This window comes from Mesorhizobium sp. Z1-4 (genome assembly GCF_004000235.1).
Classification (GTDB): domain Bacteria; phylum Pseudomonadota; class Alphaproteobacteria; order Rhizobiales; family Rhizobiaceae; genus RCIO01.
Window position 1 is genome coordinate 778955 of record NZ_RCIO01000002.1, and the last position, 56914, is coordinate 835868.

A 56914-nucleotide genomic window follows, 5' to 3' on the forward strand; every position below is an offset into this window, starting at 1 on the left:
ATTATCTGCGCAGGATTGCCTTGAGAATGTCTCGTATTCCGATGGCGCCGATGAAACGGGACTGTTCATCGAACAGAGCAACGGGAGCCGTGTGGGACTGATGCATCGCCTGCATCACGAGGCGCAGCGGCGTGCCGGGCTTGGCCCAGTACACCGGTTGGACATCCGGTCGAATTTCTTCCAGCGGATCGCAGGAAGTCCACATTGCCGGTTTACCGTTGTGTTCGGCGGCGATGACCAACCCATTTCCATCAAGCTGGAAGCGAGTCGTTTGCCGGCGGTCAAGCCAGAGCCAGTTGTCGCCGGCGACTTCAAGGTCGCGCTTGTCGCGCATTACGTTCCAGGCGGTCAGCACCGACATGGGATTTACGTTGGAGATGAAGTCCCGCACGTAGTCGTTTGCCGGCGAAAGAACGATTTCCTCAGGGGTCCCCGTCTGTACGATCCGCCCGCCCTCCATGATCGTGATGCGGTTTCCGATCTTGAGTGCTTCTTCGAGGTCGTGGCTGACGAAGAGGATCGTCTTGTGCAGCTTTTCCTGAAGGTCGAGCAGCTCGTCCTGGAGTTTGGTGCGGATCAGCGGATCGAGCGCTGAAAAGGGCTCGTCCATCAAGAGGATCGGCGCTTCGGTCACAAAGGCACGTGCAAGTCCGACGCGCTGCTGCATGCCGCCCGAAAGCTCATGCGCGTATTTTGAAGCCCACTCGGACAGACCCACCAGTTCGAGCTGACGCGCCACGCGCTCCTTGCGTTCATTTGCGGCCACACCCGACAGTTCGAGGCCGAAGCCGACATTTTCCTCCACGGTGCGCCACGGCAGGAGGGCAAACTGCTGAAACACCATGGCGACGCATTCGCGCCTGATCTTGCGCAGATCGGCAGGACCGCAGCTCACGACATCGGCCGACCAGTCGCCGTCGTGGACCTCTACTTTGCCGCGGGTCACCTTGTTGAGGCCGTTTACGGCACGAAGCAGCGTTGACTTGCCGGAGCCCGACAGCCCCATCAGGACGGAAATCTCGCCCTGTTCGACGGTCAGGCTGCAGCCTGCACAGCCCAGCACCGCGCCGGTCTTTTCCAAAATCTCGGCGCGGCTCGAGCCGGCTTCGAGCATGGGCAGTGCTTCAGCCTGGTGTCTTTCGGCGCCGAACAGAATGTCGACATCGCGGAACTCGACGGCTCTGGTCATGGCGCTGTCCCCACACGAACGCGCGACATGCGGTCAAGCGAAATGGCGAGGATCACGATCGCGAGGCCCGCCTCGATGCCAAGCGGAATGCCGCGCGGACCGGAATTCAGGGCGCGCACGACTTCAGTGCCGAGGCCGCCTGCGCCAATCAGCCCGGCAATCACGACCATGGAAAGCGACAACATGATACATTGGGTCAGGCCGGCCATGATCGTCGGAAGCGCAGCCGGCAGTTCGACCTTCCAGAGCAGCTGCCGTTTGGTTGCACCAAACGATTCACCTGCTTCCAGCAGCGGCTTGGGTACGGCGGTGATGCCCAGGTATGTCAGCCGGATGGGTGCAGGCGACGCGAAAATGACGGTAACGATCAGCCCTGGCGCTACGCCCAGACCGAACAGGATCAGAACCGGTATCAGGTAAACGAAGGTCGGCAGGGTCTGCATCAGGTCGAGCAGCGGGTTGAGCCAGTTCCAGACCGTTTTCTTGTGAGCCGCCCAGATGCCGATAGGCACGCCGATCGCCATCGAGGCCGATGCCGCGGCGACAACGAGGACCAGCGTGTCGACCGTCTGTTCCCAGAGGTCCTGATTGATGATGAAAAGAAACCCGAGCACCATCGCGGCCGATAGTTTCCAGGATCTTTGGAGCCAATATGCAAGTGCCGCAAGAACGAGCACGACAACAACTGGCGGGGCCATCAGGATCAGTTCGGCCATTCCATCGAGCAGAGATGTAAGGCCGTTCGAGATGGAGCGAAAGAACCAGGCGAAATTGGTCGTGAGGAAATCAAAGAAATCCTTGCCCCAGCGACCGATGGGTATCTTCCAGCCGGCGACCCACTCCGAAATCGGATCCATGTTTCCCCCTAAATCGCTGGAGGCGGCCGGCATCCCCTCCGGCCGCCCCGCGCGGTTGGCACCTACATGCCGAGTTTGGCTTTCACCGCAGCAGCAGCGTCGCCGCCATCGAAGGTTGTGACGCCTTCAAGCCACGGGCCGGCGGCGTCCGGGTTTGCCTTCAGCCATGCGGTCGCTGCGTCGTTCGGCTCAGCGCCGTCGTTCAGGATCGCGCCCATGATCTCATTCTCCATCTTCAGAGAAAAGACCATGTTTGTGAACAGCTTGCCAAGGTTCGGGCACTCGGCAGCGTAGCCGGCACGCACATTGGTGTGCACGGTCGCACCGCCATAGTTGGGCCCGAAAATATCATCGCCGCCTTCCAGGTACGCCATTTCGACATTGGCGTTCATCGGGTGCGGTTCCCAGCCAAGGAATACGACATCCTCCTTCGAACCGGCCGCACGGCTGACCTGTGAAAGCATGCCGGCCTCGGAGCTTTCGACGAGCTCGAAATCCTTGAGCCCGAAAGTGTCGGCCTCGATCATGTCGAGGATCAGCCGGTTGCCGTCATTGCCGGGTTCGATGCCGTAGATCTTGCCGTCCAGCTTGTCGGCGAACGAGGCGATGTCCTGAAAGCTCTTCAGGCCCGCATCATAAGTGTATTTGGGCACCGCCAGTGTGTATTTCGCGCCTTCCAGATTGGTCACCAGCGTCTCCACCGAGCCGTCCTCGCGGTATGGCGCGATGTCGGCTTCCATCGTGGGCATCCAGTTGCCGAGGAAAACGTCGATGTCGTTGTTCTTGAGCGATGCGTAGGTGACCGGGACGGAAAGAACCTGGACCTCCGGTTCGTAGCCCAGCGCTTCGAGCACGACCGATGCTGTGGCGGTGGTTGCGGTAATGTCTGTCCAGCCCACATCTGAGAAGCGCACCGTCTTGCAGGATTCGGGATCGGCCGCAAACGCCGATCCGGCCGACAGCGCGGTCGCCAGTCCCAGTGCAAGAGTAAAGGATTTAAAACGCGTCATCTGAGTTCTCCCGTTATTTCTTGGTCATTATCCGTGGCCGGCCCTAAGGCGTGCAGCCGGGGCATTTCTTGGTTTGGAACCAAACACCATTTTCCAATGGTTTCAAGGTGCTCGCCTGTGTTCGGTGCGGCGCGCAGTGGTTCGTAAGCGACCCCGGTGTGTCGTTTTCCGTGGAGTATCGGGACTTGCGACTCCCGTCGGCAACCGGGTTGCGATTAATAGGCTGATGGCCAAGCTCTACTTCCACTACTCGACCATGAACGCCGGCAAGTCGACTGCGCTGCTGCAGGCCTCGTACAATTATCGCGAGCGCGGCATGACCACGATGCTGTTCATTGCGGCGCTCGACGACAGGGCAGGTCGCGGGCGCATCGGTTCCAGAATTGGGCTCAGTGCCGAGGCCAATATGTTCGGCCCCGACGATGATCTCTATACGCAGGTTGCCGAGCGGCACGAGGTTTCGCCCGTGCACTGCGTTTTTGTCGATGAGGCGCAGTTTCTCACCGACGAGCAGGTCTGGCAGCTCGCGCGCCTTGCCGACCGGGCCGGCGTGCCGGTGATGTGTTATGGCCTGCGCGTCGATTTCCAGGGGCAGCTGTTTCCGGGTTCCCAGGCGCTGTTGGCGCTTGCCGACGATCTGAGGGAAATCCGCACCATCTGCCGCTGCGGTCGCAAGGCGACCATGGTCGTTCGGCTCGGTGCCGACGGCAAGGTGCTGCATCAGGGTGCACAGGTGGAGATCGGTGGCGAAGACAAATATGTCTCCCTTTGCCGCCGTCACTGGGAAGAGGAAATGGGCCGCTGGCCTGCCGAAGACATGATCGGCTATTCGCGGAACTGATCATGCCGCTTCAGGGCCGCTGCAACCGGGCATCTGTCGCGCACCCAGTCTTTCAATCGTATTGGTGGCCACATATATTGCCTTCGAAACCAGTTCGGGGTGCGAGGTAGGAACGTCCATGGCCACATTGCAGAATTTCGATTCGGAGATCGCCAAAACCAAGCAAGTGGTCGAGGAGATGCGCTCCAAGATCGAACAGTCGGGCGTGGTGCTCGACCAGATCGCCAAAGCCGACACCACGATAGGCGCAGCCGACTTCGACATCGAAAACGCCCGCATCGATGACGTTCTGAAGCAGCAGAAGGTGATGGAAGGCAATATTGCCGATCTCATCATCGGGCTCGAAGACGCCACCAACGTATTCGGCGCCGAGTTCGAGAGCATGAAGAGCTACACTGGCTGGGAAAACTTCATCGGCATCTTCTCCGCCCAGCGCAAGCAGCGCATGCGCACCGAGCGCGTGCGCAACATGTCGCTTGCCGGCAATCTGCAGGAGCTCCTGGCGAAGTCCGACACTATCGTGGGTATCCTCAAAGATCAGAAGAACATCCTCGACCAGCGCTACAAGACCTCCGAAACGAGCCTTGCCCAGGTGATTGACCGCCGCAAGCAGGCAATGGCCAATCTGGAGGCGACACAGAAACGGATCGAGGAACTCAATCCGATGCTGCTCGATCTCGAAAACAAGATCGCGGCTTCGACCAGCCAGAAAGAGCGTACCGAACTCGAGGGTGAACGCTCCAAGCTGGCAACGGAATATAACGAGCAGCAGGCGAAAGAGCAGGAGCTGTTGGCCGAGAGCCAGACCCTGGAACGCTACACGTCCATGTTCCAGACTTTCGTGGACTCGCTCAACAACCAGATCGCTGCGCAGAACACGCTGATCAACAAGCTGACCATCGACACCGAACAGCGCATCGTTCTCTACAAGGCGCTGGAAGACAGCTTGAAGACCGCCGCCCAGCAGGATGTGGCGCACAAGATCAACACGCTTGGCAGTCAGGTCGACACAACCGCGGAGCAGACCATGGCGGGCATCGGTGCGGCCGCGCAGAAGCACATCGGCGATCTTCTGGAAATGCACGAAAAGAACATGGTTGCCACGGCCGACATCCAGCGCCGCAAGAAGCTTGCCGACGATGCCTTCGCGCGCCGCTTCGAAGAGGTCATGCGTAAGCACAACGCAGCCGATTATGTGAGGCCCTAGCCGGCTGCCGGAGACCGCGACATGAATGCCGCGAGCGACGCAGCGCGACGCTATTTCGATGCGATCTCGGCCGCGATTTCGGGGCTGGACATTTTTCTGCGTGACGACAGCTCGCCGCTTTACCGGCACGAGACGGTCGCCACCATCGTGACTGAATATCTGGAACGGCTCGAGCGCTCGTTCTCCTGTTGGGAAAACCGGCTCGCTTTCGCTGATGCTTTCCGCATTTCACGAGCTGAAAGCGGATATCCCGTGTTCCAGAATGTCCTGGAACTCGAGAACGACCGCAAGACAGCGGAGGGGCGGCTCTCGGCGATACCGCAGCCCGACCAGATCCGCGCTGAGATGGCCGATTTCATTCTCCGCCACAAGGCGTTTCCTCAGGCGCTGCAACGCTCGATGGCGGAGCGTCTCTATCTGGAAAATGTGCGCAACGGGCAGGTCTTTTCGCCCTTTATTCTGCCGCGCACGGTCAAGGTGTCGGTCAATCCGGCAACCAAACGCCCCTATTATCTTGTCCATTGGGCCACGTTCGATGGAGCCGCCAATCTGCCGCTGATCTATATGGCGACGGTGGAGGATTCCTCTGCCGGGCTCGTCCGGTCGCTGGTCACGAAAGACGGCAAGCTCAACGAAGACGTCGAGGTGCCGCTGCCGGTCGAAGGGCTGCTAAATCCGGAGCTCGCGCATCGCTTCGACGACTTCGCCGAAAAGAACTCGGCCTATTCGCTGTCGCCTGCAACGATCGCCGGCAATCTAGACAAGGATTTCGACGATCTGCACCCGAAGCAGCTTCGGCGTGTCGTGCTCGGGCCGTTTTATTCGGCCGGTATCACCGAGCACAATTCGACCGTGACCGACATCCTCGCCAAGGTGCGGCGCAAGGAAAACGCCTGGCTGCTCACATGGACGGTGCAGGAGGTTTTTTCGAAGAGCGAGAAGCCGGCGCGCAAGGGACTTTGGTCGAGCCAGCCGGCGCGCGAGGAATTCTACATCAACACCGACGATCTCGACGCCGCGCGCCAGGGCGTCAGCTCATATGAGAAACATGCGCTCATTCCGCACGAGGCCTACCAGCTTCTCTATGCGGCGCATGAGGCGCGCAAGATTTTCGACGGGTATCAGGTCCACGTCGTTTCGAACGGCAAGGTGATCAGCGATGTGTAACGCGGAAGCGAGGGCTGCATGAACGGATTGGACGCTGGGCTGACCGCGATCGGCGAGGAAGACGTCGAGAAGCATCTGCCGACTGCGCAGAGCATGGTGACACGCGTCATTGTCATGGAGGATGGCACCGGCCGCTCCCAGACCGCACTTGCCGGCACCGGGCGCCGCTTCGTCTCGCCGGTTTCTTCCGGCTCGGTGCGGCGCACCCGAGAGGTAGAGCTGACAAAGACGATCCAGGCCGTAAAGCCGGGCGACCAGCTTATGTCCATCGGCCAGCATACCGTGCTTTACCGCGCCCGTCGCGGCATTCAGGTGGCGCTTGCCGTCGGCGATAATTTCGCCAAGGCGACGGATCTCGAGAGCCTGCAGGCGAAGAACACGCGTGCACCGCTCGAAGGCGAGGAAGCCTCGATCTACAAGAAGCTGCTGGCGGCTTCCGCCTATGTCGCGGCGTTCTCCTTCGCATCTTATCTGCTGCAGCTGGTCGAGAGCGACGGCGAGGCGCCCAACGATGTTGCGGAGCCCGATTTCGTTTTCGACACGCAGCAGGATGCGTTGAAGGCGATGGTCGCGGGGCTCGACGCCGCAGTTTCTGGGTCGAAGGACGAGCAGGATCTTGCCGCGCGCACCCGCGCCTTCGCGACCGAGGCTATCGAGGGGCTTCTCCAGCGGCGCGGGCGGTTCGACGGCATGGGTGCGTTCGATAGCGCTCATATGCGCTTAGAGGCCGACGACTTCACGATTGACGGCTTCGATGTCGCGCCCGGCCGTAAGGTCAAACCGCTGATGATGGATTTTAAGAAACCAGAGCAGGTAGTCGGCAACCACATCGCCAAATACCAGTCGATCAAGTTGGCCAAGATGCTCATGGCCTATGATTTCGACCGGCAGATGAACCCGTTTGTCGAGCTTGGCGGCTTTCTTTTCACCTTCATCGGCGACGGTGCGCCCGGCACGGGCAAGACAACGCTGATCCAGATGATCGCCGGCATTGTGCAGGGCTACTGCCAGGTCGCCGGTTATGCGTTCCATTACGAAAATTTCGGCGTCGACCAGATTTCGTCCTACCAGGGCAAATCGGGCCAGAGCTGCCGCCAGTTCATCGACAACGTGCTGTCACCCAAGGCAATCGGTTTCGGAACCATCGACGACATCGACCAGGTCGCCGCTAAACGTTCGGACGATCGCGCTTCCGCCGGCCAGCACGAGATCACCGGTGTGCTGATGTCGGCTTTCTCCGGCGCGATGACGGTTGTGCGCGGCAACTGCTCCTTTGGCATGTTTTCCAACTACCCGGAAAACGTCGACGATGCGCTCAGGCAGCGGGCAGGGGCACGCTGGCTGGTCGACGGTCCGCAGACGCGCGACGACTATATCGACATCTTCGCGCTGCTTGCCGGCAAGAACCACAAGATCCCGCTCGGCAAACACGAGCTTTATGCAGCGCAGGAAATCCAGCGCGCGGTCGACACCGCCTATGAGCAGCATTCCAAGCCTCAGGAAGCCGGGCTTGATCGCATTTACGAGCGCTTCTTGAAGGACAATGGTGCGCCCAAGACGCTGGCCGATATCGGCACCTATCTGCACATGATCAAGGAAGTGGAGCCGCGCTTCACCGGCCGCGCGATCAAGAACGTCACCGACGCGATCAAGATGCGGGCGATGGACATCGAGCTGCCCGACGAGTGGTTCGAAACACCGGAAGCCTTCATGCACAAATCCTATGACGACAAGAAGGCCATGATCGAAGAGCTGCGCGGCCCGTTCGACATGGAAATGGTCATGCAGGAGGTGAACCGCTATGCGGATTCGGAGTTCCGCTATTCCGATCGCGCCGACGACGCGGCAGTGGAGCGCATTATCCGCGACCAGCGGGTGCGCGAGCGCGCCATCCGCGAAATCGAGGACATGAAGTCGAAGGGGCATTGGGGCGGGTAGAGATGGAGCTCCTGCGCGTGGCCCGGCAATTTATCCAATGTGTTGAAGGAAGAACATCCAAACGCTATATCTAGCTAAGCTAGCTTAGGAGATTGTGATGGGTCAGCATGTGTTCGGGACATTCGAGGCGAAGAACAAGCTCAGCCACTTGCTCGACCTTGTCGAACAAGGGGAAGAGGTTGTCGTCACCCGCAACGGTAAGCCCGTGGCGAGGCTCGTCGCGCCGGGGCCTGCGGAAGAAGAAAGGCGGCGCAGGGCCGTGGAAGCGGTTGAGGGGATCCGGGAAATGCGAAAACAGGTCAAACCAGACCCGGACGGCCTGACTATCCGCGACTATATCGAAATGGGCCGCCGCTTTTGAGCACGGTGATTGATTGTTCGGTTGCCATCAATTGGGTGATGCCGGACGAACGCAACGAAGGTGTGGATCGGCTGCTCGATCGCGTGATCGAGCGAGGCGGGGCGGTTCCGTCACTGTTCAGGGTCGAAGTAGGCAATGCACTTCTTACCGGCTTGCTCAGAAAGCGTATCACGCCCGACTTCCTGGGGCGGGCTGTCGGACGCCTCGGTGAGTTACCTTTGCATGCCGATGTGAGGGGAGCGGACTTTGTCTGGACAACATGCGTTGATCTTGCAACGACATACGACCTCACGCTCTATGATGCCGTCTATCTGGAGTTGGCCTTACGCCTTCGGCTTCCGCTTGCAACTCTGGACAAGAAGCTGGCGGGCGCTGCAGAAAATGCCGGCGTAGCTCTCGACTGGACAGAACTTTGAGGCCGTGAGCTAGATGAACCTCCTGCGCGACAATGAACTGATCTACGGGCGGCTCTTGCCAATCAGCGAGCCGCATCTGATCGAGCGTTACAACAAGGCGCTCAAGGCGTTCGGGTTGCGGCCGACCGCGCTCGACGGGTTCGAGATTGATCGCACCGGTTTCTCACCGCAGATCGCGGCCGAGCTGGACGACCCGCACTATCTCGATCCCAACGAGGTCAATCGCCGCTTCATCATCCTCACGCCGCAGCAGATCGATCTTCCGGTCGTGCACACTGCCTTCTCCAACACCTCGCAGCTCGTCTACGAGTTCATGTCTCGCAATGCGCGAGCCATCGATGCGCTGACGATCAAGGACGTCATCTATGGCGAGATCGAAGACTCGGTCTCCAAGGTCGAAGATATCGAGGATCTGCTGTCCATCAACCAGGTCGAGTTCCGCGTGCTGTCGGCCGATGACGTTGTGGGCAAGGCGTCCGAGCTCGGAACGCTGGTCGACCGGCTGAAGATGGAGCCCGAGGCCTGGCGCGACGACAAGATGCTGGAGCGCATGGTCGACCTTGCAAAGGTCACCGGCGACATCCGCGAAAACACGCTGGTGCCGGACCAGGTGGTGTTTCGCCACAACGCTTACTGGACCAGCCATTTCGGCGGGCTTTATGTTTTCATCGATCCGGATGTGACGACCGTCATTTGCGACCCGACGGCACCCGGTTTCCGCCGTTCGCGACCCTGGCAGGTGAGCTATCTGTCGCTGCGCGACCCGGCCCGTGTTTTCCATTTTCTCGCCTCGACCGGCCGGCTCGATCTGCCGCGCGCGTCATGGATGGAAAAGGCGGATTATCTGGAACACCGCGCCGGGCTGGTCGTGCGCGAGCTGGTTCACCGGAAAGAACCCAAACAGGACATCGGCGGGCTCGATCGCGTGTGGCTGCAAAGCTGGATCCATGCCAATGCAGACATGATCAACGGCGACGGCCGCTTTCCGTTTCTCAACGCGGCGAAGCGCGAACTCGCCCAACTCGGCCATTTGCGGGTAGATGAAATCCGGCCTGAGTTCCGCTTTCTGGTCGTACGCGCCAAGCCCGATCACCCCGACGCCTGGCTGACCAACCGGCTGATCTCGGATTTCGTGCCGAGCGATTTTCTGTCGCGTTACGTCTTCAACAAGCAGGGCTTTTATGCCGATTACGGCCAATTCGATGCCGTTTGGCGGCGTTATGTTGTCGATACGCTCAAAAGCACATATCTCAGTGACAAAGATGGGTTCCGGGCACGTCTCTACGGGCTTGAGGACTGAACAGGGACCGGCCGGACATGCTTGATCCAATCGTGAATTTCTTCACCCGTATCTTTCATGCGCTGGGGCGCGGCATCGGCTTGCTGGTGGCCTGGATCATGTGGCCGTTCCTCGCCGCTGGACGCTGGTATGCGCGGCGCGGCTGGCTGATCAAGGGGCCGATCGGCATTTTCCTGCTCGTGCTTGCCGGGCTCTACGTCTATTTCGTCTGGAACTCGCAGAGTTGGACGGGTTTCGATGTCAAATACGCGACGGCGTATGAATTCAATCAGCGCAACAACTCGGCCGGCGCCGAGGTGGCTGATGCCGCCGGCACCTGCAGCCGTTCGGCGATCGCGGACGTAACGGCCGACCTGATCGACCTCAATGTGAACCAGAACGCGTGGATTTCTTCCATGCTGCTCTACAAGCTCGGCCTTTTCGGCGTCGACTGGGATCACACGCCTTTTCTCGACAACAAGGCGTCGTTCCAGCGCGGCATCAACCAGGCGGTAAGGCGCACGACAGTCGAGCTTGTCGATACGCTCGGACGCGTTCGCGGTACGTCGCAGGTGGACCAGAACCTGCAGGATGCACGCGGCAATATGCAGTTCGACGAGGAGACCTGGTATTTCGGCCTGAACCCGTTCGGCCCGAAAACCCCGACACCGTCCTTCTATCGCTCGGCTATTCGCGACCTCGCCAATTTCAACGGCAAGCTTGGAAGCTGCGATGCCACCTTCGACGGGCGTGCCGACAATCTGCTCACCTTTATCGACCGCATCGCCAACGATATCGGCTCGACCTCCGACATTCTTCGCGAGCGGTCGGAAAACTACAATCGCGGCTGGTTCGATACCCGCGCCGACGACCGGTTCTGGTTCAGCTTCGGACAGCTCTACGGCTATTACGGGATCATGAGGGCGGCACGCGCCGATTTCCATGACATCGTGCAATCGCGCGGCCTTGCACCACTGTGGGACCGGCTGGACGATCAGTTCGAAGCCGCACTGCAGCTGCAGCCGCTGATCATTTCCAATGGCCGCGAGGCCGGCTGGATCATGCCGACGCACCTGGCGACGATGGGCTTCTACGTGCTCAGGGTGCGCACCAACCTGACCGAGATCAGGGACGTCCTGGACAGATAGCGAACTGCGATTGGCCCTCTACTGTCGAGAGGGCAGCGGATACGCCTGTGCGCCCGGCCTGTCGCATTCCGTGCATTTAACGGCAGTTTCTGAATGGCGGGCGGCGCGACTTGGATTTAGTCCGATTGTCGTCCGCCGTTGTTGAGAACGGCCGGACGCGATTGCACGTCAGGCAAACCACGACACATCAAGGGGAGGCAGTCGAATGGCCGAGGTAAAGTCCGATATCGAAATCGCTCGGGCGGCGAAGAAAAAGCCGATCATGGAGATCGGCGCCAAACTCGGCATTCCGTCAGAACATCTCCTGCCGTTCGGGCATGACAAGGCAAAACTGTCATCCGAGTTCATCGCTTCCAAGCGCGGCGAGAAAGACGGCAAGCTGATCCTGGTGACGGCGATCAACCCGACGCCGGCCGGCGAAGGCAAGACAACCACAACCGTGGGTCTTGGCGACGGTCTCAACCGGATCGGCAAGAATGCGGCGATCTGTATTCGCGAGGCCTCGCTGGGGCCGAATTTCGGCATGAAGGGCGGTGCCGCAGGCGGAGGCTATGCGCAGATCGTGCCGATGGAGGACATGAACCTCCACTTCACGGGCGATTTCCACGCCATCACGACCGCGCACAATCTCCTGTCGGCGATGATCGACAACCACATCTATTGGGGCAACGAGCTCGGCATCGATATTCGCCGCGTTACCTGGCGGCGGGTGATGGACATGAACGACCGTGCCTTACGCCAGATCAACGTTTCGCTCGGCGGTGTGGCGAACGGTTTCCCCCGCGAGACCGGCTTCGACATCACCGTTGCTTCCGAGGTGATGGCGATCCTGTGCCTGGCGACCGATCTCGCCGATCTCGAAAAGCGCCTTGGCGACATCATCGTTGCCTACCGCCGCGACAAGACCGCGGTCTATGCGCGTGACATCAAGGCCGACCGCGCGATGGCGGTGCTGCTGAAAGACGCGATGTCGCCCAATCTGGTGCAGACGCTGGAGAACAACCCTGCCTTCGTGCATGGCGGTCCGTTCGCCAACATCGCGCATGGCTGCAATTCCGTTGTGGCGACGCAGACGGCGCTGAAGCTCGCCGACTACGTGGTCACCGAAGCCGGTTTCGGCGCCGATCTCGGGGCGGAGAAGTTCTTCGATATCAAGTGCCGCAAGGCCGGGCTCAAGCCGTCGGCGGTCGTCATCGTCGCTACCGTGCGCGCGCTGAAAATGAACGGTGGGGTCAAGAAGGAAGACCTGGGCAAGGAAGACGCGAAGGCCGTCACCAAGGGCTGCGCAAACCTTGGTCGTCACATCGAAAATGTGAAGCAGTTCGGCGTGCCGGCCGTCGTCGCGATCAATCATTTTGTTGCCGACACGGACGCCGAGATCGACGCGGTGAAAAAATACGTCGCAGCACAGGGGGCCGAAGCAATTCTGTGCCGGCACTGGGCAAAGGGCTCGGAAGGCACCGTCGATCTCGCGCACAAGGTCGTCGAGCTGGCAGATAGCGGCATGGCGCAGTTTTCGCCGCTCTATCCGGATGACATGCCGCTCTTTGAAAAGATCAACACCATCGTGAAACGCATCTATCGCGGATCGGAAGCGATTGCCGACAAAAGCGTGCGCGCCCAGCTTCAGCAATGGGAAGAGGCCGGCTACGGCAATCTGCCGGTCTGCATGGCAAAGACCCAATATTCCTTCTCGACCGACCCCAACCTTCGCGGTGCGCCGGTCGATCATGTTGTGCCGGTGCGCGAAGTACGCCTGTCGGCGGGAGCGGGTTTCGTCGTCGCCATCTGCGGTGAGATCATGACCATGCCCGGCCTGCCGCGCACGCCCGCCTCGGAGAAGATTTTCCTTAACGATGACGGCCTGATCGAAGGACTGTTTTAGCACCGCGCCCGATAGACGGACGAACGTGCCCGCCATGCTCGGCTGCTAACCGGTTGCACTCAATTCAGCCAGCGGTCATACGAACGGGATGGACACTTTCGGGCGACCGACAATCGCGAAGTGGGGCTGGCTGCTCTGGCGCCTGACACGTCGGCTGTGGTTGCGCGCCACGCTGATATCGCTGCTGGCGGTTGCCGCCGCGCTGATCTCGATCGTGATCACGCCTTATCTTCCCAGTGGTCTTTCGGCGAAGATCGGCGCGGATGCGGTCGACAACATCCTCAACATCATCGCGACGAGCATGCTGGCGGTCACAACCTTTTCGCTGTCCACCATGGTCGCGTCCTATTCGGCGGCTTCCACGAGCGTCACGCCGCGTGCCACCAAACTTCTGATCGAGGACCGCACAACGCTCAACGTTCTCGCGACATTCGTGGGTTCGTTCCTGTTCTCTGTCGTCGGCATCGTCACGCTTTCCATGAATGCCTATGGCGAGCAGGGGCGGGTCATCCTGTTTGCCGTGACAATTCTGGTCATCCTTCTCATCGTGGTCACATTGCTGCGGTGGATCGACTATCTGATCCGCCTCGGCCGGGTTGGTGAAACCACGGAGGAGGTTGAGAAGGCCGTTACGCATGCAATGAGAGCCCGTGCCGACATGCCGAATCTGGGCGGCGTGCGCTGGGACGGCAGCAAGCCGCTGCCCGACAATGCACGACCTGTATTCGCGGCGAGGATCGGCTATGTGCAGCATGTCGACATCGGTGCGATCTCGTCGAGGGCAGGGGAGTTCGGTGCGCGCGTCTATCTCGGCGCACTGCCCGGCACCTTCGCCGACCTCAACCGCCCGATTGCCTGGGTAACGGGCGCGAAGGGCGATTTCGACCCGGCACACATTGCCAGTGCTTTCACCATCGCCAATGACCGCTCCTTCGACCAGGATCCGCGTTTCGGCCTGTGTGTGCTGGCCGAAATCGCCTCGCGCGCCCTGTCGCCCGGCATCAACGACCCGGGAACCGCAATCGACGTCATCGGCCGTGCGGTAAGGGTTCTCTCCATTTGGGCCAACGCGGACCGTGGCGAAGGTACGGGACCGCGGTTCGGAAATGTCTACGTTCCGCCGATCCGTATCGAGGAACTGTTTGAGGACATGCTGGTACCGATTGCGCGCGACGGAGCACATCTGGCCGAGGTGCAGATACGGCTGCAGAAAGCCTATGGCGCGCTCGCATGCAATGGCGACAGCCGCTTCCAGTCGGCCGCGCTGAAATACTCCAGGATATCGCTGCAAAGAGCCGAAGCGGCTCTGACCTCTGAGTTTGACCTGAAGCGGGTCCGCGCCGCAGCCGCGCAGGTGAAGGCGCGTGCGAAAAATGGCCGAGCCGCACGCAAATGAACATTGATGCCTCCACGACGCGGCGCAGGGCCGCGGTCCCCGTTGCGCTTCTCACCTGCATCGCCGCGGCGGCTTTTGTATTCCTGCGCATCGCAAATGCGGTTCGAAGCGAAGAGATCGTCGTTCTCGACCGGGCAATCCTGCTGTGGTTCCGTAACCCCCAAAACCCTGCCGATCCCCTCGGTCCGCCGTGGTTTGAGGAAACGGTTGCAGAAATCACCGCGCTTGGCGGCTATCCCGTGCTCACCGTGCTGATCGCCTCGGTGGCAGGCTATCTGCTTTTGTCGCGGAAGTTCGGCCCGGCTGCCTATCTGCTTGGGTCCATCGGTGCCGGTACCGTACTCAGCCAGTTGCTCAAGCTCGTCTACGCGAGGCCACGGCCGGACCTGGTGAACCACCTTGTGGATACGTTCACGGCGAGCTTCCCGAGCGGCCACGCGACGATGGCGACCGTCGTTTACCTGACGCTTGCGGCGCTCATCGTTCTCTTCGTCGGCAAGCCACTTATTCGTATCTATGTGATCACGGCCGCGATTTTACTGGCGCTCGCGGTGGGCACGAGCCGCATTTATCTCGGTGTCCACTGGCCGAGCGACGTTCTTGCCGGCTGGGCTCTCGGTACTGCATGGGCGGCCATTTCCTGGCTGGTTTTCGACTGGCTTCACGCGCGCCGCTGGGGTGAACCCGAATAGGCGCATCATGAGTTGCGCGGCAGAGCTTTCGCCGCTATTGATTTCGCCATGAACGCGATTTCGACCAACAACAACTGGTGGTGGGGCTGCTCCTAGCGGCTGACGAAACGCGTGTTCTGAAGACATGTTGGCCGCAACGGGATAACCGGGCGGCCATTTTTTATGTCCCGCCCCAGGCGAAGGACGGAGACTGAAAAATGGTGATCGAAACGCTCGAAGACGGCGCGGAACGCTTCGTGACAAAGGGCGGTGTCACGATCACGCGGCGGCGTCACGAGACGCCTTATGAGGGCGCAATAGACAAATATGTCGATGCGCTGGATTCGCGGCGTGGCTGTGTGTTTTCTTCCAACTACGAGTATCCGGGGCGTTATACGCGCTGGGATACCGCGATCGTGGATCCGCCGCTCGGCATTACGGCACGAGGACGCGCTGTGCGCATCGAAGCGCTGAATGCGCGCGGCGCGGTACTTGTCCCGCTTATTGCCGACGCCTTGACCGGCAAGGACGACCTGTCGGTTGACGAGGTAACTGAGCACAGCGTCAGATTGCATGTTGCCGAGCCGAAACGCATTGTCGCCGAAGAGGAACGCTCGCGCGCGCCGACGGTGTTTTCCGTGCTGCGTGTGCTTGTCGATCTGTTCCGCTGCGATCAAGACGACAATCTCGGTTTCTACGGCGCTTTCGGCTACGATCTGGCGCTGCAGTTCGACCCGATCGAACAGAAGCTCGAGCGCGGCGAAAGCCAGCGCGACCTCGTACTCTACCTGCCCGACGAAATTCTGGTCGTCGATCACCACGCCGCCAGGGCATGGCACGACCGGTATGACTTCTCCGGCGCCGGCTATTCGACCGAGGGGCTTGAGCGTGGTGGTGATGAAGTACCGTTCGCGCCGGCGGCGGCCATTCCGCCACGCGGCGACCACGAGCCCGGCGAATATGCACGACTGGTCGAGAAGGCAAAAGAAAGCTTCCGGCGCGGCGACCTTTTCGAAGTCGTGCCCGGACAGCTGTTTTACGAACGATGCGAATCCAAACCGTCGCAAATCTCGCGCCGTCTGAAGGCGATAAACCCGTCGCCCTATTCCTTCTTCATCAATCTGGGCGAGCGCGAATATCTGATCGGCGCGTCGCCCGAGATGTTCGTGCGGGTGTCTGGCCGGCGCGTCGAGACCTGTCCGATTTCGGGCACCATCCGCCGCGGCGACGACGCCATTTCCGACAGCGAGCAGATCCTGAAGCTGCTCAATTCGAAGAAGGACGAGTCGGAACTCACCATGTGCTCCGACGTCGACCGCAACGACAAAAGCCGTGTCTGCGAGCCAGGCTCGGTGCGCGTGATCGGTCGGCGTCAGATCGAGATGTATTCGCGTCTCATTCACACCGTCGATCATATCGAGGGCAGACTGCGCGAAGGCATGGACGCGTTCGATGCCTTTCTCAGCCACGCCTGGGCCGTGACGGTAACCGGCGCGCCCAAACTTTGGGCGATGCGCTTCATCGAAAACAACGAGAAGAGCGCACGCGGATGGTATGGCGGCGCGGTCGGAATGGTGCATTTCAACGGCAATCTGAATACCGGGCTGACACTGCGAACGATCCGCATCAAGGACGGACTGGCGGAGGTGCGGGCCGGAGCGACGCTGCTCAACGATTCCAACCCGGAAGAAGAAGAGGCGGAGACCGAGCTCAAGGCTTCCGCGATGCTTTCAGCGATCCGCGATGCCACTGGAGGAAATGCGCCCAGTGCCGAACGAAGCGCGGCCCGTGTCGGCGACGGGCTTTCGATCCTGCTTGTCGATCACGAGGACAGCTTCGTCCACACGCTGGCGAACTACTTCCGTCAGACCGGGGCGCAGGTGTCCACCGTTCGCTCGCCGGTATCGGACGCCGTGTTCGACCGGATCGATCCCGATCTCGTCGTGCTTTCACCTGGGCCAGGGTCGCCGAAGGATTTCGATTGCAAAGCCACGATTGAAAGGTCGCGGGCACGAAATCTGCCGATATTCGGCGTGTGCCTTGGTTTGCAGGCGCTGGCAGAAGCCTTTGGCGGCGAGTTGCGACAGCTCCGCGAGCCGATGCATGGCAAACCCTCGCGCATCAGGATCAACGAGCCGGGCATCGTGTTCTCGGGGCTGCCGAGCGAAGTGACGGTCGGGCGCTACCACTCGATTTTCGCCGATCCCGTCAAGCTGCCGCCGGAGTTTACGATCACCGCTGAAACCGAGGACGGAGTGGTGATGGCAATCGAACATAGCAGTGCTCCGATTGCCGCAGTGCAGTTTCACCCCGAATCCATTATGTCGCTCGGACAGAATGCCGGCATGCGCATGATCGAGAACGTGGTTGCGCACCTGCCCCGCAAGGCTGGGGCGAAGGCTGCCTGACTGGAGACAAGCTGATGTCGAAGAGGCGCGTCCGGGCGCTTGCGAGCTGGTCGATCGTGATCGCCTTCGCGGTCATGGCGCTGAAGTTCGTCGCATGGCGGATGACCGGCTCGGTCGCGCTGTTGTCGGACGCGCTGGAATCGATCGTCAATGTGATTGCCGCCGTCGCCGCGCTCTGGGCGATCAGGCTTTCGCACAAGCCGGCGGACCAGACGCACCAGCACGGTCATCACAAAGCCGAATACTTCTCGGCCGTGCTGGAAGGTGTCCTGATTGTCATTGCCGCATTGCTGATCGTCTTCGAGGTCTGGCGCGCCTGGCAGACGCCGGTCGTACTCGATGCTCCGTGGACGGGGCTTGCGGTCAACGGCGTGGCTACGGTGGTGAATACGGCCTGGGCAACCGTGCTTTTGCGGGCCGCGCGCGCCCACAAATCGCCGGCGCTCGATGCCGACAGCCGTCATCTGTTTTCGGATGTGGCGACCTCCGTCGGTGTGATCGTTGGACTGATCTGTGCCGTGCTGACCGGCTGGTTCTGGCTCGACTCGGTGTTGGCACTCATCGTGGCGCTCAATATTTTATGGCAGGGCTGGAAGGTCATCTCGACGTCGGTCGACGGGCTCATGGATCGCGCCGTCGGACTTGAGGATCATATCCGTATCCGCGATATTATCTCCGCCGTCTCAAAAGGCGCCATCGAAGTACATGATCTCAAGACGCGGATCGCCGGTCGCGCGACCTTCATCGAATTTCACCTTGTCGTCGACGCGGACATGACGGTGAGGGACAGCCATGTGATCTGCGACCGTATCGAGGAGGCCCTGCAAGCCGAAATACCGTCGGTGCGCGTTCTCATTCATGTCGAACCGGAACATGAGGCGAAACTGCCCGCCGGCTCCAGTGCGGTGCCGTTCGCGTGACGGGCATGGCCGGCATTGCCAAACTGCCGCGCGCAATTCAGTGGGCAGCGCTCGCCGTTCTCTCGGGCGGCGTGGCTCTTGCGCTGGAAGCGGCGCAGTTCCCTGCCGCATTCCTCGTCGGGCCAATGTTGTGCGCTATCCTGTTCGGGGTCAGCGGCGCGACGATCCGCATGCCGCATGGCTTTTTCGTCGTCGCGCAGGCGGTTGTGGCGTGTCTTATCGCTTCGTCGCTTTCGCCGGAGTTTCTGCCGGCATTTCTCGCCAACTGGCCGCTTCTGGTCGGCAGCGTGGTGATCACTCTGGCGGCAAGCAGCCTGCTCGGCTGGCTGATCAGCTTCTGGAAAATTCTTCCCGGAACCACCGCCGTCTGGGGTTCGGCGCCCGGCGCGGCATCGGCCATGGTGCTCATGGCAGGTGCCTTCGGTGCCGACCAGCGGCTTGTCGCCTTCATGCAGTATTACCGGGTCGTGCTCGTAACCGCCGCGGCTGCGATCATTGCGCGGTTATGGGTCGGCGATGCCGGGGATATTCAGACGGTGTGGTTTCCGCCGATCGAAGCCGTGCCCTTCGCGGCGACTGTCTTCGTCGTGATCGCAGGGCCTTTTGTCGGCAAGCTGCTGCGGTTTGCCTCGCCGCAATTCATCGGAACGCTTCTGGTTGCCTTCGCGCTTCATATCGGCGCGGGGGTCGATTTCCAGCTTCCCGAGTGGCTGCTTGCAGCGAGCTACGGCGCGGTCGGGCTGACCATCGGTCTGCGTTTCAACCGCGAAACCATTTCGCAGATCCGCCGCTCCCTGCGGCAGGTGACTGCCTCGATACTGGCTCTGATCGCGATTTGCGGGCTTGTCGCGTTTCTGCTGGCACAGTTCGCCGGGGTCGATCCGCTGACGGCTTATCTCGCCACAAGCCCGGGCGGCATGGATTCGGTCGCCATCATTGCCGCGGCCGCCGATGGCGTCGACCTTTCCTTCGTCATGGCGTTGCAGATGCTGCGCTTTCTGATCGTGCTTCTGATGGGCCCAAGCCTCGCGCGGCTGGTCGCGAAAAGCGTTCGCGAGTAGCGGCTTTTTTGCATGGCAGCCATGCGGCTTGTGGCTCGCGCGCCACACTGCCCGGCGTGCCTTCTTTTGGACGCCTTTGGCACAGACCTCCGCCATCTTTCACGGGCAACTCGGCCTTCACAGGCCGCGCGTCGGCGGCCGCAAAGAAGCATGGTTTCGTCTGTTATGTCCTTATCCCGCCGCCAGTTCCTGCGTCATTCACTCACCATCGCCTTGGCTCCGGCAGTTACCGGCTGCGTTACCGCGCGCCAGCCGCTCAAGCCAGCCGGCCCGGATCCGTATTACGTCGCCATGTACGGCCCCAAACCGGATGAGCGCTTTCCCCTGCCGGCCACCGACATCAGCAAGGTTGAAACGCAGTATCTGCGCCAGCAAGTTGCCTATCATGGCCCCGAAGCCCCCGGAACGATCGTGATCGATACGCCGAACTGTTTCCTCTATCTTGTGCAGGAAAACCGCAAGGCGATGCGCTACGGCATCGGCGTGGGCAAGGCAGGTCTGGAGTTCGAGGGCAGGGCCACGGTTGCGCGCAAGGCTCAGTGGCCGCGCTGGACGCCAACCCAGTCAATGATCAAACGGGAACCGGCGCGCTATGGCCCGCTTGCCGGAGGCATGGAGCCGGGGCTGACCAACCCGCTCGGTCCGCGTGCGCTCTACCTGTTCCAGGGCGGGGTGGACACGCTCTACCGCATTCATGGAACGACGGAGGCCTGGTCGATCGGCAAGGCGATATCGTCGGGCTGCATCCGATTGTTCAATCAGGACATTCTGGATCTCTACAGCCGCGTTCCCGTGGGCGCCGTCGTCGTGGTGCTGAGCCATGAGACGCCGCAGGACGCTCCAGTGCCGATGGCAGCCGTGCCTGGCCAAACCGCCAACGCCTGATCCGCCGCGGGGGCGCTTTGACACCTGCCAAGGCGTCCGCACTTGCCTCGGCGCAGCCTTCGCGCTATCACGCCGCTCATGTCGATGCGCAGCACATATCTGGTTACTCGCAAGCACGCTTTCGCGGGCGAGACCATGCGCGCGCTCTTTTCGACGCTCCGTCTACTCGGCCTTAGCGGCGATCGCCGGGCTCGCTGAAGAGGAGCGCCCGGCGGTCGAATGGGCCGCCGCGGCCTGATGCTCCTTATCAATCAGATCAGCAATTCATACCGTGTCGCCGAGCATCTTCAGCCGGGACACAGCCGGAGCCATAAAGATGAATAAACGCGAAGAAACGCCATCTTCCGCCCGACCCATGGCAGGAATGCCCGGGGCAGCCCGCAAATACGAACACTATCAGCAAGTCACGCTCAGCGACCGCACCTGGCCCTCGAAGCAGATCGAAACCGCGCCGGTCTGGTGTTCCGTCGATCTGCGTGACGGCAATCAGGCGCTGATCGACCCCATGGGGCATGAACGCAAGGCGCGCATGTTCGCGCTGCTGCTCGATATGGGCTTCAAGGAAATCGAGATCGGGTTTCCCTCCGCCTCGCAAACCGATTTCGACTTCGCCCGCTGGGCCATCAACGAAGCCGGTGTGCCGAAGGACGTGTCGCTGCAGGTGCTGGTGCAGTGCCGTCCAGAACTCATCAAGCGCACCTTCGAAGCACTGGAAGGCGCGCATCAGCCGATCGTCCACTTCTACAACTCGACCAGCGAACTGCAGCGCCGGGTCGTGTTCGAAAAGGATGTCGCCGGCATCAAGCAGATCGCGACCGACGCGGCCAAGATGATCACCGACATGGCTGCGGCTGCTGGCGGCGGCTACCGGTTCCAGTATTCGCCCGAGAGCTTCACCGGCACGGAGCTCGATGTCGCGCTCGATATCTGCAATGCCGTCATCGAGGTTGTTCAGCCGACGCCCGACGACAAGCTGATCATCAATCTGCCGTCCACGGTCGAGATGTCGACCCCCAATATCTATGCCGACCGCATCGAGTGGATGTGCCGCAATATCGACCGGCGCGACAGCGTCATCGTATCGCTTCACCCGCATAATGACCGCGGCACGGGCATCGCGGCGACGGAGCTCGGCCTGATGGCGGGTGCCGACCGCGTGGAAGGAACGCTCTTCGGCAATGGCGAGCGCACCGGCAATGTCGACATCGTCACGCTGGCGCTCAACATGTACACGCAAGGGGTCGATCCCGAACTCGACTGCTCGGACATTACGCGCATCAAGGATGTGTATGAATATTCCAACCAGCTGCGGATTCCCGAGCGCCATCCCTATGTCGGCGAGCTCGTCTATACGGCGTTCTCCGGGTCGCACCAGGATGCCATCAACAAGGGGATGAAGGCTTTCAGGAAGGCCAACAAACCGCTCTGGGAGGTGCCCTATCTGCCCATCGACCCGCAGGATGTCGGGCGCAGCTATGAGGCGATCATCCGGATCAATTCGCAGTCGGGCAAAGGCGGCATCGCATATGTGCTGCAGGCCGACTACGGCCTCAACCTGCCGCGCAGCCTGCAGGTCGAATTCAGCCAGTCGATCCAGGCGATCACCGACGGCGAGGGGCGCGAACTGCCCTCGAAACGCATCTATGAGGAGTTTCTCGAGGCTTATGTCGACCAGCCTTCGGCGCGGCTCAAATTCGTCGATCACCAGACCTTCCCGGATACCACGGTCAAAGGCCGCCGGGCGGTGGAGGCGCAAATTGTCGACAATGGCAAGGAAATCACCATTTCGGGCGTCGGTACCGGCCCTATCGACGGTTTTGTCGATGCGCTTTCCAAACATATCGGTGTCGATCTTTCGGTGATCGACTATTCCGAACACTCCATGCAGCGCGGCTCCAATGCGGCAGCTGTGTGCTACATGGAAATGGAACATCCGGGCGGGAAACTTTTCGGTGTCGGTATCAGCACCAACATCGTGGCGGCATCGCTCGAAGCCGTGGTTTCTGCCGCGAACCGGATTTTGATGCTTGCCGAATGAGCGGCCGGGGCCGGTGCCAGCCGCGCCGGCCCCTCCACTATTCTTGACCGTGGCGGAGGTGCAGTAGCGATGAGGTTGTTTGCGCTTGAAGTCGGCAGCTCCGGTCCGCCCGTCGTTCTGCTGCATGGGTTCGGCGGCAGCCACGCGACGTGGGATGCGGTCATCCCGCTGCTTTCAAAGCACTGCCGCATCCTCGCCTACGACCTGCCCGGCCACCGCAACTCGCATCCCTGGCCCGAAACCGGCAAACCGAAAGTCGCGGTCGACGCGGTGCTGGCCGATCTGACGCGCCGGGGCATCGAGCAATTTCATGTTGCCGGTCACTCCATGGGCGGGGCCGTTGCTGTGCTTATGGCGCTGGAAGCACCGCAACGCATTGCGTCCTTGTCTCTCTTCGCGCCTGGCGGGTTCGGTCCGCAGATCAATGCCAGGCTGCTCGGCCGCTCCGCCGCAGCTGTTTCGCCGGGTGATTTGCGGGCAACGCTTGAGGCCATGACCGGCTGGGATACGCAGGTGGACGACGATGCGGTGGCGGACCTTGCGGCCTGGCGTTCAGCCGACGGTCAGGCAGATGCGCTGGTCGCGCTCTCACGGTCGATCACGCGTGACGGGCGGCAGGGAGCCATTCCGCGCGAACGCATGGCCGGGCTCAGAATGCCGGTCGCGGTCGGCTGGGGTACCATCGACAATGTCCTTCCCGTTGCCCAAACCGCCGCACTGCCGCCGCAATTTGCGCTGCACCTGCTTGAAGGCGTGGGCCATATGCTGCCACAGGAAGTGCCTGATTTCGTTTCGGAATTGATCGCAAGAAACGCGCGCTGAGCGCGCCCGGGCCAGCCCGTAAACCTTGTTGACGCGCTGCACACACAGGTCCGCTTCGATGTGCTAAGATTCTGTTTACCTTAGTAAACGGTTTCGAAAGCAGAGCCATGAGTGACAACACCGAAAAGGCGATAGAACAGGACAATGTGCGGCGGTTGTCGGCGGCGATTCTGGAGGCCAAGTCTGCACGTGCCGATCGTGACGATGTCGTTCATGAAATCCGCGATCTGCAGCGTGCCCGTCTGGACGTACTGAAACAGGAACTTCAGGACGTTATCGAAGATGTGCCGGCGGATGACGAGACCTTCGACTTTGCGATTTCCTCAGGTGTGCAGCCGCGGTTCTGGATCGACGCCGTCGCTTATGTCGCTATTGCCCGTGATCGCCGCACCTATCGCTTTCTGCGCGACACGCGCGCCGGTCGTGTCGTCCTCGCGGAAGCCGAAGACGCCGCTCCCGTCGCGGATGCCGTCACCCGATATGTGGCTGAACGGATCGTGGAACGTAAACGGCAGCTTGAGGAACCGGAGGAGCGCACTGCCGCGCGTCCTTCACCGTTGGCTTCCGGACAAGCGGATGCCGCCGCGAGCGATGAAGCGGCGAAGCGGAGCAGGGCTGGCGAGGCCCTGTCCGGTCTGGCGCTGATCATCATTGGCGTGCTGATCGGCGGTGCAACAACCCTGGCGCTGCTGCGTGACCGGGTTCCGGAAATCACGTCTGTGCTGGGCCTCAACTGAGGCCTGCACGGGCCGTCAGGGCAACTGGTTGAACATTGAGTTCGGCATCAGAAGCGCGATCTGCGGAAACGCGACGAGCAGCAGAATTGCCACGATCATTGCTGCCCAGAACGGCATGACTCCGGCGAAGACGGTTTCCAGCTTCACGTCGCGTGCGATTGTCGAGACGACGAAGCAATTGACGCCGACCGGGGGACTGATCAACCCCATCTCCAGCACGATCACCATGACAACGCCGAACCAGATCGGATCGAAACCCAGCCCGAGGATTAGCGGGTAGACGATCGGCAAGGTGATGACCATCAGCGACAGCCCTTCGATCACCATGCCCAGCAGCGCGTAGACGGCGATGATGAGCAGCAGCATCGTATAGGGGCCGAGAGGCGAAGCCGCGAAAAGCTCTGCGACGACCGCGGGGAGGCCGGTCAGCGCGATAAACGGCGAAAAGACGTTGGCGCCGATCAGGATCAGGAAACACATGCCGGTGGTGCGCAGCGTGTCGGCCATAACGTCGGTCATGGCCGAAATGCTGAACATGCCGCGCACGACAAGCATCACGAAGGCAAACGCGGCGCCTACGCCGGCGGCTTCGACCGGCGTGAAGATGCCGCCGTAGATGCCGCCGATGGTCAGCAGCACGATGGCCGTGATGCCGAATGCTCTCCGTGTCGCACGCAAGCGCTCGCGCCAGTCGGAAGGCGTTCCGGCCGGGCCTTCTTCCGGCCGCAGGCGCACGATGATGGCGATGGCAATGAGGAACAGCGCCGTCAGCAGCAGCCCGGGAAGAATGCCGGCCATGAAGAGGCGCCCGATCGACTGCTCCGTCAACGTTGCGTAGAGCACAAAGCCGGTCGAGGGCGGAATGAGGATGCCGAGCGTGCCGCCGGCGGCAATCGTGCCTGTTGCGAGTTTGCCGCCATAACCGAACCTGCGCATGTTGGGGTAGGCAACGCGGCCCATTGTTACCGCGGATGCGATCGACGAGCCGGACAGTGCGGCAAACCCCGCGCAACCCAGGACGGTGGCTCCGGCCAGCCCGCCGCGCAGGTGGCCAATCCAGCGATATGCGACTTCGTAGAGATCCCTGCTCAGGCCCGAGCGCGAAGCGAGGTTACCCATCAGGATAAAAAGCGGCAGAACCGAAAGTTCGTAATGGGCCGCCGTCGCAAATGCCTGCCCGGAAAGCGTGTATGCCGCAGATGTCCAACCTGCGAGCGCAATGGTTCCGACCAGACCGGATGCAAGCAGGGCGAGGCCGACCGGCACCCCGGCGGCCATGAGGCCGAACAGGCCAGCGAAGCCAAGCAGGCCGATCGTCACGGAACTCATTGAGCAAGTCTCCAGCCTGCAAACTTCAGCGCAAACAGCAGGGCGCTGAGCGCGAATGACACGGCGAGGCACCAGTAGAAGGGCCCGAACGGTATCTGAAGAAGCATCGTTGTTTCACCGAAAAGTGCCGCCTGGCTCGCATTGATGGCGCAGCGCCAGGACAGGACGGCCAGGACAGTTGCGCACAAGAGATCCGACATTTTGGTAATGACCACGCGGGGACCTGCCGGCAGCCGCTCCAAGATCATCTCGATCGCGATGGCGCGCCCTGCGTGAATGCAAAGCGGGATGGATGCGGCGACAACCAGGACCAGCAGTACCTGAACCATGTCGTTGCCGCCCAGGATCGGCCGGTTGGCGAAAGAGCGCAGCAAGGCGTCTGCAACGGTGAGCAAAGCCAGGGCGCCAAGTGCGATGCCGCCCAGGAACTGCAGAGCCGAAACCAGCCATTTTTCGGCGGGCATCAGCGGGGACGAGCCCCCGGGAACCTCCGGGAGCTCATCGTGTTCATTGCGGTTCATCGACCGGCTCAGTTCGCGGTACGGAACCCGTCGACAAAGGCGGGGCCGTCAAAACCGCTGTTGTTGCCCTCGGAGGTCAGAAACTCCGAAACCGGCCCCTGCATGGCGTTAATGAAAGCAGCGCGCTCCGTATCGCCCAACTCGATCAGCTCGATATTGGCGGCGGCGAGCATCTCCATGCCCTTGTTGCCCGCACCCTTGAACGCGGCAGCAGCCTCCATCGACAGCTCTTTGCCGGTCTCGGCCGCGAGTATGCCGCGCTGTTCTTCACTCAGGCCGTCCCATGCGCCCTTGTTCATGATCAGCGTGAACGTGGACAGTGCGCCGGGAATGTCGGTTGTGACGTATTTGGTGATTTCATGCAGCTTGTACGAGCCGACCGCCGACGCGTCGATCAGAACGGCATCGACGATGCCGGTGCTGAGGGCGTTGTAGGTTTCGGTCGCCGGCAGTGAAACCGGAATGGCGCCCCAGGCCTCGACGATGGAGGCGGAAACCGGGTCCGGAATGCGAACTTTCAGGCCACTCATGTCGGAAAGCGAACGAACCGCGCGCTCGCGCGTGAAAAGAATCGAGGGGTTGTTGGTCCAGTATGCGAGCAGCTTAACTTCGGAGAAATCTTCGTTCAGCGCATCCATCTTGTCCCAGATCGTGGCCGTCGCCTGTTCCGGCGAGGTGAACAGACCCGGCACGTGCAACAGAACCGAGCGCTTGAACTGAGCCGGCGTGTACTGCGGAAGGTTGAACGCGATATCCGCGATGCCGGTCACGGCACGGCGGTACTGCTGATTGGGACCCGCGCCCAGTTCTCCGCCCGGGTAGATCTTGATCGTCAGTTCGCCATTGGAGGCGGCGGCCACGCGCTCGGCGAGCGGGGTCATGACATGGCGATCCATCGGATGCTGCGGCGACATGAAGTGTGCGAGTTTGAGTTCGGAAGCGTGCGTCGGCGCGGCGCACACCAATATCGCGACGGCTGCTGCCGCCAGAATCTTGTTAAGCATTGGTATCCTCCCAAGGTCGAGGGGATTCGCAGGGCGATGACTGCCTGAATTTAGTTACCCTCGGTAATCAGATGATTGACAATGTTAATTAGTTCGTCAAGTTTAATTTCGAAGGGCAGTGGACATGCGAGAATATGAACTCCACCGGAGATTGGGTTACAGGGTGTCGCGTTTGTCGCGCATCATGCAGACACGGCTTGAGCGCGGCATTGCGCCATTCGGCCTCACCCGTCTGATGTGGTGCGTGCTCACCGGGGTTGGCGACGAGGGTATCACAAATCCCTCCGAGCTCGCCGACTATATCGGCATCACCCGCCCGGCGACGTCGCGTCTGCTCAAGGACATGGCGGCAAAAGGGCTGGTCTGCCGCAATGGCGGCAGCGGCGACGGGCGCACGATCGCGCTTTCGCTGAGCGATTCCGGACAGGACGTTCTCACGCGGGCGCGTGTCGCAGTCGACGAGATGCACCGTCATTTCATGACCAAGCTAAGCCCGGAGATGACGGCTCAGTTCATGCATGCACTCGATGCATTGAGCGCCGACGAACATGAACGCCTTACCAAGCTGTGACCTGAATCATGAATCGAGATCGCTGACATGCGCTTCTTCTCCTACAAGAACCGGCCGGTCCATCTGGGGCCGTTTCCTCTGGAAAGGCTCGCGCGCAGCGACCGGGCCGTCGACCTGAAGCAGCTTCCGGAAGCCGAGGCGCTGTCATTCGATCATCCGGACCCGCGTTCCATGTCGCATGCGATGGGCCGCTTCATGGGCATGTTCGATACCGTGCGCGACGGGGCAATAGTTCATGGCGAAGCGGAAGTACCGGCCGATCCAGGCGAGCGCGCCCGACACATGAAGGCAGCCGGCTACTATTTCGATGCCGCCATGGTGGGCGTGGCTCAACTGGAAGACGATCATTTTCTGACCGCGCCATACCGGAACCCGATGATCGACCAGCTCAAGCAGGAGCTGGAAGCGGGCGGACCGAAGTCGTTTGCGGCTGGTATCGACGCGATCTATGCCGATATTCTGGAGTCCGCGCGTGCCAAACTGGAGCCGGTCAGGCACCATACGCATGCGGTCGTCTTCCTTGTCGAACATACACGCGAACCGCGAAAAGATGAGCCCGGGACCGAGTGGTTTCGCGGTATCCAGCCGCAGCGCGCGGCGCTTTTGAGCGCCAACTGCGCGGTCGTTCTGGCCAATTATCTGCGCATGCTTGGCTTCGAGGCGCGCGCCCACACCGCAACCACGTCGGAAATCGACCTGCGCCGGCTTGCGGTTTCGGCAGGGCTTGCCGGCGTCAACGGCAGTGCAGAAATCGAAAACGCCTTTGTCGGCCGGCGTTTCGGCCTCGCTGCCATAACCACGACGATGGCCATGGAACCCGATGCGCCGCTCGCGGCAGAGGGCGGGCGCAACGGGCTGCGTTCGCACGGTCCTTCGTGGTGGGTCGGCAAAGGTACGGCGCGCAAGCAGTCAACGGCCGAGCCTTTTCACGACCGCGAATTCCGCATGGGGCCTTACCCTTTCGAGACGATCCGGCGGCGCGACGAGCCGACGACTTTCATCGACGAGGAGCGTGTGCCGCGCTTCCCGAAGCGGGCGGACTTTTTTGCCCGGGCGCTGTTCGGCGATATGGGCAAGTCGGTCCAGGAAGCGGCCAAGGGCGGCATGTATGTGATGAAGAGCCCTATCGGCGCCTGCGCCAGGCGTGCGCTGGGGGCGTTGCTGCTGCTTCAGTTCGGTGATGCCCGTGGGCCGGTTGCGCCCGAGACGCATGATCCCAAACGCAATGCCGAAAACCTCAAGGCTTCAGCCTATTTTCTGTCCAGCGATGCGGTGGGCCTGTCACGCGTGCCGGAGTGGGCGTATTACTCGCACGACGCCGGTGGCAATCCGATTACGCCATATCACGACAACGGCATTTCGATCCTGATCGACCAGGGTCACGAGACCATGGAAGGCGCCAGCGGCGACGACTGGATTTCGGTCGCACAGTCGATGCGCGCCTATCTGCGCTTTTCGCTGCTCGGAGGCGTTGTGGCCGAGCAGGTTCGGCGGCTGGGTTATTCGGCGCGTGTGCACTCGGTCATCGATGGCGACGTGCTGCAGCCGCCGCTTCTGCTCCTGTCGGGCCTGGGCGAGGTCAGCAGGATCGGCGAGGTTATCCTCAACCCCTATCTTGGGCCGCGCCTGAAATCGGGCGTTGTCACCACCTCGATGCCGATGGACCATGACCGGCCGATCGATTTCGGGCTGCAGACCTTCTGCAACAACTGCAACAAATGCGCCCGCGAATGCCCGTCCGGTGCCATCACCGCCGGTCCCAAGCTGATGTATAACGGCTATGAGATCTGGAAATCGGATGCGGAGAAGTGTGCCCGCTACCGGCTCACGAATTCGGCTGGCGGCATGTGCGGGCGGTGCATGAAGACCTGCCCGTGGAACCTCGAGGGGCTGTTTTCCGACGCCGCATTCAGGCGCATGGCCATCAGCTTTCCCAAGAGCGCGCGCATCCTTGCCGAGCTGGACGACCGTCTCGGCCATGGCTCGATCAATCCGGTCAAGAAATGGTGGTGGGACATCGAATTGTCGCAGACCGAAGGGCGCTATCTGAAGGCGGGGGCCGTGAACGAACGCGGGCTCAATGTCGATATCGATCTGCGCTACGAGGACCAGACGCTTGCCGTCTACCCGGCCGACGTCATGCCGCGGCCTTACCCGGTTGTTCAGCCGCTCGACCGCGAAGAAGGCATCAAACGTTATCGTTCGATGCTGACGCCGGATGAGTATCGCGAAAGGCTCGATCGCGGCGAAACGTCGGATCTCGTGCCTGCCCGCGCGCCCGAGGGCGATGAGAGGCCGCCGGTGTTTCCGGTTGTCATCAGCAAACGCGAAGACCTGTCGCCGGATGTCGTGCGGTTCGAGCTTTCGGCTGTAAACGGCCAGCCGTTGCCGCGCTTCGATGCCGGCGCACACGTCGATGTGGTGATTGCGCCCGAATATCAGCGGCAATATTCCCTTGCCGGCGACCCGGCTGACAACGGGCGTTACGTGCTCGGTATCCAGCGGGAGTCAAAGGGGCGCGGCGGCTCGCTGCTGATGCATCGGGTCTTCCGTGAAGGCCGCCGGATTTTCATCTCCGATCCGCGCAACCACTTTCCGCTCGATGAAAGCGCTGAATTCTCGGTGCTCATGGCCGGCGGCATCGGCGTGACGCCGCTGATCACCATGGCACACCGCCTGCATGCGCTGGGCCGCCCGTTCACCTTCCACTACAGCGCGGCAACACGCGAAGGGTGCGGTTTTGCGGGCGAAGTGGAGGCCGCGCCCTGGGCCGACAAGGTCACCTGTCACTTCTCGCGCGAGAGCGGCCGGGCAGACCTCGCCAGGACCATTCCGGCGTTCCGTCCAGGCATGAAACTCTACACATGCGGCAGCGACCGCTACATGGACGCGGTCTTCGAGGCGGCGCGCAACAATGGCTGGCCGGAAGAAGCGCTCAGCCGCGAGTATTTCACCGTTCCCGAGCCGCCCGACTACGTCAACACGCCTTTCCTGATCGAACTGACGAAGACGGGCCGTACCATCGAGGTGTCGGCCGAAAAGTCGGCGACCGATGTGCTTGCCGAGAACGGGATACCGATATCGACCAAATGTTCGGACGGGATTTGCGGCGTATGCGCCTGCAACTACTCCGGCGGCGAGGTCGAGCATCGCGACTATGTTCTTTCGGCAAAGGAACGCCAGAGCCGGATCGTGCTGTGCTGCTCAAGGGCCTTAGAGGAAGGCGGAACGATCAAAGTCGATCTGTGACCGGCGAGGGTTTACCTCAAGTCCTCGCTGGCAATCGTGACCGGATCGATCGCCTCGCCCTTCAGACCACGCCGTTGAAGGGTGAGCCGCCAGGCGCCCGGTTTCCCGTCGATGTCGAACAGATTGTACTGTGCAGCCGGTTTCGAACTACCGGGGCCCTGACCGGCGGCCGCCACACCGACGACCGGAACACGCCCGTCTTTGCCCGCGATCCAGTGAGTTGTGGCAAGATGGGTGTGTCCGTGTATGACCAGTTCCGCCCCGGCCTTGCGCAGCACCTTCTGAAACCGCCGAATGCCGTAGAGCCGTTTGTGCGTTGCCGTGGCGCCCCGCACGGGCGGGTGGTGGATCATGATGACGCGAAAGAGGTTCTCCGCGCCGGCTTTTTCGAGCAGTTCCGCAAGGCCCCTGGCCTGCTCGGACGAAAATGAGCCGCTCGCCATAAACGGCGCAGTCGCCACAGCGGATGAAACGCCGATAACCGCAAGCGGGCCGCGCCTTTGCAGGTAGGGAAAGCCGTGCCGGGTGGTGATTGCCGGCGCCATGTCGGCACGCATCCATTTGTCCCAGGTGCGGCAGGCGCGTTCGAGCGCGCCCGGCACATAGGCGTCGTGGTTGCCCGGAACGACTGAAACACCATGCGACGGGCCGAGCGATTCGAGCCACAGCTGTGCCATTTCGAGTTCCGCGTCCAGGGCGAGATTGACCAGATCGCCGGTTATCGCGACGTGGTCGGGTTCGAAGGAAGCCATGTCGGACAGCAGCCGCTCGGTCACACCCTCATGCAGGTTGCGGCGGCGGTTGCGCTGCCAGTTGATGTATCCCGTGATCCGCTTTGATGCGAGCTGGCGATAGGTTACACCGGGCAGGGGTCCAAGATGGATATCGGAGAGATGGGCAAGCCGGAACATTGGTCCTTTCTAGTGGCAGGACGGGCAAACACAATCCATTCAGAAGGGATCGGGTTCACCCGCAATGGCTGAGCAGGACTTGCCGCGAAAGGCGCCGGCGATCTGGTCCGGGTTCCGCAGAAGGCTTTTTCATCTTCTGTTTCTCATCCGCCGCCCGATGACGTTCGGTGTGCGCGGGCTGGTGCTCAACCGCGAGACAAACAGCGTCTTCCTCGTAAAGCACACCTATGTGCCCGGGTTCCAACTGCCTGGCGGCGGCGTCGAAACCGGCGAGACAGCGCTTGAGGCCCTGGAGCGCGAATTGCGCGAGGAAGGCAACATTCGCCTCATTGCACGGCCCGAACTGAAGTCGGTTCATTTCAACCGCCACGCCAGCAAACGTGACCACGTTCTGCTCTATCTCATCACGGGCTTCTCGCTGGAGGGCGCCAAGCGCGCCGACCGGGAAATTGCCGAGGCGGGGTTCTTTCCAATCTCCGATCTGCCGGCGGACACCACCCTCGGCACGCGGCGGCGCATCGCAGAAATTCTGGATGGCGAGGATGCATCTCCCTACTGGTAATGGTTTGATAACGGCGATTTGAGTGAATTGCCTCGGGACTGTCGCAATTGCGAACCTAGATACGGTTTCGGGAGATTACACCTTGGAACAAATCGTTATTGATCTCAGTCACACGCAGCGACGGCCCATCGTCCTCTGGACGCCGTGGGGTCCGGTGCCGGTTGAGAAGAAATCAACCAGAACCGAGCGCACAGCGTTTCGGCGTCCAAGTTATACCTCAAAACTCCCTAGCAACATGAATAATTCGAGTTACCTCCCAAGGAATACAATATAGTTGATATACGAATTTTTCGGACGAGTTTCGTTCGTTATTCTACCCGTCGAGCCCTCGGTTGCGCTGATGCTAAACCCGTATTCTCCTTCTTTGTAGCCATGAGGGTGGCCTACAGCTGGTTGGTGACCGGCTGATTTTACACTTGCTAGTGCGTGTTGATGCTCCTGATAAGCATCTTCTTGCACCGAACCAACCTCTGTACCCTTCGCGCCTCCGTTGGTTCCATACCTGCCGTCCGAGTCAGGGTCGCGCCCAGCCGAGTTGCTGCCAGTTGGGTTATCAACACCACGCAAGAATCTACCTCGGTAATCAGGGACATTGAACGTGTTGGTTTGATCGCCAACGCCGTAGATTGTCCCGATTACCTCAAATCCCGGTAATTCTCTTGAAACCTCGCTACCGTCGCAAAGATACCAGCCGTGTTTTTTCAGTTCCGATGTATCTTCGCTTCTAATGCGCCCTGCATAGGGAAGTACCAGACCATAGGGGAATCGGACTTCGGATGCCATTCTGGTAGCAGTCATTCGGTGCCTCCTTAAATAACAACTTAAAATACTATAACTAAATTTGAGTCAGTAAGAAAATAGCATGATGGCAAGTGACGGTTTCAAGTCTATTTTCTTTTGCAAATACAAATGGTTGGTATTTATGAGAAAAATGCGGATCGAGCTGGAAACTTGAGTGCGTCCAGGTTCTGGAATGGGGTTCTGGTACCTGCACAACACGGGCGCAATGCAGAACTCAGGGCGTTATGTAGTCAACTTCTGAGGCAGAATTTTCCCAGCGCCTGAGGTCAATCGGTGAGCTTGCGGGTAGGAACTCAGGCCGCTGCATTCAGGCGCGCTCTGTCGTGGGGTGCGTTGAAATCAAGCTCCGGCCCGAGAGGAACGATGCGCGTCGGGTTCACGCTCTCGTGGCTCGCGTAATAGTGGTGTTTGATGTGATGCATGTTCACCGTCTCGGCAATTCCCGGCATCTGGTAGAGTTCACGCAGGTAGTTTGAAAGGTTCGGGTAGTCGCCGATCCGCTGCCGGTTGCATTTGAAGTGCGAATAGTAGACCGCGTCGAAGCGGATGAGCGTGGTAAACAGCCGCCAGTCGGCCTCGGTGAGCGTGTCTGCGACCAGGTAGCGGCCCGCCGCAAGCCTGCCCTCGACGACATCGAGTGCTTTGAAGAGTTCGCCATAGGCCTCTTCATAGGCTTCCTGCGTCGTTGCGAAGCCTGTGCGGTAAACGCCATTGTTGATTGCGCCGTAGACGAGGTCGTTAACCGCGTCGATGTCTGACCGAAGCGGCTCGGGGTAGAAATCGATCGACCCGTCGCCCCACTCGTCGAAAGCGCTGTTGAGCATCCGGATAATCTCGGACGATTCGTTGGAAACGATCGTTTCCTCATTGCGGTCCCAGAGCACCGGCACCGTCACACGCCCGGAATAGGCGGGGTCCGCCCGGGTGTAGATCTGGTGCAGAAATTCGCTGCCGTAGAGAGGATCGCCCGTGGCGCCGTCGCCAGCCTCGAATGTCCATCCGTCATCGCCCATGAAATGGTGAACCGCCGATACAGAGATGACGTCTTCAAGCTTCTTCAGCTTGCGCAATATCAACGTGCGGTGGGCCCATGGGCAGGCATGGGAGACGTAGAGATGGTAACGGCCCGGTTCGGCTTTGAAGCCGCGTTCGCGCCCTTGGGCCGGCTTTCCGTCTGCTGTAACCCAGTCGCGCCACTGCGATTGCGAGCGAACAAAGCGTCCGCCGCTTTTCTTGGTGTTGATCCAGCCCTTCTGCCAGACGCCGTCTACGAGCATACCCATCGTGCCATCCTTTCGCTGGTCCGGATGTAGGCGAGCGGGACAATCGGCGAAAGGCGTCGCAGGTAAACTGACCGTCAACAGCTATGTGCGTTCATCATGCCCAAAACATCCGATTGTGCGGCGGCATAAACGGTGTTAGTCACGCTGCGCTCGGTTTCCGGGGGACAGTATGGGCATCGCGAAGAGCTTCCTGCGACGACGAATGGGTGACCGCGCCTGAGGGCGCGAACGACAACGCGCGCCTTGCGCAAACCCTATTCGCGAACGGAAGCACTGCGATGAGCATCACGGAAATCGTGTATCTGCCGGAAGACCCGGCGCATGATCCCGCAATCGAAGAAATCAACGCCGAAGCGTTTGGACCGGGCCGCTATACGCGGGCGGCCTATCGCATCCGCGAGGGCGGGCCGCACGATATGGAGCTATCCTTCGTAGCTGCAACTTCGGCCGGCGAAGTCGTGGGGTCGGTGCGAATGACGCATGTTTCGGCGGGCGCCGGCAGCGCTCTGCTGCTCGGTCCGCTTGCGGTGCGCCCGGCACACAAGAATGTCGGTATCGGGCGCAAACTCGTGAAGCTCGCGATTGAAGCCGCCAAAGCGGCGGGCCAAAGCGCCGTACTCCTGGTCGGGGATGCGCCTTATTACGGCCAGCTCGGTTTTGCCAGACTGGCGAACGGACAGATCATCATGCCCGGGCCGGTCGACCCCAACCGAATGCTTGGCCTCGAGATTGCCGACGGGGCGCTGGGCCAGCTCAAAGGCCCGCTGATCCACCGCAATCTTGCGGGCCGCGCGCAAGCCTAGGCCTTCCTTTGCCGCAAATTCTCAGCGGGCGTCCTCGAGCACGAGGTCGGCGCCTTTCGCGCCGATCGCCATCGCCGTCGCATTGGTATTGGCGCTTATGATTTCGGGAAAGACCGACGCGTCGATCACCCGCAGCCCGTCGACACCGTGCACCCGAAGCCGGGGATCGACAACTGACAGCGCTGCGTCCGGCCCCATGCGGCAGGTAGACACTGGATGGTAGACGGTACCCGACCGACGTCGGAAATCGTCCACCAGTTCACCGTCGGAAGCACAGATGCTGCCCGGCAGGACCTCTTCGACGGTCAGATCGGCAAGCGCCGGCTGGGACGCAATGCGGCGCAGGAACTTCACCGCAGCCAGCATTTCGTCGACGTCATGTGCGGTGGAGAAGGCATTCGCGGTTATGCGCGGCGGCGCGCTTGGCTCGCGCGAACGGATATGTATCGAACCCCGGCTGGTCGGCCGGCAGTTCGACAGGCCGATCGAATAGCCCGGCCAGGGGTCCGGCGTCAGGATGGGGCGCTCGCCGGGCTTCGGGATGACGGTCGAGAATGCCTGGAAATAGAGCTGCATGTTGGGGCGCGGCTGATCCGGTCCGGTGCGGAAGAACCCGCCACCCTGATTGATGCCCATCGACAGCGGACCGCTGCCCATCAGCAGATAGCGGCTGCCGGCAGCGAGCTTGCCCCACCATGGCCGCAGTATCTGGTTCAGCGTCGGTATCCGCGCCTTCCAGGTGTAGTTGATGCCGAGATGGTCTGCGAGATTGCTGCCGACATGCCGGTTTGCATGAAGCGTTTCGATGCCGAGAGGACCCAGAATTGCGGGGTCGCCGATGCCTGACAGTTCGAGCAGTTGCGGTGAATTCACGGAGCCCCCGCACAGAATGACCTCACGCCGGACCCGGGCCGAGAGGCGCCTGTTTCCAACGCCGTATTCCACCCCGGTTGCGCGTTTGCCATCGAAGGTGACCCTGGCCGCCAGCGCGTTGGTCACCAGCTTGAGGTTCGACCGCCTCAGCGCAGGCCGCAGGAATGCGCGCGCCGACGACATTCGCCGGCCGCCCTTGGTGTTGATCTGGTAGATGCCTGCACTTTCGCTGTCGCCGCTGCTCAGATTGCCGCAATCGGGCAGCCCTGCCTGCTGCGCAGCCTGCAGGTAGCTGCGCACCAGGGGATGCACGAAGGGCGTGATATCGCTGACGTGAACCGGGCCGCCTTTGCCCCGCATTTCGTCGCCTGCCTGATCGTGCTCGATTGCCCTGAACACCGGCAGCAGATCGTCGAAACCCCACCCGACATTGCCGGCGGCGCGCCAGCCGTCATAGTCGGCCCGCTGGCCTCTGATCCAGACCATGGCGTTGATGGAGCTCGAACCGCCGAGCAGCTTGCCGCGCGGCCACCAGTCGGCATTGCCGGCAAGACCGGGGTCGGGTTCGGCCTGATATTTCCAGTTGATGCGTGCGTCGAAAAAGGTCTTGCCGTAGCCGAGCGGCATCTGGACAAAGAAGCGGCGGTCGGTGCCGCCGGCTTCAAGCAAAAGCACCGAGTATTGTCCGCTTGCCGTCAGCCTGTTGGCGACGACGCAACCCGCGGAGCCCGCTCCGACTATTATGTAATCGAACTCCTGCATTCAGGCCGGCATGCTCCTCCCAGACCGGACGAGACTAGCGCCGCGCAGGTGGCGGCGTCACCGGGTCTTTGCGTCACCGCCTGTGAATATTTCGACCGTTTTGGCACCACCGCGCGCACCTGGCAGGCAAATCCGCTAAGAACGGTGGGAACGCCCGCCCGCCCAGGGCTTTTACGGAGACGACGACATGGTTGCGGATGCCGCTACGCCGGTTGGAGACCTGACACTGCGCACGCTTGCCATGCCGGCCGACGCGAATGCGGCTGGAGATATTTTCGGCGGCTGGGTGATGGCACAGATGGATCTGGCCTGCGGCATCCGTGCGGCCGAGCGCGCCAAAGGGCGCGTGGTCACCGCCGCCGTGAAGGAGATGTCATTCGCCAAACCAATGAAGGTCGGCGATACGCTTGGTGTCTACATCAGTATCACCCGCATCGGCCGCACCTCGATGACATTGCAGGTAGAGGCTTGGGCGCAGCGTTATCTGTCCGAGGTCATGGAACGTGTCACGCATGCCGACATAATCATGGTCGCGCTCGATGATGACGGGAAACCGAAAGAGATCCCGCCGGAATAGGCCGGAGGCACCTGGTATCCGGTCCGACGTTGACTCACTGTCAACCGATCGCCCGGTTGCCATGCCGCAGCGTAGTTTCCATCTGGCGAGCTTGTTCCGCAACGCAGCCAACAAGGAAACACACGATGTCCAAACCCAAGATAGCCATAGTCGTCGGGTCAACCCGACCCGGCCGTTTCGCCGACCATCCCGCGCAGTGGATATTCGATCGCGCCAGGGCAAAGGCCGATTTCGACGTCGAGCTTGTCGATCTGCGCGATTTCGCGCTGCCGCTCTTTGACGAGAGCACGTCGCCTGCCTACGCGCCGGTCGAAAGCGAGGCCGCGAAGGCCTGGCAAGACAAGGTCGCGGAGTTCGACGGCTTCATCTTCACGGCAGCGGAATATAATCGCGGCCCGACCGCTGTACTCAAGAACGCGCTCGACTATGCCTATGCGCAGTGGAACGGGAAAACGGCGGCGTTTGTCGGTTACGGCGGCGTCGGCGGCGCGCGTGCGATCGAGCAGCTGCGTCTCAACGCCATCGAATTGCAGATGGCGCCCATCCGCAACGGCGTGCACATCATGTTCCCGGTCTACATGGACGTCGTCAAGAACGGCAAGAAGCTCGCCGATTTCGACTATCTCAACGAGAGTGCCGATGCGCTGCTCGACCAGCTCGGCTGGTGGACATCGGCACTGAAGTCTGCGCGGGCGGCCGACGCCGCAACGGCAAAAGCAGCCTGAAGCCCGGCCGCGAAGGCCCGCCGGTCAGGCGGGCTGTTCGCGGTGGGTTGCCGGCAGCCGCGAAGCGATGAGCTTGTCGATGCGGCGCCCGTCCATGTCCACCACTTCGAAACGCCAGCCATGCGCGTCGACCGTTTCGCCGCTTGCCGGCAGATGGTGGAGAAACGACAGCAGAAACCCGGCCACCGTGTCGTAGTCCCGGCGTACCGGCAAGACGAAACCGAGCGTTTCAGCCATCTCGTCGGCCTGCATGTATCCCGCGATCAGCCAGGAGCCATCGGCGCGCTGAACCGCGGGCGGGCCCTCGGCGTCGAGATCGGCCTTGAATACTCCGGCAATCGTCTCAAGCACATCTGCCGGCGTCACCAGTCCTTCGAATGCCCCATATTCGTCGTGCACGAGCGCCATCGTGACGTCGGCCTCGCGCAGCGTCGCAAGAACATCCAGAGCGTCGGCATTGTCGTGGACGATGGGTGCGGTGTGCAGGTATTGCCTTGGGTCGAATGGTTTGCGCGACAAAAGCGCGGCGAGAAGTTCGCGTGTGTGAACGACGCCGACCACGTTATCGATGGTGCCGTTTGCCGCGGGCAGGCGCGAGTGCCTGGTCTCCATCAGTTGCCGCCTGAGTGTTTTGCGATCCGCGTCCAGGTTGAGCCATGCCACTTCGCTGCGCGGGGTCATGAGCGCGCGCACGGCGCGGTCGCCGAGCCGCATTACGCCGGCGATCATGCGGCGCTCGTCCGTCTCGATCGTGCCCTGCGTTTCGGCTTCCGCAATCAGGCTGCTGATTTCCTCGTCGGTGACGCGGCTGTCTTCCCGCCCGGACTGTCCGATAAGCAGCAATACGATGCGCCCCGAGAAATCGAGCAGCCACACCAGCGGTGCCGCGAGCTTGGCCAGCAGCGTCATCAAAGGGGCGACCATCATCGCAATCCGCTCGGGATTGCGCAGCGCGATCTGCTTCGGCACCAGCTCGCCGACCACCAGCGAGAAATAGGTGATGATTGCCACTACCCCGCCCACACCGAGTGTGTTGGCCATTCCCGGTGTCAGCCCGGCTTCCTCAAGAACGGCGGCCAGGCGAAGGCCGAGCGTGGAGCCTGAGAAGGCGCCGGAAAGGACACCCACGAGCGTGATGCCGATCTGGACTGTCGAGAGAAACCGGCCGGGATCGGCGGCCAGCGCGAGCGCGCGCGCAGCCCCGCGGCGGCCCTCCTTCTTTCGCGCCGCCAGCCGTGACGGCCGCGAGGAAACGACCGCGAGTTCTGACATGGCGAGGAGGCCGTTCAGGAGAATCAGGCCGGCAACGATGGCAATCTGTACCGCAAGCATATGCGGTGCTTAGCATCCCGGTTCGCGCAATGCGACGGTCTTGTGGGCCGGTGCGCTACTTGCAGGCTACGTAGCCGTTGCGGCGTTCCTTGATGTCGAAATGGAAGTGGTCGGCGTGGTCGGCATTGTAGCCGGGCCCAAGCACGGTGTTGAAATACTCGCAGCCGCCGGCCCTGACTGCCTTGAGCAGGCTTTTTTCGCGGAACTTGAAGAAGCCCGGCTTGCGCACGTCGATATCCCGGCCGTTTTTCAGCTCGATCTTCATCACGTCGAGCGCATTGCCCTTGGAGTGCTCGGAGGGCGTGCTGGTGCCGGCGATTTTGCGGCAGGAGTAACTTGAGCCCTGGTGGATCGCGCCGATGCCGGTCAGGTAGCGGGTCCGCGCCGTTGGGGCGAGTTCATGTTTGGTCCATTTCGCGAAAGCCAGCGCCATGTCGCAGGACAGCGTTGCCGCCGGCTGCATGGCAATCCCGCCGGACAGCGCAAACACTTTGACCGGATAGTCGACGCGGCAGGCACCGCCATCGTCGATGGGCGCCAGGTCCTGGTATTTTACGCCGATGCGCCGGAGTTCCTGGCGGCATGCAACCTCTTCGGATGGCATGACGCCCGGCTCGCGAGGCTGGGTCCAGCGCGGGAAACCCGCCATCATGGGATTGGAAGGAACCAGCCGCTGCAGGCCACGCGCCGGGGCGGCGGAGACGGACGATGTCTCTCTGATGTCGACTTGCGGGGTCAGTGTCATCACACCGCTAGGAGAACATGACGTGGCTATGGCCGCTGCTGCGGCCAGCGCGGCAAAGGTTGCCGCCATTCCAAGGCGGGATTTTTTGTGCGCGCGGCCGTGCCTCGCCGCGAACCAGGGGGTACGCATGTACCTGTCCCCTCTCGTTCTCGCAAAGAGCGGCTAAAATTAAAGGCGAATTGTAAAGGAAGTCTCAGCGGCCGCGTTTACCATGCGGGCGGCTTACCGGCAGTAAGTCGAACCGCTGCGCCGCTCGGCCAGGTCGAGGTGAAAGTGGGTTGCGTGATCGGGATCGGTACCCGGTCCAAGGACGGTCTTGAACGGACCGCATGCGGCGTTTCTGACTGCGCGCTGGAACAGCCGCTCCGCTTCATCCGCTGCCTCGTGCTTCCGTACCTCCACGATGTGCCCGTCGCTCAAAACGAAAGCAGATATGTCGAGCGCATTTCCCCTGGCGTGCTCGGATAGTTTTTCACCGCTCGCGCGCAGGCGGCAGACATAGGCCGAGGCATGCCGCACCTGCTCTATTTTTTCACCGAAGTTGCGACTGGCCGCCGGCTGCGCCGCGTCGGCGACAAGTCGAGCCGCGGCCTCAGCCGTAGCGCAGTTCATCACGCCTGCGGGCTGAAGACCGACATCGTCTCCCAGCGACGTGACCTTGACTGGGTAAGGGATGCCGCACGCACCTTCGCCATCGATTTCCGGCATCGCCTCGAAGCTGACGCCGAGGGCGATCAGACGTGCGCGGCAGGCATGCTCGCTGCCCGGCAGACCGCCGGTCATCGGCTCTGTTTCGAAAACGGTCTGCGATGGCCGTGGCGAGGGCACGGCGGAAACCGCCGCGAGACGCTCGCCGGTCTGGGGCCTGGCGCCCGGCGCGCGCATTTGCTCGGGCAAATTCACGGTCGTTCCCCATGCGCTGCCCGAAATTCCCGCGCCCATTGCCGCGCTCAACGCTGCCGCAACCGCCAATGCCGCTGTTGGTTTGGTGAATTTCATTCTCACCGGTGTGCACATTGACCGTGACATGGCCATGTCCGCCACCGTCACAAAGGATGACAGCGCGTAACGGGACTCTTCCGTAACGGCATTTTGATTTTTCACGCTGCCGGGAAACGTTAGGGTTCGTCAGGGCTGAGGTGGCTATTGAAGGAGCATGCGAATGCGAACTCCCATTATGGCAGGAGCTGCGGCGCTGCTGATTGCTGTTGGCGGCGGCTCGGCATTTGCCGCCGGAGACGGCGGTGGCACCAACGCCTCCGCTGAATGCAAAGGCGGCAAGGTCTACAGCGAGCAGATGAAAAAGTGCGTCGATCCTGAGGAAAGCAGGCTCGACGAAGACACTCTTTACGAGGCTGGACGTGCGTTTGCGCAGGCTGGCCGTTATGGCGAGGCTATTACGGTACTGAGCACGATTGCAGCGAATGGCGATCCCCGCGTCCTCAATTACCTCGGCTATTCGCATCGCAAGCAGGGCCGCATTGCCGTCGGGCTCGGCTATTATGAGGAAGCGCTGAGGCTCGATCCCGACTTCACGCTGGCGCGTGAATATATGGGTGAGGCGTATCTGCAGCTTGGCGACGTCGCATCGGCGCGCGCCCAGTTGCGGGAAATCGCCGATCGCTGCGGCACGGGCTGCGCGGAATATCTGGAGCTCGAACGCCAGATCGACGATCACCTGAAACAAATCTAAGAGGCAAAACGCCTCCAGTCAGGGGAAGGCGGGCCACGGCCCGCCTCTTTTTTTCAGTCGCCTCGGCTGATCCGTATCACGGCGCCGTCGCTTTCGTCAGTGACCAGCCAAACCGCGCCGTCGGGCGCGACCTTCACATCGCGAATGCGGCCGAAGCGGCCTTCGAACAGCCGCTCTTCGCCAACGATATTGCCGTCTGCATCCCTGTCCAGCCGGGCCACCAGTTCGGCGCGCAGGGCGCCGATCAGAAAATCGCCTCTCCATTCGGGGAACATTGCGCCGTCATAAACGGCCATGCCCGAAGGGGCGATTGAAGGGTCCCAGTAGAATATCGGCTGCTCATAGCCGTCGGCTTCGGTGCCGACGCCGATCTTGAAACCCGTATAGTGGCGCCCATAGCTGATGACCGGCCAGCCGTAATTGAGGCCCGCCTGCGGGCGGTTGACCTCGTCGCCGCCGCGCGCGCCATGCTCGACCGTCCAGAGCGCTTCAGTCACCGGGTCCCATACGGCACCTTGCGGGTTGCGGTGCCCTTTCGACCACAGCTCGGGCATTACGCCGGCGTCGCCTGCCCAGGGATTGCCGTCCGGTACCGAGCCGTCCGGCGCAATGCGCAGCACTGCGCCTGCATGGTCGGAAAAGTCCTGTGCCCGTTCGCGGTCGCCGCGGTCGCCGATCGTGAAGAACAGCGTGCCGTCCGGGGCGACAACGATGCGCGACCCGAAATGCTGGCCTGCCCCGGTTTTCTTGTCCATCGAGAAGATCGTGCGCACATTCTGAAGCGCAGGTGTTTCACCGCGCACAAGCGTGGCACGGGCGATTGCCGTACCGGCGCCGCCCGAACCCGGTTCGGCATAAGACAGGTAGATTGTGCCGGAAGAGGCAAAATCATTCGCCAGCGCGATGTCGAGCAGGCCGCCCTGGCCGCTGTCCACGACCCGCGGCACGCCCGTCAGCGGCTCCGAGAGAGCACCGTTCTCTAGAATGCGAAGCCGCCCCGGCCTTTCCGTGACCAGAGCTGCGCCATCGGGAAGAAACTCCAGCGACCACGGATTTTCGAGGCCGGTGATAATTGTCTCCGCCACGGCAGGCAGCGCGCCCGCCTGAATGGCCTGGCTCTGGGCAATTGCGAGCCCGGTGGAAGTGAGCAGCCCTGCGGCTGCCATGGCAATGAAACGGATTCTATTCATCGGCAGAAAGTAGGCGAGCATTGTTCGAGGACAAGGGCGATCGCGCTGTCGGTGCATATTTGCGGAACGGATGAGCTTGCTGAGTGCGGCTGCGTTCACGCGTTTTGGGCCAGATGCGCTGTTCCAATCTGCCATTTGATCACTTTTGGGATGAAAATCGCACTGGAATCGCTATATTAGCCGGTGACTGATGGAGCGTGTCCGCAGCCCAGCGTTGCGGGCCGTTTTCTTTTTGCCGTGCTGCCGGACAGGCAATGCGCGGCTTGAACTGAGGTGTATGAATATGAACAAGGTTCCGATGACCGCTTCCGGCTTCAGCTCGCTCCAGGAGGAGTTGCGCTGGCGTCAGCAGGAGGAGCGTCCGCGGATCATCGAAGCGATTTCGGAAGCGCGCGCCCATGGCGACCTTTCGGAAAATGCCGAATATCACGCTGCCAAAGAGGCGCAGAGCCTCAATGAGGGGCGCATTGTCGAGCTTGAGGACCTGACCACCCGGGCCGAGGTCATCGACGTGGCCAAACTCTCCGGCGACAAGATCAAGTTCGGCGCCACGGTCGTGCTGGTCGACGAGGATACCGAAGAAGAAAAGACCTACCAGATCGTCGGCGACCAGGAAGCTGACGTGAAATCAGGCCGTATCTCGATTTCCTCGCCGATCGCGCGGGCCCTGATCGGCAAGGGCGTGGGCGATGCAATCGAGGTCAACGCGCCAGGCGGCGCGCGCGGTTACGAGGTGCTGCGCGTAGACTTCGTGTAGCGCGCCGGCGCTATGGCGCGCTGATGGCGACCAGCCCTTCGTCCTTAACTTGGCGGATGGTCAGCGCCGTGCGCACGGTGTCGACATTCGGCGCCGAGGTCAGATCTTCGATCACGAAGGTCTGGAAGGCCGTCAGGTTGTCCGCCACGCAGTGAAGCAGGAAGTCGGAATCGCCCGACACCATCCAGGCGCGCCGCACGATCGGCCAATGGCGCGTGCGCTCGGCGAATGCCTTGAGTTCGGCATCGGCCTGGTGGTGGAGGCCGATCTGGCAAAAGGCGACCACGTCTTTGCCGAGCGCCGGCGTGTTGAGTATCGCGCGATAGCTGCGGATCATGCCGTTGTCTTCCAGCCGCTTGACCCGGCGCAGGCAAGGCGGCGCCGAAATTCCGACGCGCCGCGAGAGCTCGACATTGGTCATTCGGCCATCGTCCTGCAGTTCACGCAGAATCTTCCAGTCGATGGCATCAAGATCGGCTTTCACGGGCGGCTTCCTCGACGCGAATCCATCAGTGGCAGGGAAACTATTCCATCCGCTGGTATTGGCAAAGCACTGCGACAATGGGCAGCCTGTGAGAAATGCCATGCTGGACTTGCTTTGGCTGCGGTCCGACACTTAGATCATATATGCGCCGTGCATGCGCTTCGCTTCCGCAGTGCCGGACGTGTTCGCCAGCGCAGAACCCTTGAAAGGAATTGACATGTCGAGCCGTCACGCGCCCGTTCTGATCATTGGCTCCGGGCCCGCCGGATACACGGCGGCGATTTATGCCGCACGCGCGCTGCTGAAGCCGCTTCTCGTCGCCGGCCTGGAGCAGGGCGGCCAGCTCACCATCACCACCGATGTGGAGAACTACCCGGGTTTTGCCGATCCCGTTCAGGGCCCCTGGCTGATGGAACAGATGCTGAAGCAGGCCGAAAATGTCGGCGCCGAGATCGCCAATGACGTCATCGTCGAGGTCGATCTTTCGGTGCGGCCGTTTCGTGCGCGCGGCGATTCGGGCACCGAATACACAGGCGACGCACTGATCATCGCAACCGGCGCGAAGGCGAAGTGGCTCGGCCTGCCGTCGGAGCAGAAATTCATGGGCTTCGGCGTCTCCGCCTGTGCCACATGCGACGGCTTCTTCTACCGCGACAAGGACGTCGTTGTGGTCGGCGGCGGCAATACCGCGGTCGAGGAAGCGCTCTACCTCTCCAATCTTGCCAGCCATGTGACGCTGGTCCACCGGCGCGACGAGTTGCGCGCGGAGCGCATTCTTCAAGAACGCCTTTTCGCCAAGAAAAACGTCACCGTTGTCTGGGACAGCGTCGTTGACGAGATTAAGGGCGAAGCCGGCAAGCCGCCGCTGCCTGCGTCGGTCAATGGTGTCGTGCTGAAGAACGTGAAAACAGGTACGACGACGGAGATGCCGGTACATGGCGTCTTCGTGGCGATCGGCCACGCGCCCGCGGTCGAACTTTTCAAAGACAAGCTGAAGCACAAGCCGAACGGTTATCTCTGGACCGATCCCGGTTCGACGCGGACGGATGTGCCAGGCGTGTTTGCAGCCGGCGACGTGACCGACGATATCTTTCGCCAGGCAGTCACCGCGGCCGGTCTTGGCTGCATGGCGGCGCTGGAGGCGGAGCGTTACCTCGCCGAGCAGGGAGCGCACAGGGAAGCCGCCGAATAGGCACAGGCTACGAATACGGGGGCAAAGACGATGGCGGTTGACTGGGACAAGCTGCGGGTTTTCCACGCGGCGGCCGAGGCCGGCTCGTTTACCCATGCGGCCGAGACCCTTCACTTGTCGCAATCGGCAATTTCGCGCCAGGTAAGCGCGCTTGAGCAGGAAGTGGGCGTACCGCTGTTCCACCGCCATGCGCGCGGCCTGGTGCTGACCGAGCAGGGCGACCTGCTTTACCGCACTGCGCATGAAGTGCTGATGAAGCTCGAAAACGTCACGCTGCGGCTGACGGAAACAAAGGACCTGCCGTCCGGCGTGCTCAGGGTCAGCACAACGGTCGGCCTCGGTTCCGGCTGGCTAACCGAACGGATTCCGGAGTTTCTCGATCTGTATCCGGAGATCGACCTGCATCTCATTCTTGCAAACGAGGAACTCGACCTGACCATGCGTCAGGCCGATTGCGCCATCCGCCTGCGCCAGCCGCAGCAGCCGGATCTGATCCAGCGCCGGCTTTTCACGGTGCACTTCCACCTCTACGCCTCGCCCGCTTATGTGAACAAGCATGGCAAGCCGAATTCGATCCAGGAACTCGACCGGCACCGCATTGTCACCTTCGGCGAACAGGTGCCGCAGCATCTATCGGATATGAACTGGCTGGAAACGGCTGGCAGGACCGATGGCGCCAAGCGGGCGTCTTCCCTGCAGATCAACAATATACTGTCGATAAAGCTCGCGGTGCAGCGGGGTGCGGGCATTGCGATGCTGCCCGACTATATGGTCGACAAGAACTCCGGCCTCGTGCAGCTGCTGCCCGAAACCGAGGTGCCTTCGTTCGATACCTACTTCTGTTATCCCGACGCTATGAAGGGGCAGGCGCGGCTCCACGTGTTTCGCGATTTCCTGATTTCAAAGGCCAGAAGCTGGTCATTTTAGGCGCACATCAGCCTGCTTGCTGATTTCCCACTGCATTTCGGCAGTGCAATTATCGCAAAAAAATCGTGCAAGTGACTGATTTTCAACCGTGAATGATACCCATGCAATTCTGCATGGGTGCATTGCAAAATGGGATGCTTGTTATTTAGGCTGCAAATGCACATATCTCAATCACTCGCGAATGCATTCCTCCTCCCATTGGCATTCGTTGAGTGTTCCCCTCTGGAGGTTTTGCCTAACGGCACTCCAACGACTCGCCGGATCATTTGATCCGGCGCTTTTTTTTGTAGCAACGAAAATCGGACAGAGCGTCGACCGGCGGGTCAGGCTGCCTTGCCCTGTGCGTCGAGCACCATGTCGGCCGCGCGCCCGGTCAGCTCGGCCATGTGATCGAATGTCGCCTTGTAAGAGGCAACGCCGGCCGTTGCGGACCGTAGCTCGATGATAAGGTTGCTCGTTTCGGCCTGCGGCATCAGCGCTTCCACAACGTCCCATCCGTCCCATCCCTCGCGGGCGTCGAAGCCCAGAATCTGGCCGCGGTGCTGCGGTACAAGTGCAGTCACCCGGGCGGTGGCGTCCGATGTCGTAAAGATCTCCAGCTTGTAGATGGGTTCGAGCAGTACCGGCGAGCAGGCGGCCATACCTTCGCGCATCGCCAGCTTGGCCGCCTGCTGGAAGGCCATGTCGGAAGAATCGACCGAGTGGTACGAGCCGTCCGACAGATTGACGGCGATGTCCACCACCGGAAAGCCGAGCGGCCCGGTCTTCAGGTAATCCCGAATGCCGGTCTCGACCGAGGGGATGTACTGCTTGGGGACCACGCCGCCGGTGATCGTGTCGGTGAACTCGAAGCCCGAGCCGCGCGGCAGCGGCTTGATGTCGATCACCACGTCGCCGAATTGGCCGTGGCCGCCGGACTGCTTCTTGTGCCGACCGCGTTGCGTCGTGCCCTTGCGGATCGTTTCGCGGTAGGGGATCGACGGTGGGTAGGACTGCACCGGTATCTGGTATTTGCCCTCCAGTTTCTCGACCGCGACCCGCAGATGCATTTCGCCGTGGCCGGAGAGGATCGTTTCCCCGCTTTCCTGATTGTGTTCCACGGACAGCGACGGGTCTTCTTCATTGAGCTTGTGCAGAGCTGCAGAAAGTTTGACTTCGTCCTTGCGTTCGCGCGGACGCAGCGCGATGGCGAACACAGGCGCGGGCGCCGCGATGTCCACGAAACCCGATTGCGCGTTCTTGTCGGCGAAAAGCGTTTCGCCCGTCGCCGCATCGTCGAGCTTTCCCAGCGCGACCGTATCGCCTTCGGCGGCGGAAGACTGCTTGTTCTGATCCTTGCCGAGCATGCGGTAAATTCCGGAAACCTTGACCGTCTGGCCTGACGATGTCGTGAGCTCGGAGCCATCCGCAATGGTGCCGGAAAGAATGCGCGCGATCGAGAGCTTGCCGCCGTGAGGTGTGTGGAAGGATTTTACGATCTGCGCCGCAGGTCTGCTGCCCTCGGCGCCGAGCCTTTCGCGGGTTGCCGCAACGTCGGGCGCGTCGTGGCGCAGCGCCTTGAGAAGACGCAGCACGCCATTGCCCTTTTCGGCAGAGCCGATGAGCACCGGCACAACCGCGCCTTCGCGCAAATCGGCAGCCAGATCGTCGAACACGGCATCGCGCGGCGGCTCGATATCCTCAAGCAGCTGTTCCATCAGCTCGTCGTCGTGGTCGGCGAGCTTTTCGAGCATCGAGAAACGGGCTTCGATCTCGCGCGCCTTGTCGTCGTCGGGGATCGGCTGGATTTCGCTCTCGGCATGCTCGCGGTAGATGTAAGCGCGCTCCAGCGCCAGATCGATCGAGCCAACGATAATGCCGTCCTTGCGCAGTGCGATCTGGCGCAGAAGCAGCGGTTTGGCGCTGGCGGGCTGAAGCAGTTTCAGCGTATCGCGAATGCTTGCCTCGCTCCTGTCGATCTTGTTGAGAAAAAGCATGCAGGGAACGCCCAGCGCGTCGAGCTGGCGCAGAACGAGCTGAAGTGCCGGCACCTTCTTTTCGTCCGCTTCGGCCACCACCACTGCCACGTCGGCCGCCGCGAGAACCGGTTCTGCCTCGAAGGCGAACTCGACGGATCCCGGGCAATCGATGAAGGTCATCGTCTCGCCCATGAATTCGGTCGTTGCGACGGTCGCTTCCACACTCATCGCGTGGCTGCGGGCCTCCGCTGAGGCATCACCCACGGTCTGGCCGGATGTGACAGCGTTTTGTTTGGGGATCGCGCCGGTGCGCGCAACAACTGCTTCGAGAAGTGTGGTCTTGCCGCTTGCGAAGGGACCGACAATGGCTATGCACTTCGGTCCCGTGCGTCTTTCTCCTGCGCGTTTTCCCATGACTGGCCTCTCCCTCATGCGTTTCGCGATGAGCGGCGGCCGGCCTGCGGCCGTCGCATGGCCGCGACGGCTCTTGAGGCCGCTCGTAGGCCATGAGCGGCATCGTCACACGGGTTTTGGATTTCGGCAAGAGCCGGCAGGCGCCGACGGGGCGCCGCCTGCCGTCAGTTCAGCTCAGCGAGGCGGTAAAGCGCTGGATGCGCATGCAGGCTTCCTCCAGCAGTTCCTCCGACGTCGCGTAGGAAATACGGAAGTTGGGACCGAGGCCGAACGCGCTGCCATGTACGACGGCCACCCCTTCGGCTTCGAGAAGCTCGGTGACGAAATCCTCGTCCGATGCGATCACCTTGCCCGCAGCCGTCTTCTTGCCGATCAGCCCTTCGCAGGACGGGTAGACGTAGAACGCGCCCTCGGGCGTCGGGCAGTTGATGCCGCTTGCCTGGTTGAGCATCGACACAACCAGGTCTCGCCGGCCCTGGAAAATCGTCTTGTTCTTCTCGATAAAGTCCTGCGGTCCGTTCAGCGCCTCTACCGACGCCCATTGGGCTATCGAGCAGGCGCCCGAAGTCTGCTGGCCCTGGATCATGTCCATCGCCTTGATCAGCTCCAGCGGACCCGCTGCGTAACCGATACGCCAGCCGGTCATCGCATAGGCTTTCGACACGCCGTTCATGGTCAGCGTGCGTTCGTATAGCGCGGGCTCGACCTCCGCCAGCGTATGGAACTTGAAGTCGCCATAGGTGAGGTGCTCGTACATGTCGTCGGTGAGCGTCCACACCTGCGGGTGCTTGAGCAGCACATCCGCGAGCGCGCGCAGCTCCTGCTTGGTGTAGGCAGCGCCGGAAGGGTTGGAGGGCGAGTTCATCACCAGCCATTTGGTCTTCGGCGTGATCGCCTTTTCCAAGGCATCCGGGGTCAGCTTGAAGCCGTTGCCGATCGAGGTTGCGGCGAACACCGGGGTGCCGCCGCAGATGTTCACCATCTCCGGGTAGCTCACCCAGTAGGGGCTCGGGATCACGACCTCGTCGCCGGGGTTGAGCGTCGCCATGAAGGCGTTGAACAGGATCTGTTTGCCGCCCGTCGCGACGATCGTCTGCGCCGGCTTGTAGTCGAGATTGTTCTCGCGTTTGAATTTGGCGGCGATCGCCTCGCGCAGAGGCATGATGCCGGAGACGGGCGTGTATTTCGTTTCGCCTCGGCGGATGGCGTCGATGGCGGCATTCTTGACGTTGTCGGGCGTGTCGAAATCAGGCTCGCCGGCGCCGAGGCCGATGACGTCGCGGCCCTGAGCTTTCAGTTCGCGGGCTTTCTGAGACACGGCGATGGTCGCGGAGGGCTTAACGCGTGACAGGGCGTCGGCAAGAAATGCCATCTTTGGAAATCTCCATTGGAATTGCGGCCGGGAAGCGGTCGGGGGTCTCATAGTCCCACCCCGGTTCAACCGCAAGTAAAAGCGCCAGAACGCATGGGTTTTGGAGCCATCCGTTAACGGCGGGTCAATCGTTTGCGCCCAAGATCGGGGACCCGGAAGTGGAGATGCGAACGTGCCCCGCAGCGTAGGCCTTGCGCATATCATGCGGCAGAACGACGGCACGTCAGTCGGCGTGTGGGGGGTCTTTACGCTCAAATCGGCATTTCAGCCGATTTTCGCCTTCAAAGGCGGCAAGCTGGAGATTGCCGCCTTCGAGGGCCTGCTCCGGCCTTTTCGCGAAGACGAGCCGATGTCGCCGGGCAAGTTCTTCAACACGGTTCCCGCTCAGGACCGGCTGCATGTCGAGACGTTGTCCCGAACACTGCATCTGCTGAATGGCGGCGCCTTTCTCGACAAGCGCGCACGGCTGTTCGTGAATTTTGACCCTTCGGTCTATGTCGATCGGCAACTCGCCGCGAACGCGCTGCGCGACATGCGGCTCGTGCTGCATGAGGCAGAGATCGAGCCGGAGCGTATCGTGTGCGAGATCACCGAGCAGAAGACTTCGTCGGATGCCGGCCTGCATATGTTTGTGCAGGCGTTGCGCGACCACGGCTTTGCGATAGCGGTGGATGACTATGGCGCCGAGGAATCCGGCATCAAGCGCATCGACGAACTGCGGCCCGAGGTGGTGAAATTCGATGCCCATTTCATCACCCACCTGATGCAGTCGGGTCCGGGCTTTGCGCTGCTTCAGGCGATGGTGAAAGAGTTCGAGGGGCGCGGTATCACCACGCTTTTCGAGGGCATCGAGGAGACCTGGCAGCTCGACCTTGCAGAAAAGTGCGGTGCGTCGATGGTGCAGGGTTTCGTGCTGGCGCGGCCCGAGGTCGTGCCCACCAGTTTTGCAACCTTCTCCGGAAAGCCGCGTCCGCGTGCCGAGCGCCAGGAAAATGCCGGAGTAGCAGCCACCGAAGGCAGGGAGGCGCCCGAGCCCGCAGCCGAGGTCGTCCCGCCACGCAGGGTTGCACCCAAACGCGCCTTCGGTCAGCGCCTCAACCGTTCGCTCTGAACCGATGGCAACAGAACGGATATCGTCCCTCATCGAAGTCGATGCGCTGGGTGTCTACACGGCGCGGCTCGGGACGCTGTCGGTCAAAGCCTATTTCAGGCCGGTATTTCAGGTCGATGGCGCCGAGTTGCGCATGGCGGCGCTTATGGGCGAGGCTCGTGTTCAGCTCGGCCGGGGTTGCAGCAACGCCGCGGCCTTTCATGACGATGTGCGCGAAATCGGCAAGGCGGCGGGGATAGGGCGGGCGCTTGTGGCGCTCAATCGGGGCAATACGGGCGTCGGCGGCCTGGCCCTGATTGTACCGGCGGGCAGTCAGGACGAGATCGAGGACGGCCTTCTGGCTCACGCACTTCGCGCCAGGGACGAGTTGGCGTTGTTCAACGAATTCGAACCTGCCAGACCGATTTGCGAACTGCCGTCGCCAGAGATCGCCGATCTTGCGGATATCGGCCGTTATGCCGCCGCATGCCGGCGTCTTGGCGCCGGCGTTTCGCTTGGCCGGTTCAACGGTTCTCCGGCGGCGATTGAAGCCGTGCGTGCAGTGTGTCCGGAAATCGTCTCACTGGATATGAGCTGGTTCAACAGGGTCACTGCTTCCGGGCAGGCCAGCAAGCTCCTCAAGCCCCTGTTTCGCAGCTTGCGTGCCGCCGGCGCGCGTGTCCATGCGGGCGGGCTCACCAGCAGCGCTCAGGTTGCGGCTGCCTGCGATGCCGGTGCGGACCTCTATTGCGGCCGGGTGCTGGCGACCTCATTGCCAGCGGGTGCGTTCCTGAAGCCGTCATCGGTGCCGTTGTCGGCGCATACCGGCGGCCGGCATAACGTGGTGCAGCTCTTCGCGTAAGGGCAAGGCGCTGCCGGCGCGTGACACTTCCACGACGATTCCAGGCCCAATCCGTGGACCGTTACAAATCTGAAATCTGACGGTCATTGCGGCGTTACATGGCGGTGTTCAAAGGCGTCACCTTCAACCAGGTGACACCAAGGAGCGTCCCATGAAACTGCGTCTTCTTCTTGCGGCGACTACCGCCGCGTTCGTTGGCTATTCGGCCAGCGCATCCGCTGAAACCAAAATCCAGTGGTGGCATGCAATGGGCGGCCAGCTCGGCGAAACCGTCAATCAGATCGCCGCTGACTTCAATGCATCGCAGAACGAAGTCGAGATCACACCGGTTTACAAGGGAACCTATGAGGAGACCCTGACTGCCGGTATCGCCGCGTTCCGCGCAGGCGGCCAGCCGAACATCCTGCAGGTCTTCGATGCCGGCGCCGCAACGGTGATCGGCGCCAAAGGCGCGGTGCTTCCGGTTCAGGACCTCCTCGAAGGCGCCGGTGCAGACTTCAACATCGAAGACTACATTTCGGGCGTCCGCTATTTCTATGCCGACAGCGCCGGCAAGATGATCGGCATGCCGTTCAATTCGTCCGCGCCGATCATGTATTACAATACCGAGGCGCTGGAAAAGGCCGGTGTCGAAGCACCGACGACCTGGGAAGAGTTCGAGGCGATTGCGCCGAAGCTCAAGGAAGCCGGTTACATCGCGCTGGTTCAGTCGCATCTGCCGTGGGAGTTCACCGAGAACTTCCTGTCGCGCAACAATCTCCAGTTCGCGACCAACAACAACGGTTATGACGGTGCGGTCGACACCAAGCTGCTCGTGAATGCCGAGCCGCTGAAGATGATGTTCACCAAGCTCTCCGACTGGAAGAAGGAAGGCTTCTTCGAGTGGTACGGCACCGGCTGGGGCGACAACCAGACCCCGTTCGAGCAAGGCAAGGTTGCGTTGTGGGTCGGTTCGTCCGGTTCCTTCGGCGGTTTGCAGAAATCGGCCACGATGCCGTTCGGTGCGGTGCCGCTGCCGTGCTGGGCATCGATCGTGGGCGAGGGCGGTTGCTACCAGTCCTTCATCGGCGGTGCGGCGCTGTTCGCGATGTCGGGCAAGTCGGACGAAGAAAACGCGGCGACGGCGAAATTCTTCGAATACATGACCTCTCCGGAAGTGCAGCTGATGTGGCACAAGGAGACCGGTTATGTGCCGATCACCAACGCCGCCTATGAGGCGGCCAAGTCGGAGGGCTATTACGACGAGACCCCGCAGGCCGAGGTCGGCATCGAGCAGCTCAACATGAAGGCCGGCGAGTGGACCCGCGGCTACCGCATGGGCTTCTACGTCCAGATCCGTGACATCATGAACCGCGAATACGGCAAGCTCTTCACCGGCGAAACCACCGTCGATGCGGCGTTCGAGGCGATCGAGAGCGAAGGCAACCAGCTTCTCGAGCGTTTCGCCAAGACCGGTTCCTGATCGCTACCGAAACCGAAACGGCGCGCGTCCCGTCCGGGGCGCGAGCCCCTTTTTCCGGCGGGGAAACTTCGATGAACAAGGTCAGGTTCGGACACTCGGTCATCCCGTATCTGTTTCTGCTGCCGCAGATCCTGATTGTCGCGGTGTTCTTCTATCTGCCGGCGGGCGAGGCCGTCCGTTCGTCCTTTTATCTGGAGGACCCGTTCGGCTTCGGGTCGACCTTTGTCGGGCTCGACAACTACCGCGATGTGCTGAGCAATGCCGAATACCGGCGTGTTGCGATATTCACGGTCTGGTTCACGGTGCTTGTCGCGTTCTTCGCACTGGCGATCGCGCTGGTGCTGGCCGTGAAAGCCGATGCGGTATTGCGCGGCGCAAAGAGCTACCGCACGCTTCTGATGTGGGTTTATGCGATCGCGCCACCGGTCGCCGGGCTGCTCGGCATCATGCTGTTCGACCAGCATGTCGGACCGATCGTGAAAATGGCTTCGTGGTTCGGCTGGAACCTGCGGGTCGGGGTCAACTACCACGACACCGCGTTTGCGATGATCGTCACAGCGGTCTGGCTGCAGATCGCCGTCAATTTCATCTTCTTCCTTTCGGGGCTGCAGTCGATCCCGCGCTCGGTGCGCGAAGCAGCCCGGATCGACTGCCGGTCCGGCTTCCGCCGGTTCTGGACGGTCACCTTCCCGCTGCTCACGCCAACGGCGTTCTTCCTGGTCGTGATCAACATCACATATGCGCTGTTCGACACGTTCGGCCTCATCGACCTGATGACCAAGAACGAGCCCGGCAACAACCCGGTGACGCTTGTCTACAAGGTCTTCCTCGACGGGTTCCGCGGCAACGATCTGGGCGGCTCATCGGCGCAATCCGTCATCCTGATGGCCGTCGTTTTTGTGCTCACCATCGTTCAGTTCCGCTTCATCGAACGGCGGGTTCATTATTCATGAGGACGCTCGCATGACGGACACTGCCACAACGTTGCACACTGGCGCGCCCGACACCCCTGCGACCGGAATCCGGTGGGGTTTGCTGTTCGATCACGCCATCCTGATTGCCGGATCGCTGTTCATGCTTTTGCCGGTCTATCTGGCCTTCATGACCTCAACGCATGAGGCCGTGACGATCCACATCGGCGGCGTGCAGTTTCTGCCCGGCGACCGGCTGGCCGAAAATTATGCGACGGTTCTGTTCGACGGCATCGGGTTCGCGGGCGCGGTCAACGGAACGACGATGATGGTGAACTCCATGATCCTGGGGTTCGGCTTTGCCATCGGCAAGATCGTCGTTGCCATGATGGCGGCCTATGCCATCGTCTATTTCCGGTTTCCGCTTGCCGAGTTGGCATTCTGGGCGATCTTCTTCACGCTGCTGCTGCCGCTTGAGGTGCGCATTCTGCCATCCTACGAAATCGTTCAGAAGATGGGGCTGATCAACACCTACACCGGCCTGATCGTTCCCCTTATCGCCTCGGCAACCGCGACGTTTTTCTTCCGTCAGTTCTTCAAATCGGTTCCCGACGAGCTGATAGAGGCGGCGCGCATCGACGGCGCGGGTCCACTCAAGTTCTTCCGGGACATACTTGTTCCGCTCAGCCGTACGATGATCGCGGCGATCTTCATCATCATGTTCGTCTACGGCTGGAACCAGTATCTGTGGCCGACGCTGATCACCACGAACGAGGACTATTTCACGCTCGTTCGGGGCATCAAGCAGATCATCCAGGTGTGGGTCGGCGCGCAGATCCCCGAATACAGCCAGGCCATGGCGCTGGCGGTGCTGGCAATGCTGCCGCCCGTCGTCGTGGTGGTGGTGTTCCAGAGCTGGTTCATCAAAGGCCTTACCGAGAGCGACAAATAGGAAAACACCATGGCTCAGGTTCATATCGAGCGGGTTTCGAAAATCTATTCGGGCACGCAGCGCGCCGTAAACGACATATCGATCGACATTCCGGACGGAGAGTTCGTTGTTCTGGTCGGGCCGTCAGGCTGCGGAAAATCGACATTGCTCAGAATGGTTGCGGGCCTGGAGAGCATCACCGAAGGCAAGGTCTCGATCGGGGATAGGGTGGTGAATGGCGTTGATCCGGCCGAGCGCGACATTGCAATGGTGTTCCAGAACTATGCGCTCTACCCGCATATGAAGGTCTACGACAACATGGCCTATGGCCTGCGCAATCGCGGCATGCCGAAAGCCGAGATCGACCGACGCGTGCGCGAAGCCGCGAAGACGCTCGAGCTGGAACATCTTCTGGAGCGGCGCCCGCGTGAGCTGTCCGGCGGGCAGCGGCAGCGCGTCGCGATGGGCCGCGCCATCGTGCGCAGTCCGAAGGTGTTTCTGTTCGACGAGCCGCTCTCCAATCTCGACGCCAAACTGCGCGGCCAGATGCGCGTGGAGATCAGAAATCTCCAGAAGCGCTTCGGCGTTACCAGCATCTACGTCACTCACGATCAGGTGGAAGCGATGACGCTGGCCGACACGCTGGTGGTGATGAACAACGGTGTGGCCGAACAGATCGGTTCGCCGCTCGACGTCTACGAGCGCCCGGCGAGTGCCTTTGTCGCCGGCTTCATTGGCGCCCCTGCCATGAATCTGATCGAGGCGGTGGTGGAGGGCGATGGCCGGGCTCTTGCGGTCGGGGCCAGCCGGCTTGCACCGTTCAGCCATTCTCCTGCGCTGGAACCCGGTCGGCCCGTGACGCTGGGCATTCGGCCTGAGCATCTGAGGCGCGCGCATGCGAACGAAAAGGCAGATATGGACCTTGTCGTATCGGCGGCCGAGATACTCGGCGCCGACACGCTCGCTCACGGCAGGATTGCGCCGGGTGGAACCGGCGCCGCGCCGCTCATCGTACGTCTGCCGGGCAATGTGCGGCTTGAGACCGGGGCGCGCCTGCCGCTGGTGCTCGAGCCCGGCGCAGCCCACCTGTTCGACGGGGAGACGGGCCGCAGGATCGATTTGGCCGAAGCTGCCGTGGCGCCGCAGCAGGCCGCCATGGCCCGGGCCTAGGCACGCATCACAAAAAGAGGCCCGGCTGGGCCGGGCCTTGAGTTGCGGGAGAAAACCCGTTGGGAGGCACAGTCAGGGCGCTCAGGCCACCTGCCGAAGATCCTGACCGGTGTATTCCGGAAAGGCGGTTGGAGTGGCGGCGCGATAGAGAATATCGTTCAGGAGATCGAGGTCGACGTAGTAGTAGCGGGCGAGCTGCACGGGGATGTCGTCGAGG

At 61.5% G+C, this 56914-nt stretch carries 52 protein-coding genes (1 of these 52 only partly in view); 34 read left to right on the forward strand and 18 right to left on the reverse strand.

All coding sequences use genetic code 11. The features are described from left to right. Position 1: 1 nt before the first annotated feature. The 3 genes from choV to EP165_RS10820 form a co-directional block, all read right to left on the reverse strand. Positions 2 to 1189 carry a choline ABC transporter ATP-binding protein gene (gene choV, locus EP165_RS10810; protein ID WP_127522280.1) on the reverse strand — a complete coding sequence of 396 codons (1188 nt, stop codon included), beginning with the start codon at positions 1187 to 1189 and terminating at the stop codon, positions 2 to 4. Beyond that, positions 1186 to 2046: a choline ABC transporter permease subunit gene (gene choW, locus EP165_RS10815; protein WP_127522282.1), complete on the reverse strand. Its 861-nt coding sequence runs from the start codon at positions 2044 to 2046 to the stop codon at positions 1186 to 1188. The genes choV and choW overlap by 4 nt, the downstream gene beginning before the upstream one ends. Positions 2047 to 2108: 62 nt before the next feature. After that, positions 2109 to 3056 carry a choline ABC transporter substrate-binding protein gene (locus EP165_RS10820; RefSeq protein WP_127522284.1) on the reverse strand — a complete coding sequence of 316 codons (948 nt, stop codon included), beginning with the start codon at positions 3054 to 3056 and terminating at the stop codon, positions 2109 to 2111. A 226-nt stretch (positions 3057 to 3282) separates the two neighbouring features. Between EP165_RS10820 and EP165_RS10825 the strand changes: the two genes are divergently transcribed. The 18 genes from EP165_RS10825 (at position 3283) to EP165_RS10910 (ending at position 24236) form a co-directional block, all read left to right on the forward strand. After that, complete coding sequence (locus EP165_RS10825; RefSeq protein WP_127522286.1) at positions 3283 to 3897, forward strand: thymidine kinase; 615 nt, start codon at positions 3283 to 3285, stop codon at positions 3895 to 3897. Positions 3898 to 4015: 118 nt separating this feature from the next. Continuing rightward, entirely contained in the window at positions 4016 to 5104 is a 1089-nt protein-coding gene (locus EP165_RS10830; RefSeq protein ID WP_127522288.1) for a coiled-coil domain-containing protein, read from the forward strand. Positions 5105 to 5125: 21 nt separating this feature from the next. Then, positions 5126 to 6271, forward strand: coding sequence for a hypothetical protein (locus tag EP165_RS10835; protein ID WP_127522290.1), 1146 nt, complete (start codon positions 5126 to 5128; stop codon positions 6269 to 6271). Positions 6272 to 6289: 18 nt separating this feature from the next. Beyond that, positions 6290 to 8209, forward strand: a complete 1920-nt coding sequence (locus EP165_RS10840; protein ID WP_206075896.1) for an AAA family ATPase — start codon at positions 6290 to 6292, stop codon at positions 8207 to 8209. A 97-nt stretch (positions 8210 to 8306) separates the two neighbouring features. Beyond that, positions 8307 to 8570 carry a type II toxin-antitoxin system Phd/YefM family antitoxin gene (locus tag EP165_RS10845; RefSeq protein WP_127522292.1) on the forward strand — a complete coding sequence of 88 codons (264 nt, stop codon included), beginning with the start codon at positions 8307 to 8309 and terminating at the stop codon, positions 8568 to 8570. Between the two features lie 5 nt (positions 8571 to 8575). Further along, positions 8576 to 8986 (forward strand): type II toxin-antitoxin system VapC family toxin, encoded by a 411-nt coding sequence (locus tag EP165_RS10850; protein WP_245440113.1) that lies wholly within the window; start codon positions 8576 to 8578, stop codon positions 8984 to 8986. A 13-nt stretch (positions 8987 to 8999) separates the two neighbouring features. Next, positions 9000 to 10286, forward strand: a complete 1287-nt coding sequence (locus EP165_RS10855) for a DUF6638 family protein (RefSeq protein ID WP_127522296.1) — start codon at positions 9000 to 9002, stop codon at positions 10284 to 10286. 17 nt (positions 10287 to 10303) lie between these two features. Further along, a complete protein-coding gene (locus tag EP165_RS10860; RefSeq protein ID WP_127522298.1) occupies positions 10304 to 11413 on the forward strand; it encodes a DUF2333 family protein in 1110 nt (369 codons plus the stop codon). Between the two features lie 205 nt (positions 11414 to 11618). Further along, positions 11619 to 13298, forward strand: coding sequence for a formate--tetrahydrofolate ligase (locus tag EP165_RS10865; RefSeq protein WP_127522300.1), 1680 nt, complete (start codon positions 11619 to 11621; stop codon positions 13296 to 13298). 88 nt (positions 13299 to 13386) lie between these two features. Continuing rightward, positions 13387 to 14694, forward strand: coding sequence for a DUF2254 domain-containing protein (locus EP165_RS10870; protein WP_127522302.1), 1308 nt, complete (start codon positions 13387 to 13389; stop codon positions 14692 to 14694). Then, positions 14691 to 15386 (forward strand): phosphatase PAP2 family protein, encoded by a 696-nt coding sequence (locus EP165_RS10875; RefSeq protein ID WP_127522304.1) that lies wholly within the window; start codon positions 14691 to 14693, stop codon positions 15384 to 15386. The genes EP165_RS10870 and EP165_RS10875 overlap by 4 nt, the downstream gene beginning before the upstream one ends. A 197-nt stretch (positions 15387 to 15583) precedes the next feature. Next, the gene (locus tag EP165_RS10880) at positions 15584 to 17773 is read left to right on the forward strand and encodes an anthranilate synthase (RefSeq protein WP_127522306.1); all 2190 of its coding nucleotides are present in this window, start codon (positions 15584 to 15586) and stop codon (positions 17771 to 17773) included. A 14-nt stretch (positions 17774 to 17787) separates the two neighbouring features. Next, positions 17788 to 18693, forward strand: coding sequence for a cation diffusion facilitator family transporter (locus EP165_RS10885; protein ID WP_127522307.1), 906 nt, complete (start codon positions 17788 to 17790; stop codon positions 18691 to 18693). Between the two features lie 5 nt (positions 18694 to 18698). After that, a complete protein-coding gene (locus EP165_RS10890; protein WP_127522631.1) occupies positions 18699 to 19754 on the forward strand; it encodes an AbrB family transcriptional regulator in 1056 nt (351 codons plus the stop codon). A 165-nt stretch (positions 19755 to 19919) separates the two neighbouring features. Next, the gene (locus EP165_RS10895; RefSeq protein ID WP_206075897.1) at positions 19920 to 20639 is read left to right on the forward strand and encodes a L,D-transpeptidase; all 720 of its coding nucleotides are present in this window, start codon (positions 19920 to 19922) and stop codon (positions 20637 to 20639) included. Between the two features lie 316 nt (positions 20640 to 20955). Beyond that, a complete protein-coding gene (gene leuA, locus EP165_RS10900) occupies positions 20956 to 22677 on the forward strand; it encodes a 2-isopropylmalate synthase (protein ID WP_127522309.1) in 1722 nt (573 codons plus the stop codon). Between the two features lie 69 nt (positions 22678 to 22746). Beyond that, on the forward strand, positions 22747 to 23499 hold the full coding sequence (locus EP165_RS10905; RefSeq protein WP_127522311.1) for an alpha/beta fold hydrolase: 753 nt from the start codon (positions 22747 to 22749) through the stop codon (positions 23497 to 23499). Between the two features lie 107 nt (positions 23500 to 23606). Continuing rightward, positions 23607 to 24236, forward strand: coding sequence for a hypothetical protein (locus EP165_RS10910; protein WP_127522313.1), 630 nt, complete (start codon positions 23607 to 23609; stop codon positions 24234 to 24236). 15 nt (positions 24237 to 24251) lie between these two features. Here EP165_RS10910 and EP165_RS10915 read toward each other — a convergent pair whose 3' ends face one another. Genes EP165_RS10915 through EP165_RS10925 form a run of 3 tightly spaced genes read right to left on the reverse strand, consistent with a single transcriptional unit; the run spans position 24252 to position 27090 of the window. Continuing rightward, positions 24252 to 25565 carry a TRAP transporter large permease gene (locus EP165_RS10915; RefSeq protein ID WP_127522314.1) on the reverse strand — a complete coding sequence of 438 codons (1314 nt, stop codon included), beginning with the start codon at positions 25563 to 25565 and terminating at the stop codon, positions 24252 to 24254. Continuing rightward, positions 25562 to 26086 carry a TRAP transporter small permease gene (locus tag EP165_RS10920; RefSeq protein WP_127522316.1) on the reverse strand — a complete coding sequence of 175 codons (525 nt, stop codon included), beginning with the start codon at positions 26084 to 26086 and terminating at the stop codon, positions 25562 to 25564. The genes EP165_RS10915 and EP165_RS10920 overlap by 4 nt, the downstream gene beginning before the upstream one ends. Positions 26087 to 26094: 8 nt before the next feature. Continuing rightward, a complete protein-coding gene (locus EP165_RS10925; protein WP_127522318.1) occupies positions 26095 to 27090 on the reverse strand; it encodes a TRAP transporter substrate-binding protein in 996 nt (331 codons plus the stop codon). Positions 27091 to 27253: 163 nt separating this feature from the next. On the opposite strand from EP165_RS10925, the gene EP165_RS10930 reads away from it, so the two are divergent. After that, positions 27254 to 27661 carry a MarR family winged helix-turn-helix transcriptional regulator gene (locus tag EP165_RS10930; RefSeq protein WP_206075898.1) on the forward strand — a complete coding sequence of 136 codons (408 nt, stop codon included), beginning with the start codon at positions 27254 to 27256 and terminating at the stop codon, positions 27659 to 27661. A gap of 27 nt (positions 27662 to 27688) precedes the next feature. Beyond that, positions 27689 to 30910, forward strand: coding sequence for a 4Fe-4S dicluster domain-containing protein (locus tag EP165_RS10935; RefSeq protein WP_127522321.1), 3222 nt, complete (start codon positions 27689 to 27691; stop codon positions 30908 to 30910). Between the two features lie 11 nt (positions 30911 to 30921). Here the strand turns inward: EP165_RS10935 and EP165_RS10940 are convergent, their stop codons facing one another. After that, entirely contained in the window at positions 30922 to 31821 is a 900-nt protein-coding gene (locus EP165_RS10940) for a metallophosphoesterase family protein (protein ID WP_127522323.1), read from the reverse strand. Positions 31822 to 31885: 64 nt separating this feature from the next. Here EP165_RS10940 and EP165_RS10945 point away from each other — a divergent pair, with 64 nt between their 5' ends. Then, entirely contained in the window at positions 31886 to 32383 is a 498-nt protein-coding gene (locus tag EP165_RS10945) for an NUDIX domain-containing protein (RefSeq protein WP_127522325.1), read from the forward strand. 249 nt (positions 32384 to 32632) lie between these two features. On the opposite strand, the gene EP165_RS10950 is transcribed toward EP165_RS10945, so the two are convergent. Then, a complete protein-coding gene (locus EP165_RS10950) occupies positions 32633 to 33181 on the reverse strand; it encodes a phage tail protein (RefSeq protein WP_127522327.1) in 549 nt (182 codons plus the stop codon). A 296-nt stretch (positions 33182 to 33477) separates the two neighbouring features. Next, positions 33478 to 34467 (reverse strand): glutathione S-transferase family protein, encoded by a 990-nt coding sequence (locus EP165_RS10955; RefSeq protein WP_127522329.1) that lies wholly within the window; start codon positions 34465 to 34467, stop codon positions 33478 to 33480. A gap of 278 nt (positions 34468 to 34745) precedes the next feature. Between EP165_RS10955 and EP165_RS10960 the strand changes: the two genes are divergently transcribed. Next, positions 34746 to 35270 (forward strand): GNAT family N-acetyltransferase, encoded by a 525-nt coding sequence (locus tag EP165_RS10960; protein ID WP_127522331.1) that lies wholly within the window; start codon positions 34746 to 34748, stop codon positions 35268 to 35270. 21 nt (positions 35271 to 35291) lie between these two features. Here the strand turns inward: EP165_RS10960 and EP165_RS10965 are convergent, their stop codons facing one another. Beyond that, positions 35292 to 36905: a GMC family oxidoreductase gene (locus EP165_RS10965; protein ID WP_127522333.1), complete on the reverse strand. Its 1614-nt coding sequence runs from the start codon at positions 36903 to 36905 to the stop codon at positions 35292 to 35294. Between the two features lie 187 nt (positions 36906 to 37092). On the opposite strand from EP165_RS10965, the gene EP165_RS10970 reads away from it, so the two are divergent. Then, a complete protein-coding gene (locus tag EP165_RS10970) occupies positions 37093 to 37482 on the forward strand; it encodes an acyl-CoA thioesterase (protein WP_127522336.1) in 390 nt (129 codons plus the stop codon). 125 nt (positions 37483 to 37607) lie between these two features. Continuing rightward, entirely contained in the window at positions 37608 to 38207 is a 600-nt protein-coding gene (locus EP165_RS10975) for an NADPH-dependent FMN reductase (RefSeq protein ID WP_127522338.1), read from the forward strand. A 24-nt stretch (positions 38208 to 38231) separates the two neighbouring features. Here the strand turns inward: EP165_RS10975 and EP165_RS10980 are convergent, their stop codons facing one another. The 3 genes from EP165_RS10980 to EP165_RS10990 form a co-directional block, all read right to left on the reverse strand. After that, positions 38232 to 39539: a hemolysin family protein gene (locus EP165_RS10980; RefSeq protein WP_127522340.1), complete on the reverse strand. Its 1308-nt coding sequence runs from the start codon at positions 39537 to 39539 to the stop codon at positions 38232 to 38234. A gap of 55 nt (positions 39540 to 39594) precedes the next feature. Next, complete coding sequence (locus EP165_RS10985) at positions 39595 to 40413, reverse strand: extensin-like domain-containing protein (protein ID WP_501981671.1); 819 nt, start codon at positions 40411 to 40413, stop codon at positions 39595 to 39597. Positions 40414 to 40506: 93 nt separating this feature from the next. Continuing rightward, a complete protein-coding gene (locus EP165_RS10990; protein WP_164743006.1) occupies positions 40507 to 41067 on the reverse strand; it encodes an extensin-like domain-containing protein in 561 nt (186 codons plus the stop codon). A gap of 379 nt (positions 41068 to 41446) precedes the next feature. Here EP165_RS10990 and EP165_RS10995 point away from each other — a divergent pair, with 379 nt between their 5' ends. Further along, on the forward strand, positions 41447 to 41977 hold the full coding sequence (locus tag EP165_RS10995) for a tetratricopeptide repeat protein (protein WP_127522343.1): 531 nt from the start codon (positions 41447 to 41449) through the stop codon (positions 41975 to 41977). A 53-nt stretch (positions 41978 to 42030) separates the two neighbouring features. Here EP165_RS10995 and EP165_RS11000 read toward each other — a convergent pair whose 3' ends face one another. After that, complete coding sequence (locus EP165_RS11000) at positions 42031 to 43167, reverse strand: PQQ-dependent sugar dehydrogenase (RefSeq protein WP_127522345.1); 1137 nt, start codon at positions 43165 to 43167, stop codon at positions 42031 to 42033. Positions 43168 to 43450: 283 nt separating this feature from the next. Between EP165_RS11000 and greA the strand changes: the two genes are divergently transcribed. Further along, the gene (gene greA, locus EP165_RS11005; protein WP_127522347.1) at positions 43451 to 43924 is read left to right on the forward strand and encodes a transcription elongation factor GreA; all 474 of its coding nucleotides are present in this window, start codon (positions 43451 to 43453) and stop codon (positions 43922 to 43924) included. Positions 43925 to 43934: 10 nt separating this feature from the next. On the opposite strand, the gene EP165_RS11010 is transcribed toward greA, so the two are convergent. Continuing rightward, positions 43935 to 44408: an Lrp/AsnC family transcriptional regulator gene (locus EP165_RS11010; protein WP_245440100.1), complete on the reverse strand. Its 474-nt coding sequence runs from the start codon at positions 44406 to 44408 to the stop codon at positions 43935 to 43937. Between the two features lie 217 nt (positions 44409 to 44625). Here EP165_RS11010 and trxB point away from each other — a divergent pair, with 217 nt between their 5' ends. Together trxB and EP165_RS11020 are read left to right on the forward strand one after the other, a co-directional pair. Next, a complete protein-coding gene (gene trxB, locus EP165_RS11015; RefSeq protein WP_127522351.1) occupies positions 44626 to 45600 on the forward strand; it encodes a thioredoxin-disulfide reductase in 975 nt (324 codons plus the stop codon). A gap of 30 nt (positions 45601 to 45630) precedes the next feature. Continuing rightward, positions 45631 to 46527 (forward strand): LysR family transcriptional regulator, encoded by an 897-nt coding sequence (locus tag EP165_RS11020; RefSeq protein ID WP_127522353.1) that lies wholly within the window; start codon positions 45631 to 45633, stop codon positions 46525 to 46527. A gap of 323 nt (positions 46528 to 46850) precedes the next feature. Here EP165_RS11020 and EP165_RS11025 read toward each other — a convergent pair whose 3' ends face one another. Next, positions 46851 to 48899: an elongation factor G gene (locus EP165_RS11025; RefSeq protein ID WP_127522355.1), complete on the reverse strand. Its 2049-nt coding sequence runs from the start codon at positions 48897 to 48899 to the stop codon at positions 46851 to 46853. A 169-nt stretch (positions 48900 to 49068) separates the two neighbouring features. Next, positions 49069 to 50271: a pyridoxal phosphate-dependent aminotransferase gene (locus EP165_RS11030; RefSeq protein ID WP_127522357.1), complete on the reverse strand. Its 1203-nt coding sequence runs from the start codon at positions 50269 to 50271 to the stop codon at positions 49069 to 49071. A 172-nt stretch (positions 50272 to 50443) separates the two neighbouring features. Between EP165_RS11030 and EP165_RS11035 the strand changes: the two genes are divergently transcribed. The 6 genes from EP165_RS11035 to EP165_RS11060 all read left to right on the forward strand — a co-directional run bounded on the left by EP165_RS11035 (position 50444) and on the right by EP165_RS11060 (position 56697). After that, positions 50444 to 51382, forward strand: coding sequence for an EAL domain-containing protein (locus EP165_RS11035; protein ID WP_127522359.1), 939 nt, complete (start codon positions 50444 to 50446; stop codon positions 51380 to 51382). A 4-nt stretch (positions 51383 to 51386) separates the two neighbouring features. Continuing rightward, positions 51387 to 52223: an EAL domain-containing protein gene (locus EP165_RS11040; protein WP_127522362.1), complete on the forward strand. Its 837-nt coding sequence runs from the start codon at positions 51387 to 51389 to the stop codon at positions 52221 to 52223. 151 nt (positions 52224 to 52374) lie between these two features. After that, positions 52375 to 53685 (forward strand): extracellular solute-binding protein, encoded by a 1311-nt coding sequence (locus tag EP165_RS11045; protein ID WP_127522364.1) that lies wholly within the window; start codon positions 52375 to 52377, stop codon positions 53683 to 53685. 71 nt (positions 53686 to 53756) lie between these two features. Beyond that, positions 53757 to 54638, forward strand: a complete 882-nt coding sequence (locus tag EP165_RS11050) for an ABC transporter permease subunit (RefSeq protein ID WP_127522366.1) — start codon at positions 53757 to 53759, stop codon at positions 54636 to 54638. 10 nt (positions 54639 to 54648) lie between these two features. Further along, positions 54649 to 55548, forward strand: a complete 900-nt coding sequence (gene ugpE / locus EP165_RS11055; RefSeq protein ID WP_127522368.1) for a sn-glycerol-3-phosphate ABC transporter permease UgpE — start codon at positions 54649 to 54651, stop codon at positions 55546 to 55548. Between the two features lie 9 nt (positions 55549 to 55557). Then, on the forward strand, positions 55558 to 56697 hold the full coding sequence (locus EP165_RS11060) for a sn-glycerol-3-phosphate import ATP-binding protein UgpC (RefSeq protein WP_127522370.1): 1140 nt from the start codon (positions 55558 to 55560) through the stop codon (positions 56695 to 56697). Positions 56698 to 56778: 81 nt separating this feature from the next. On the opposite strand, the gene EP165_RS11065 is transcribed toward EP165_RS11060, so the two are convergent. After that, positions 56779 to 56914, reverse strand: the 3' portion of a protein-coding gene (locus EP165_RS11065; protein ID WP_127522372.1) for a hypothetical protein. 95 nt of this gene lie beyond the right edge of the window; only the last 136 of its 231 coding nucleotides appear in the window; the start codon falls outside the window, past its right edge — the gene reads right to left on this strand; it ends in the stop codon at positions 56779 to 56781.

Bases quoted from the DNA above. Each gene is read 5' to 3' on its own strand.
- EP165_RS10960 (WP_127522331.1), top strand. From the start codon at position 34,746: ATGAGCATCACGGAAATCGTGTATCTGCCGGAAGACCCGGCGCATGAT.
- EP165_RS10970 (WP_127522336.1), top strand. From the start codon at position 37,093: ATGGTTGCGGATGCCGCTACGCCGGTTGGAGACCTGACACTGCGCACG.
- EP165_RS10950 (WP_127522327.1), bottom strand. From the start codon at position 33,181: ATGACTGCTACCAGAATGGCATCCGAAGTCCGATTCCCCTATGGTCTG.
- EP165_RS10980 (WP_127522340.1), bottom strand. From the start codon at position 39,539: ATGCTTGCGGTACAGATTGCCATCGTTGCCGGCCTGATTCTCCTGAAC.
- EP165_RS10940 (WP_127522323.1), bottom strand. From the start codon at position 31,821: ATGTTCCGGCTTGCCCATCTCTCCGATATCCATCTTGGACCCCTGCCC.
- EP165_RS10925 (WP_127522318.1), bottom strand. From the start codon at position 27,090: ATGCTTAACAAGATTCTGGCGGCAGCAGCCGTCGCGATATTGGTGTGC.
- leuA (WP_127522309.1), top strand. From the start codon at position 20,956: ATGAATAAACGCGAAGAAACGCCATCTTCCGCCCGACCCATGGCAGGA.
- EP165_RS10855 (WP_127522296.1), top strand. From the start codon at position 9,000: ATGAACCTCCTGCGCGACAATGAACTGATCTACGGGCGGCTCTTGCCA.
- EP165_RS10920 (WP_127522316.1), bottom strand. From the start codon at position 26,086: ATGAACCGCAATGAACACGATGAGCTCCCGGAGGTTCCCGGGGGCTCG.
- EP165_RS10895 (WP_206075897.1), top strand. From the start codon at position 19,920: ATGTCCTTATCCCGCCGCCAGTTCCTGCGTCATTCACTCACCATCGCC.
- EP165_RS10975 (WP_127522338.1), top strand. From the start codon at position 37,608: ATGTCCAAACCCAAGATAGCCATAGTCGTCGGGTCAACCCGACCCGGC.
- EP165_RS10845 (WP_127522292.1), top strand. From the start codon at position 8,307: ATGGGTCAGCATGTGTTCGGGACATTCGAGGCGAAGAACAAGCTCAGC.
- EP165_RS10985 (WP_501981671.1), bottom strand. From the start codon at position 40,413: ATGCGTACCCCCTGGTTCGCGGCGAGGCACGGCCGCGCGCACAAAAAA.
- EP165_RS11060 (WP_127522370.1), top strand. From the start codon at position 55,558: ATGGCTCAGGTTCATATCGAGCGGGTTTCGAAAATCTATTCGGGCACG.
- EP165_RS10875 (WP_127522304.1), top strand. From the start codon at position 14,691: ATGAACATTGATGCCTCCACGACGCGGCGCAGGGCCGCGGTCCCCGTT.
- EP165_RS10915 (WP_127522314.1), bottom strand. From the start codon at position 25,565: ATGAGTTCCGTGACGATCGGCCTGCTTGGCTTCGCTGGCCTGTTCGGC.
- EP165_RS10860 (WP_127522298.1), top strand. From the start codon at position 10,304: ATGCTTGATCCAATCGTGAATTTCTTCACCCGTATCTTTCATGCGCTG.
- EP165_RS11000 (WP_127522345.1), bottom strand. From the start codon at position 43,167: ATGAATAGAATCCGTTTCATTGCCATGGCAGCCGCAGGGCTGCTCACT.
- EP165_RS10820 (WP_127522284.1), bottom strand. From the start codon at position 3,056: ATGACGCGTTTTAAATCCTTTACTCTTGCACTGGGACTGGCGACCGCG.
- ugpE (WP_127522368.1), top strand. From the start codon at position 54,649: ATGACGGACACTGCCACAACGTTGCACACTGGCGCGCCCGACACCCCT.
- EP165_RS10830 (WP_127522288.1), top strand. From the start codon at position 4,016: ATGGCCACATTGCAGAATTTCGATTCGGAGATCGCCAAAACCAAGCAA.
- EP165_RS10935 (WP_127522321.1), top strand. From the start codon at position 27,689: ATGCGCTTCTTCTCCTACAAGAACCGGCCGGTCCATCTGGGGCCGTTT.
- choW (WP_127522282.1), bottom strand. From the start codon at position 2,046: ATGGATCCGATTTCGGAGTGGGTCGCCGGCTGGAAGATACCCATCGGT.
- EP165_RS10870 (WP_127522302.1), top strand. From the start codon at position 13,387: ATGGACACTTTCGGGCGACCGACAATCGCGAAGTGGGGCTGGCTGCTC.
- EP165_RS10835 (WP_127522290.1), top strand. From the start codon at position 5,126: ATGAATGCCGCGAGCGACGCAGCGCGACGCTATTTCGATGCGATCTCG.
- EP165_RS10955 (WP_127522329.1), bottom strand. From the start codon at position 34,467: ATGGGTATGCTCGTAGACGGCGTCTGGCAGAAGGGCTGGATCAACACC.
- trxB (WP_127522351.1), top strand. From the start codon at position 44,626: ATGTCGAGCCGTCACGCGCCCGTTCTGATCATTGGCTCCGGGCCCGCC.
- EP165_RS11025 (WP_127522355.1), bottom strand. From the start codon at position 48,899: ATGGGAAAACGCGCAGGAGAAAGACGCACGGGACCGAAGTGCATAGCC.
- EP165_RS10990 (WP_164743006.1), bottom strand. From the start codon at position 41,067: ATGACCGGCGGTCTGCCGGGCAGCGAGCATGCCTGCCGCGCACGTCTG.
- EP165_RS10865 (WP_127522300.1), top strand. From the start codon at position 11,619: ATGGCCGAGGTAAAGTCCGATATCGAAATCGCTCGGGCGGCGAAGAAA.
- EP165_RS10825 (WP_127522286.1), top strand. From the start codon at position 3,283: ATGGCCAAGCTCTACTTCCACTACTCGACCATGAACGCCGGCAAGTCG.
- EP165_RS10885 (WP_127522307.1), top strand. From the start codon at position 17,788: ATGTCGAAGAGGCGCGTCCGGGCGCTTGCGAGCTGGTCGATCGTGATC.
- EP165_RS10910 (WP_127522313.1), top strand. From the start codon at position 23,607: ATGAGTGACAACACCGAAAAGGCGATAGAACAGGACAATGTGCGGCGG.
- EP165_RS10840 (WP_206075896.1), top strand. From the start codon at position 6,290: ATGAACGGATTGGACGCTGGGCTGACCGCGATCGGCGAGGAAGACGTC.
- EP165_RS10945 (WP_127522325.1), top strand. From the start codon at position 31,886: ATGGCTGAGCAGGACTTGCCGCGAAAGGCGCCGGCGATCTGGTCCGGG.
- EP165_RS11040 (WP_127522362.1), top strand. From the start codon at position 51,387: ATGGCAACAGAACGGATATCGTCCCTCATCGAAGTCGATGCGCTGGGT.
- EP165_RS10995 (WP_127522343.1), top strand. From the start codon at position 41,447: ATGCGAACTCCCATTATGGCAGGAGCTGCGGCGCTGCTGATTGCTGTT.
- EP165_RS11050 (WP_127522366.1), top strand. From the start codon at position 53,757: ATGAACAAGGTCAGGTTCGGACACTCGGTCATCCCGTATCTGTTTCTG.
- EP165_RS10890 (WP_127522631.1), top strand. From the start codon at position 18,699: ATGGCCGGCATTGCCAAACTGCCGCGCGCAATTCAGTGGGCAGCGCTC.
- EP165_RS11045 (WP_127522364.1), top strand. From the start codon at position 52,375: ATGAAACTGCGTCTTCTTCTTGCGGCGACTACCGCCGCGTTCGTTGGC.
- EP165_RS10965 (WP_127522333.1), bottom strand. From the start codon at position 36,905: ATGCAGGAGTTCGATTACATAATAGTCGGAGCGGGCTCCGCGGGTTGC.
- greA (WP_127522347.1), top strand. From the start codon at position 43,451: ATGAACAAGGTTCCGATGACCGCTTCCGGCTTCAGCTCGCTCCAGGAG.
- choV (WP_127522280.1), bottom strand. From the start codon at position 1,189: ATGACCAGAGCCGTCGAGTTCCGCGATGTCGACATTCTGTTCGGCGCC.
- EP165_RS10880 (WP_127522306.1), top strand. From the start codon at position 15,584: ATGGTGATCGAAACGCTCGAAGACGGCGCGGAACGCTTCGTGACAAAG.
- EP165_RS11020 (WP_127522353.1), top strand. From the start codon at position 45,631: ATGGCGGTTGACTGGGACAAGCTGCGGGTTTTCCACGCGGCGGCCGAG.
- EP165_RS11030 (WP_127522357.1), bottom strand. From the start codon at position 50,271: ATGGCATTTCTTGCCGACGCCCTGTCACGCGTTAAGCCCTCCGCGACC.
- EP165_RS10905 (WP_127522311.1), top strand. From the start codon at position 22,747: ATGAGGTTGTTTGCGCTTGAAGTCGGCAGCTCCGGTCCGCCCGTCGTT.